Source organism: uncultured Sphaerotilus sp., assembly GCF_963924895.1.
GTDB lineage: Bacteria > Pseudomonadota > Gammaproteobacteria > Burkholderiales > Burkholderiaceae_C > Sphaerotilus.
Genome location: NZ_CAWURG010000040.1, coordinates 1 through 40,817, shown reverse-complemented (window position 1 = coordinate 40,817; position 40,817 = coordinate 1). Strand labels below are relative to the sequence as shown.

Genomic DNA, 40,817 nt, shown 5'->3' with positions numbered 1-40,817 from the left:
CCCTCGGGCTGAGAAGGCTGCGCCAGCCGGGCTTGTGCTTCACCGGCTCGGCAACCCCTCAATCTAAGAATTTTCGCGCCCGTCGAACTCGACGCCGGTGCGGTCTTGGCTATGGCCGATACCGGGGGGGTGAATACGTACTCGCGCGACAGCGTGTTCGCCGAGCAGTCACCGGACGCGCTGTACGTGCCCGGCGGCCAGACGCTGACCGTCACCGCCGTGCGGGACAGCGAGGTCGCGCTGTGCACGGCCCCGTCCAAGGGCGGCAAGGCGGTGCGCCGGATCGACGGCAGCACCATGCGCCGCAGCGTGCGCGGCAAGGGCTCGAACACGCGCTACGTCTGCGACATCCTGCCCAGGACGACCCGACCACCGACCACCTGCTGGTGGTCGAAGTCATTACGCCAGCGGGACATTCGAGCAGTTACCCGCCGCACAAGCACGACCGCGACCTGCCCCCGAGGAAACCCTGCTGGAGGAAACTTATTACCACCGCCTGAACCCGCCCCAGGGTTTTGCATTTCAGCGTGTCCATACCGACGACCGGAGTATCGACGCGGCCTGCGCCGTGGAAAACCACGACGTCGTGATGGTTCCTCGCGGGTATCACCCCTGTGTTGCGCCACATGGGTACGACCTGTACTACCTGAATGTCATGGCCGGCCCCGGACGCCTCTGGCATTTCAAGAACGACCCGGCCCATGCATGGATGGTGGCGCTGTAACGTCGCGTAATCGCGACAAGGATGTTCCCTAGGTTTTCCGCTAAATCACCTTGATGTAAAAACGCAAACGTTTACATCGCACCTGTGAAAGCCAGTCCTGCCCCTGTCTTGGCACAACTTCACAAGCGCGAAACTCAACGTAACCCGTTTGTTGCTTGAACGTGCGTCGCTTCCGGGTCTCCACCTGACAGCACACAATTCAGACACCGATCGGATGTTGCACTGAAACGACAAATCTGACGAACCAAGGGTCAACCTTAGGTAAATCAAATTTGATTAGTTGCTAATGTTCGTTATCCCAAAGGTCGAGTATTCGACCATCTTCCCGCAACGAAAGAGGAGTCTGACCATGATCCGCAAAACCCAATTCGCCGTGGCCATTGCCGCCCTGATCTCCGCTCCGGCTTTCGCCGCTGTCGGCTGGGATGCCAACATCGAACTGGATACCACGTACCAGAACTCGGCCCTCAACGTCGCGACCGGTGTTGCTGGCCCCCGTGGTGCCAGCCAAACCGGCCGCGTTGAAATCAACGCCTTCTCGAAGACCGACAAGGGCGGTGGTTTCGTTGCTGGCCGCGCCAGCCTGCTCGCCGGCAAGGGCGGCTCCACCGGGGTGGACGACATGTGGGTCCAGATCGGCAACGCCGCTGGCGATGTCAAGCTGGGTCGTTTCGAAGCAGCAGACGTGTTCCCCGTCGGCAAGGACGTCATCGTTGAAGACGGCGGCGCACCGACCGGCTACCGCACCAACACCTTCCGCGGCCGCACCAGCGACGCACACGCTGCGCTGACTCTGAACGCAGGCAGCGGCATCGGCTTCGAGCTGGGCGTCATGGCTGCAGCCAAGAACACCGGCATCCGCCCGGTCGTCAGCTTCGGCATGAACGGCTTCTCGGCCAAGGTCGGCCTGGAAAACGGCAAGAACGCAGCGGGCAAGAAGGTCAGCGGCGCTGGCCTGACGGTCGGCACGACGATGGCCGGTGCCGGCCTGAACGCCAGCTTCGGCTCGGGCAAGGTTGACGGCGTCAAGGGTTCGAGCTTCGGCCTGAACGGCACCTTCGGCCCGGCTGGCGTCGGCTACATCATGGACAAGACCAACTTCACGACCGGCACGAAGAAGGAAAACACCTTCTACGCCGCCTACAGCCTGCCGCTGTTCGACACGGGCGCCACCATCACCCCGGCTGCTTCCTACAGCAAGGCGGATGGCGACACCAAGCGCATCGGCCTGCGCGCCCGCATCAACTACGCTTTCTGATCCCGGCTGCCCCTTCGGCAGCGGAATCAACGTTTTCGGGGTCCACGGTTCTAGTGGTCCTGAGGGGGTGGCATAGAGTGCTGCCACCCTTTCTTGGTGAGCGCCCGCAAGGTGCTCACCTTTTTTTATGTCTGTACGAACCATCCAGTCCATGCTGAACGTCGCACTGATCGGGTTCGGCTATGTCGGCCAGACCTTCCACGCGCCGCTGATCGACAGCGTCGACGGCCTCGCGCTCGCGCTGGTCGCCTCCAGCGATGCCGGCAAGGTCCACGCCCGCTGGCCACAGGTGCGCGTCACCGCCGACTACCTGGCCGCGGCCACCGACCCGGCGATCGACCTCGTCGTCATCGCCAGCCCCAACGACAGCCACTACCCGCTGGCCTGCGCCGCGCTGCTGGCCGGCAAGCATGTGGTGATCGACAAACCCTTCACCGTCTCGATGGACGAGGCACGTGATCTGGTGGAACTCGCCGAGACCCGCGGGCGCCTGCTCTCCGTGTTCCATAACCGGCGCTGGGACGGCGACTTCCTCGGCGCGCAGGCGGCACTGCGCAGTGGCGCGCTGGGCGATGTGCGCGAATGCATCTCCCGCTTCGACCGCTTTGCCCCCGTGCCGCGCGACCGCTGGCGCGAGCGGCCCGGACCGGGCGCGGGCCTGTGGTTCGATCTGGGGCCGCATGTGGTCGACCAGGCGCTGTGCCTGTTCGGCCTGCCGCAGACGGTGATGGCCGACATGACCGGTCTGCGCGATGGTGCTGCGGGCGTGGTGGACTGGGCGCAGGTCGTGCTCGGCTACGACACGGGTGGCGTGCAACGTCGGGTGACGCTGCATGTGACACGGCTGGCCGCCTGGGCCTCGCCGCGCTTCGAACTGCATGGCACCGCCGGCAGCTGGTGTTCGACCGGACTGGACAGGCAGGAAGACCAGCTGAAGGCGGGCATGGCGCCAGGTGCTCCAGACTGGGGCAGTGATCCGCGACCCGCGCTGCAGGTGCTGGGCACCACTGCCGCCGTCGACGTGCCGCGTCCGCGGGGCGACTACCGCCAGTACTACCTCGGCATCCGCGACGCGCTGCGCGGCGCCGGCCCGAATCCGGTGCCGGCCACCGAGGCGCTGCAGGTCATGGCGGTGATGGACTGCGCGATGCGCAGCGCCGCCGAGGGCCGCACGCTGCGCTTCGCGCCGGCCTGAGCCGGCCCGCTCACCCCTCCGCCTCCACCGGCTCCGGCGTCATCAGGACCGCCAGCGCCGCCATCACCCACTGGGCCACCGCGTGGGGCGGGCTGGCGTAGAACGCGGACCAGGCGGCACTGCGGTGCTCGTTGTAGTCCGGCGCGGGCTCGTCCGCCGCGCGCGGTGGCCGCGACTGCTCCCAGCCCTGCCGCACGGCCACGCCCACCAGCACGTCCATCACCAACAGCCCCTCCCCCTGCAACTGCGGGTTGGCGCGGCAGATGTCGGACACCGCCACCAGCGCCTCGATCGTGAGCTGGCGGTACTCGGGCGCATGGATCTTGTTCAGCAGATCCTCCACCTGCAGCGCGAAGCCACGCTCGGACGCCGTCATGTCGGCCCGCGCCACGCGGCTGTCGACACGGTTGCGGCCGTCGAGCTGGTCGCCGATGACGAGGCCCGGGAAATGCCGCAGCACCTGCCAGACGCGGGTGTAGAAGTCCTCCGGCAGCCGGGTGATGACGCCCTGCACTTCGCGCCACGCCAGCCAGCCGCCGACACTCTGGTCGAGCACCGGATCAGCCGACGCCGGGAAATGCACCGTCGCCAGCCCCGCCGCGCGGCCCGTGCCGTCGCGGCTGATGCGGCCGTGCAGCGACTGCAGGCGCAGCAGGTTGCGGTTCATGTCCTGCTCGTGGGCGATGACCTCGCGCAGGCGGGTCAGGATCGCGTGCGGACTCAGGCTGAGCAGGAAGTCGAAGGCCTCGGCCTGCGTCAGTTCGTGCTCGCGGGCCAGCCAGCCGGTGATCAGCAGGATCAGGTACCAGGCGCGCAGCGTCAGCGTGCCCTTGAACAGCGCCGCGTCCGCCTTGATCAGCACGCCCAGCAGCAGCACGATCTCCTGCAGCAGCACCCGCGCCCGCGGATCGTCGCCGCCGTAGCGGCAGATGCGCTCGTGGATCTCGGCGCTGCCCATCGGCCGGCCGATCACAGCCCCTTCCCCATAGGCCCGACCGACCGCCACCCGCTTCTGGCGCACGACAATCTGGGCCACCGCCTCTTCGAGCGCGTCGTCGTGCAGCTCCAGCACGCCGGCCGAGCGGCGGATCAGGCTCCATTTGCGGCCATGGCAGGCGCGGGCATGGAAGTCCAGCACCATCTGCCCGACCGAGCGCCCCCGGTCGGTGCCCCACTGCGCACCGCCGCGCCGCACCAGCAGACCGAGGATCTCGATCTGCTCGTACGGATTGCGGCTGCGGTCCAGCCGGTGGAGCAGCACCTGGGGATCGGCCTCGTGTTCCAGCGCCGCGGCCCGCGCGGGGGTCAGCGGCCGGGTCGAGCCCTCTTCCCAGCCGAGATCCGGCGGCAGGCGGGTGTCCACAGTGGCCGGCTGCTCGGCCGTGGCCGCCCAGGGCGCGGCGTCGAGCCAGTCCATGCGCGTGGTGCGCACCCGCGGCAGCAGCGAGGCCAGCGGACCGACCTCGACGCCGGCGGTGTCGTCGCGCCCCAGCGCCTTCAGGAAATTCAGCAGCACCTCGGCGCTGTTGGCCCCGAGCATGGCCTCGCCGACCAGCAGCAGCAGCAGCGGCTGGCCCTGCTGGTCGCGCACCTGCCAGTGGCGGCGCAGCGCGGCGATCTCGGCGCGGATCTCGTCCACCAGCAGCCGGTTGTCCAGCGTCAGGTAAAAGCCCTGGCGGCTGTAGAAGGCCGGCAGGAAGACGATGGTCTGCGTTTCGCCCCCGTCGGCCGCCGCCAGCGTGAAGACCTGGCTGGTGACGAGGCTGTCGAGGTGCTCGATCGGCCGCCCGCTCAGCCCGAGCCGGTCCACCCGCCCCAGCTCGGCCAGCGCCAGCGCCAGATCGTCGGCGTAGCGCACCTGCAGCGGCTGCACCTGCTCAGGGGTCTCGCAGGCGATGCCGTGGGAAGCGAGCCGGGCCTGCACCAGCCGGTCTGCGCCCAGCACAGCCACCTGCACCCGCACCTGTTCGCGCGCTGCCTCGATCATGGCCTTGGACGCCGCGTCGCTCGGCCCCCGCCCGCGCGGCAACAGTTCGCGCGCGGTCACGTAGCGGTCGTGCACCAGCACCCCGACGAGGTAGAGGCTCTGCGCCCACACCAGCGGCACGTTGTCGTTGGGCTCGCGGCGCTGGCTGCGGGGTTCCCGCCGCTCGGCCTCGACCAGCTCGGCCGGCACGAAGTACAGCTCGGGTAGCAGCCGCACACCGTCCTGCTCGACCATCAGCGCCTCCAGCCGGGTGCGGTAGTCGCGGGCGGCGCTCTGGTCACCCCGCAGCGCCGCGTCCAGCAGCAGGTAGCAGAAGAACAGCGGCCACTCGGACTCGATGTGCGCGAACTGCTCCAGCTCGCCCGGCTCGTAATGCAGGCGGCTGTGGTCTTCGGTGACGGTCTGGTGGCCGTCGCGCAGGAAGCGCTTGCAGCCGTAGCGGCCCTGCAGCTTGCCGACGATCTCGGCCCGGGTGCGCTCGACCAGCGTGGCGTCCCCCACCGCAAAGGCCGGAAAACCGATGATCGACAGCAGCGCCGCGTCGGTTTCCTTGGACTCGGACTCGCGCGGCAGCAGACTCTCCAGCGTGTGGCGGGCCTGCGCGATGGCGTCGGCGGGCACGTGGATGCGCGGGCTGTCGGCGCCGGGCAGGAGCTGCGCGCCATTGACCACCTCCAGCGCCGCCTTGGCCATGCCGACCGAGCTGGCGTTGACCTCCGCCTGGCCGTCGTTGCGCTTGTGGCCGCGCTCCCAGATGCCGTAGTCGGGCGTGCGCCAGGCGTGGGCCAGGTACCAGACCAGGTTCTGCACGAAGTTCAACTCATCGCGGTCGCGCACGATCGAGAGGCCGCCGGCGCTCATCTGCGCGAGCATCAGCAGGAAGATCGCGGTGGCGTCGAGCTGCAAGTGGCCCCACTCGGTGTCGCCGACCACCGGCTCGCCGGACTGGGTCGAATACTTGGCGTGCAGCGCGTCGTGCGGGTGCTGGGTCTGCTTGAAGCGCTCGACCTTGTGCGACTGCCGCATCATCGCCGCCAGCAGGCCGCGCATCAGCCGGGTGGTCGCCGCGTCCAGCGCGTCGGCCTGGACCGGATCGTCCGCACGCCAGGCCCGGCCGAGCGCCCAGACGGCCAGGATGCTGTAGACGTTGTCGCGCACCCAGGCGTGGGTGTAGTCGCCGTGGACCGTGATGGCGGTGCTGGCGGGCAGCAGGCCGGTGGTCGGATCCTGCCGCGACAGGATGATGGTGCGCGCCTGCTGCGTGAGCGCGCGCAGGGCGTCGAGGCGCGGGGCCGTCGTGGAGTCTGCGTGTCTGGTCATGTTGTCCGTCATCCCCGCGCAGGCGGGGATCCACCCGGACGGTCAGTTCACTTTAGCAAGTCACATGCCGCGAGGCACCAGCCACACCATCTGGTACGGCGCCAGCGTGACGGACGAACGGGCCTCGAACGCCGACTGGCCGATCAGGTCCACCATGCGCGCCGGCATGGCCGAGAACACCTCGGCGGCGATGGTCTGCGGGTATTCGCTGAAGTTGCCCAGCACCAGCACGTGGCCGGCGCCGCCCTGCGCGCCATCACGCAGGTAGCCGAGCACGGACGGGATCTTGGTATAGAACGGGACGAGGTGCCCACCGGCCAGCGCCGGCAGGTGCCTGCGCAGGGCGATCAGATGGCGCAGACCGGCGTGGAGGCGCCCGGCATCGGTGCTCGGGTCGCGGCGGTCGGCATAGCGGCGCTCGTCGCGCGCCGGGCGGTGCACCCAGCGGCTGTCCCCGGCTTTCCCGGGATCGTCGACGTAGCCGTGGTCGTCGAGCGTGCCGACCTCGTCGCCAAGGTAGATCAGCGGAATGCCGCCCGAGGACAGCGCCACGCCGTACAGCAGCAGCATGCGCGCCACCGCGTGCGCGTCGCCCTGCTCCAGCCCGCACAGCGAGGCCGCGGTGCCCGAGATGCGGCAGTCGCCGGTGGCCGGGTTGTCCTGGAAGGGCACGCCGCGCGCGAAGCTGCCGGGGAAACGGTTGACGTAGAAGCGGTTGAGGAACTGGCGGTGGTCGAAGCCGTTGATGCCGAGCTGCAGCGCGTCCTCGTCGGCGAAGGTCCAGCCGATGTCGTCGTGGCTGCGCACATAGTTGACCCAGGCGGTGCCGGGGGCGATGTGGTGGCGCTCGGCCAGCGCCTTCTGCAGCATGTCCACCTGGCGCGTGGCCAGCGTGTTCCACAGCAGCGCCATCTGCAGCGGGTTGTACGAGATCTGGCACTCGGCGGGCGAGATGTAGGCCACGACATCGTCCGGGTGGACGATGGCCTCGCTCTTGAACAGCAGCGCGGGCGCGGCGATGCGGGCCAGCGCGTTGTAGGCGCGCAGCAGGTGGTGCGCCTCGGGCAGGTTCTCGCAGGAGGTGCCCAGGCGCTTCCAGATGAAGGCCACCGCGTCCATGCGCAGGAACTCGACGCCCAGGTTGGCGATGAACAGCATCTCGCCGGCCATCGCGCGGAAGACCTCGGGGTTGCTGTAGTTCAGGTCCCACTGGTAGGAGTGGAAGGTGGTCCAGACCCAGCGGCCGTCGTCGAGCTGCGAGAAGGCGCCCGGGTGCTCGTCGGGGAAGATCTCGCGCACCGTGCGCTCGTAGGCGTCGGGCTGGGTGCGGTCGGGGAAGAGGTAGAAGTAATCCTGGTACGCCGGGTCATTCGCGCGTGCGCCCACGGCCCAGTCGTGCTCGTCCGAGGTGTGGTTGAACACGAAGTCCAGCACCAGCGAGATGCCAACCTCGCGCAGCTTCTCCGACAGGTGCCGCAGCTCGTCGATGCTGCCCAGCGAGGGCTTGGTCGCCCGGTAGCTGCTGACCGCGTAGCCGCCGTCGCTGTGCGGCTCGGGGCACAGGAAGGGCGGCATCAGGTGCAGGTAGGTCAGGCCGAGTTCCTGGAAATACGGGATCTGCGCCTCGATGCCGCGGAAGTTGCCCGCGAACAGGTCGACATAGCAGACGCCACCCAGCATGCGCTGCGACTGGAACCAGTCCGGGTCGTGCTCGCGCTGGGCGTCGAGCGCCTTCAGGTCGGGGGCACGGTCGCGCCAGGCGCCGAACGCGGTCTGCAGCAGGCGCGCGAGGAAGGCCTCGAAGTCGGCGCGCGCGCCGTAGAGCGGCTGCAGCTCGCTGCGCAGCGTGGCCAGATGGGCGCGCACGCGTTCGTCGAAGGCGGGCCAGTGGGGCTCGCGGCCCAGGGCCTGGTGCAAGGTCTGCCAGACGCGGCCGAGCTGGGCATCGGGCGTGGCCCAGGCGGGAACGGGGCGTCCGGTCACCCGCGGGCCGGAAATCGTGTCGGTGGCCACGGCGGCCTCCTTGTCAGTGGTCGTACGGATCTGAAAACAGTGCCGGGGCAATCATCGACAGCCGCACTCAGGCGGGCAGTGGCACGGTGCGCTCGAACGCGAGACCCGCCGCATCGAAGAGGTAGCCGTGTTCCGGGCGGACCCGCAGCGTGATGCGCTCGCCCGCCGAGTGACCGGCGTAGCCTTCGAGACGCAGTGTCACCATCGGCGCGTCCGGCGCGATGTCGAGGTAGAGCATCGACGAATCGCCCAGCCGCTCCATCTGGCGCACCTTGGCGTGCAGCGGCGAACCCGCACCGACATCACCGGCCAGCAGGTGCTCCGGACGGATGCCCATCGAAATCTGGTCGCCCGCCTTGGCGCGGCGGGCATCCACCGCGACGGTAATCTGCGCGCCATGCACCTCGACCACCGCGTGGTCCGCCTCGGCGCGCACGAGGCGGCCCGGCAGGATGTTCATCTTCGGGCTGCCGATGAACTCGGCGACGAAGAGGTTCTCCGGGCGGTGGTAGAGGTCCATCGGCGAGCCGAACTGGGCCACGCTGCCGTGGTCCTGCACGCCCTGCCCCGAGCGCAGCAACACGATCTTGTCGGCCAGCGTCATCGCCTCGACCTGGTCGTGGGTCACGTAGATCATGCTGGCGGTGCCGATGTCGTGGTGCAGCTTGGCGATCTCCAGCCGGGTCTGCACCCGCAGCGCGGCGTCCAGGTTGGACAGCGGCTCGTCGAACAGGAACACCTCGGGTTCCTTGACGATGGCGCGGCCGATCGCGACCCGCTGGCGCTGGCCGCCGGACAGGGCTTTCGGCAGGCGGTCCAGCAGCGGGGTGAGCTGCAGGATCTCGGCAGCCTTCTTCACCTTCTGTTCGATCGCAGCCTTGTCCGAGCCCAGCACACGCAGCCCGAAGGCCATGTTCTCGGCCACCGTCATGTGCGGGTAGAGGGCGTAGCTCTGGAACACCATCGCGACACCGCGCTTGGCCGGCGGCAGGTCGTTGACGCGCACGCCGCCGATCGACAGGTCGCCGGAGGTGATGTCCTCCAGCCCCGCGACCATGCGCAGCAGCGTGGACTTGCCGCAGCCCGACGGGCCGACGAAGACGCAGAACTCGCCCTTGCCGATGCGGATGTTGGCGTTGTTGATCGTCAGCGGCAGGCCGGGGGCGTAGCGCTTGCAGATGTTCTTGAAGTCGATGCGTGACATGGCGGGTCCCTTGCGAAGGAAGAGCGTCGTGGGGATTCAGGCTCGGGTCAGACGCGCAAACAGCACGCCATAGGGTTCGAAATGCACCTGCGCACCCGTCACCACGGCACCCTGCACGCCACTGTCGGCGAGCACCTCGGCCACGGTCTCCGCGGCGGACAGGTGCAGCACGGCGGGCTGGTCGCTGAAGTTGAAGGCGCAGAGCACGCGCTCGTCGCCGTGCGTGCGCACATAGGCCAGCACCTGCGCATCGACCGGCAGCAGCGCCATCTCGCCGTGCAGCAGTGCGGGCACGCCACGGCGCCAGCGCAGCAGCTCCCGATAGTGGTTCAGCAGCGACGCGGGATCGCCGGTCTGCTGGTCGACGGCCAGTGCGCGGTGGCTCTCCGACACCGGCATCCAGGGCTTCACCGTGCTGCCCTCGGCGCCGAACCCGAGGTCCGCCAAGGCGCCTTCCCACGCCATCGGCGTGCGGCAGCCATCGCGGCCCTTGAACTCGGGCCACATCGTGATGCCGTAGGGGTCCTGCAGGTCCTCGTAGGCGACCTGCGCCTCGGACAGGCCCAGTTCATCGCCCTGGTAGAGGCAGGCCGTGCCGCGCAGGCTGAGTTGCAGCGCCACGGCCGCGCGCAGCAGGCCCATCGGCGGGTTCGCGCCGCCCCAGCGTGTCGCCACGCGGGGAATGTCGTGGTTCGTGATCGCCCAGCACGGCCAGCCGCTGCCGACCACCGCGTTGAAGCGGGTGAACACGCCGTGCAGATACGGTGCCGAATGCGGCTCGCCGAGCAGGTCGAAGCAATAGGCCATGTGCAGCTTGTCGCCGCCCGAGGTGTACTCGGCCACACGGGCCAGCCCGTCGTCGTCGCCGATCTCGCCGACCATGGTCGTGTCGGGGTACTGGTCCACCAGCGCGCGCAGGCGCTGCAGGAAGACGAGGTTCTCCGGCTGGCTCTTGTCGAAGTGGTGCCACTGCCAGGCGTAGGGATTGACCGGGCTGACCGCCGGATCGCTGCCATCGGGCATCCCGCGGCCGGGGTTGTCGCGCAGCTGGCGGTCGTGGAAGTAGAAGTTGACCACGTCGAGCCGGTAGCCATCGACCCCGAAGTCGAGCCAGAACTTCACGCAGCCGAGCACCGCGTCCTGGACGTCCGGGCAGTGGAAGTTCAGGTCGGGCTGGCTGGTCAGGAAGTTGTGCAGGTAGTACTGGCGCCGCCGCGTGTCCCACTGCCAGGCCGAGCCACCGAAGATCGACAGCCAGTTGTTGGGCGGGTTGCCGTCGTCCTTGGCGTCGGCCCAGACGTACCAGTCGGCTTTCGGGTTGTCGCGGCTCTGGCGGCTCTCCTGGAACCACGGGTGCTGGTCGGCCGTGTGCGAATACACCTGGTCGATCATCACCTTCAGGCCGAGCGCGTGCGCCCGGTCGACCAGCGCGCGGAAGTCCGCCAGCGTGCCGAACAGCGGGTCGACATCGCAGTAGTCGCTGATGTCGTAGCCGAAGTCCTTCATCGGCGACTTGAAGAAGGGCGACAGCCAGATGCCGTCCGCGCCGAGCGCGGCGATGTGGTCGAGCCGGCGCGTGATGCCGGGCAGGTCGCCCACGCCGTCGCCGTTGCTGTCCTGGTAGCTGCGGGGGTAGATCTGGTAGATCACGCCGCCGCGCCACCACTGGTTGTTGGAGACTGCCATCACGTCAACCCTTGACTGCGCCTGCCGTGAGGCCGGAGACGATCTTCTTCTGGAACACGAGCACGAGGAGCACCAGCGGCACGGTCACGATCACCGAGGCGGCCATGATGCTGCCCCAGGGGATCTCGTAGGCGGTGGCGCCCGAGATCATCGAGATACCGACCGGCACCGTGCGCTGGAAATCGTCGGTCATGAAGGTCAGCGCGAAGAGGAACTCGTTCCACGCGCCGATGAAGGCCAGCAGCCCGGTCGAGACCAGCGCTGGCGCCAGCAGCGGCATGAAGACCTCGAAGATGATGCGCAGCGGGCCGCAGCCGTCCATGATCGCGGCCTCTTCCAGCTCCTTGGGCAGGCCGCGCATGAAGGTCGTCAGCATCCACACCGTGAACGGCAGCGTGAACACCGTGTAGGGCAGCACCAGCCCGATCGAGCGGTTGTACAGACCCAGCGCCTGCATCAGCTCGAACATGCCCGACAGCACCGCGACCTGCGGGAACATCGACACGCCCAGGATCGCCAGCAGCAGCGTGCTCTTGCCCTTGAAGTTGATGCGGCCGAGGGCATAGGCGCCGGTGATGGCCATCAGCATCGAGATCGTCACGGTGACGGTGGCCACCATGATCGAGTTGCCCAGCTGGGTGCCGAAGGGCTGCTTGCCGTTGAACAGCGCGACGTAGTTGCTCAGCGTCGGCGCATCCGGCAACAGGCTGGTGCTGAACAGCGCGGTGCCGGTTTTCAGCGAGGTGGTGACGGTGTAGAGGAAGGGGTAGACCGAGATCACGACGACCAGCGCCGCGAACAGGTACAGGAGGACCGTGCCCCAGAGTGGACGCTGGTTCATCAGTTGGACTCCTCGTTGAGCTTGACGCGGGCGGCGCGCATGAAGAGCAGCGCGGTCAGGAAGATGATGATCGTCAGCGAGGTGGACGCCGCCGAGCCGGAGCCCAGGTTGCCGTTGTCCACCATGTCGCGGCGCACATAGCCCGACATGCTGATGGTGGAGCCACTGTTGGAGGTCAGCACGTAGATCAGGTCGAACACGCGCAGTGCGTCCAGCAGGCGGAAGATCACGGCCACCATCAGCGGGTGCTTGATCAGCGGCAGCGTCACCTTCCAGAACAGGCGCAGCGGATGCACGCCATCGACGCGGGCGGCTTCGTAGCAGTCCTTCGGCAGCGTCTGCAGCGCGGCCAGGATCAGCAGGGCCATGAAGGGCGTGGTCTTCCACACATCCACGGCCACCACCGTCCACAGCGCGTAGGCCGGGTCGGCGGTGAAGGCAATCTTGTGGCTGATGAGACCCCAGTCGACCAGCAGCTGGTTGATCAGCCCGAACTGGTCATGCAGGATCCAGCCCCACATCTTGGCCGACACGATGGTCGGGATGGCCCAGGGCACCAGCACGGCGGTGCGCACCAGCGTGCGGCCCTTGAACTCCTGGTTCAGCAGCATGGCCACACCCAGGCCGGCCAGCGTTTCCAGGATCACCGAGAAGAAGGAGAACTGGAAGGTGTTCCGGATCGCCACGCCCCAGTCGGTTTCCCAGAACTCCGCCGAGAAGATGGAGTTGCCGAACAGGCCGTACTCGGAGAAGTAGTTGTCAAAGCCGACGTAGCTGTACTCGGCGATGTTGTTGATGTTCGTGTCCGTGAAACTGAACCAGATCGACCGCGCCAGCGGCCAGCCGGCCACCAGCACCATCAGGATCAGCATCGGCGCCAGGAAGGTCCAGGCAATGCGGGTGCGGTTTTTCATGGGGGTGTCCAGGAGATTCCAGACCGGATAAACAGGAACGGGGCGCCGGCAACCATGGCAGACGCCCCGTCGGGAGCTGTGCCCCTGGCGGGGCGGGCTGAACCGGTCAGGCTGACCGGTTCAGCCGATCAGCCGATCAGCAGATCACCACTTGGCCTTCTTGATCTGCTTGAGCTTGGCTTCCAGCTTCTTGACAGCCTCGGCACCGGTGGACTTCTTTTCCAGCACGTCGTGGGTCGCGTCCCAGAAGGCGTTGGAGACTTCCGGGTACTTCAGGCCGGTGGCGGTGGCCGGACGGGCGGCGGCGTTGGTGAACACGTCCAGCAGCTCGACCATGAACGGGTTGGCCTTGGCGATGTCGCCGTCCTTGTACAGGGCCGGGATCGTCGGGTTGTACGAACCACCCACGGCGCGCTTCTTCTGGATCTCGGCGCTGGTCATGTACATCGCCAGCGACGCGGCAGCGTCCACGTTCTTGGAGTACTTGTTGACCGCCAGCTGCCAGCCACCCAGGGTGGCGGCCTTCTTGGCGCCCGGACCGGTGCCGGCCGGCAGTGCGGCGACGCCGATCTTGTCCTTGATCGGGCTGTCCGCGGCCTGACCCAGCGACCAGGCGTACGGCCAGTTGCGCATGAATGCGGCCTTGCCGTTCTGCCACACGCCACGGGCGTCTTCTTCGCCGTAGTTCATCACGCCTTGCGGGGCGATGGTGCCGATCCACGACGCCGCCTGGTCCAGCGCCTTGGCGGCCTGCGGGTTGTTGATGGTGATGGCACCCTTGCTGTCGATGATGGTGCCGCCGCCGTAGCTGTAGACCCATTCCAGCGCGTCGCAGGTCAGGCCTTCATACGCCTTGGCCTGGAACACGAAACCCTGGAAGTCCTTGTCGGTGGCGCGCTCGCCGTCCTGGATCTTCTTGGCGCCAGCGGCCAGCTCTTCCCAGGTCTGCGGCACCTTCACGCCGTGCTTGGACAGCAGGTCCTTGCGGTAGAACAGCAGGCCGGCGTCGGTGAAGAAGGGCATGCCCAGCAGCTTGCCGTCCACGGTGTTGTTGGCGACGATGGCCGGGAAGTGGTCCTTCTCGACGCCCTTCGAATACTTCTTCAGGTCGACCAGGTGGTCCTTGATCACACCAGGCCACACCACGTCGATCATGATGACGTCGAGGTCGGACGACTTGGCGGCGAACTGCTGGCGCAGCAGGGCCAGGTTGTCGGTCGTGCTCGCCGGCGGGGTGTACATCTTGACCGTGTGGCCGTTCTTCTTGCCCCAGTCCTCGGCAAACTTGCCGCAGAACTCGACGTCGGCGGCGTTGTTGCCACACGAGATGGTGATGGTGGCAGCGTGTGCGCTGACCAGCCCGCCGAACGCCAGGGCGACGCCCGCGGCAACTTGCTTGTATGTGATGGACATGATGGCCTGTCTCCTGTTTTACGTGGCAATTCACGCCACAGGCCACAATGTAATTTCCTTACAGTCATCCTAAAACTAGTAGAAACCCTGAAATTCATGACCCCAAAATGGTGCATCTCAATCGTTTTCGTTGCCGTCGATAACGTTTGCGTTTCGTTGCGTTCGGCAATTTGCATCGTTTCGCCATGCACTCCGGAAAAGCCTCACCCTTGAGTTCCAGTGTAATTTCATTACCATTCAACACCATGAATCCCAATCCAGTCGCTTTGCCCTACCCCGATGGCCCCCGCCTGCTGGCCGACGTCGGCGCCAGCAACATCCGCTTCGCGCTGGAAACGGCGCCGGGCTGTTTCGGCACTGCGGCCGTGCTGCCCTGTGCGGCGCATGACAGCCTGGAGTCGGCGATCCGCACATTCCTTCAGAGCCAGCAGCTCGCCGGCGTGCGGCACGCGGCGCTGTCGCTGCCCAACCCGATCTCCGGTGACCGGATCAAGCTGACCAACCACCCGTGGGAGTTCTCGGTCGAGGCCATGCGGCGCACCTTCGGCCTGCAGACCCTGCTGGCGATCAATGACTACACGGCGCTCGCCATGGGGCTGACCCGGCTGGCACCGCAGGAGCGCATCCAGGTGGGCGGCGGTGATCCGCTGCCGGGCGGGGTCATCGGCGTGATCGGCCCCGGCACCGGCCTGGGCGTGTCGGCGCTGGTGCCCTTCCAGGACCGCAATGTCAGCCTCACCACCGAGGGCGGCCACGCCAGCTACGCGGCACAGGACGACGACGAGGCGCTGGTCGTCGCCCACGCCCGCCAGCGCTATGGCCATGTCTCGGGCGAGCGGCTGATCTCGGCCTCCGGGCTGGAGCTGACCTACGAAGCACTCGCCCTGCGCAGCGGTCACCAGCCCGCCACCCGCAGCGCGCCCGACATCTCGGCCGCCGCGCTGGCCGCCGAGCCGGACCTGATCGCCCGCCAGGCGCTGTCGATGTTCTGCGCCATGCTGGGCACCGCGGCCGGCAACCTCGCGCTGACGCTGGGCGCGCTGGGTGGCGTCTACATCGGCGGCGGCATCGTGCCGCAGATCGCCCGCTTCTTTGCGCAATCGGCCTTCCGCACCCGCTTCGAGGCCAAGGGACGCTTCCAGCCCTGGCTCGCCCGCGTGCCGACCTGGATCGTCACGGCGCCGCGGGCGGGCCTGCGCGGCGCGTCCGCCATGCTGGACGACCACCTCACCGCCGACCACGGCGCCGGCCCGCTGCTGGTGGACATCCGGGCCTCGATGGACAAGCTCTCGGCATCCGAGCGCATCGTCGCGCAGGACCTGCTGTCGGCGCCACGCGCCTGGATGAGCGACTCGATCGCCCGCATCGCCGAGCGCTGCGGCGTGAGCACGCCCACCGTGATGCGCTTCTGCCGCTCGCTGGGCTTCAAGGGGCTGGTGGACTTCAAGCTGCGGCTCGGCTCGGGCCTGTCGGGCACCACCAAGGTCGCCCACCGCGAGGTCAGCGCCGAGGACCCGACCGCCGAGCGCATCGGCAAGGTCTTCGACAACTCGATCTCGGCGCTGATCGGCCTGCGCGACCGGCTGCACCCGGACGTGTTCGAGCGCGCCGTGGCCGCACTCGCGGGCGCGCGCCGCATCGAGGTCTACGGCACCGGCAGCGCCGCGCTCACCGCCGAGGATGCCCAGCACAAGCTCGGCCGGCTCGGCCTGGCCGCGCTGGCCCGCACCGATGCGCAGCAGCAGAACCTGACCTCGATCTACCTCGGCGCCGAGGACGTGCTGCTGGTGCTGTCGAATTCGGGGGAGCTGGACTCGATCAACGAGGCCGTGGCCCGTGCCCGCCATGCTGGCACCACGGTGATCGCCATGTGCCCGCAGCGCAGCGAGCTGGCGCGGCTGGCGGACATCGTGCTGCCGGTCGACCACCCGGACGATGTGCAGGCGCTGGTGCCGATGGTGTCGCGGCTGATGCAGACGGTGATGATCGACGCGCTGGTCAGCGACCTGGCGCTGCAGCGGCGCCCGCTGATCCACCGCGCGCTGGCGCACCAGGACGACCAGCGCTTCGACGCCCTCAGCTCGCACAGCCGCTAAGCTGTGCGGCATGCCGGCTTCCCCACCTTCCCCGCCCGCGGCGCCTGCTGTCGCACCACGGCGCATGCGCCCCACCCGCGTCACCATGCAGGACGTCGCCCGCGCGGCGCAGGTCTCGCAGACCACGGTGTCCTTCGTGCTGAACGACCGTGCCGAAGCCAGCATTCCGCAGGAGACCCGCGACCGCATCTGGCAGGCCGTCACCACGCTCGGCTACCGCCCCAACGCGATGGCCCGCGCCCTGCGGCAGGGCACGTCAAGTCTGATCGGCTTCGTCACCGACGAGATCGCCACCACGCCCTTCGCCGGCCAGATCGTGCGCGGCGCGCAGGACGTGGCCTGGCAGCACCGGCGCATCCTGATGATGATCAACACCGACCACCAGAGCGACCTGGAGCAGGAAGCCCTCGGCGCGCTGCTCCAGCACCAGGTGGACGCGATCATCCTGGCGACGATGGCGCACAAGGAAATCGCGGTGCCAGCGCTGCTGGACGGTTTCCCCGTCGTGCTGGTGAATGCCTACAGCGCGCTGGACGACGTGCCCGCCGTCGTGCCCGACGAGCGCCGTGGCGGCTTCGAGGCCACCGCGCACCTGCTCGCCCACGGCCACCGCCGCATCGGCGTGATCGACAACCTCGACGACTCGGTGGCGGCGACGCTGCGCATCCAGGGCTGGCGCGACGCACACGTGCAAGCCGGGCTGGCCGCGGACCCTGCGCTGCTGGTGAAGATCCATGGCTGGCAGGAGGCGGGCTTCGAGGGCGCGATGGACCTGCTGCAGCGCCCGGACCGGCCGACCGCCCTGTTCTGCCTGAACGACCGCGCCGCGATGGGCGCCTTCGAAGCGGCACGCGCACTCGGCCTGCGCATCCCCGAGGACGTGTCGATCGTCGGCTTCGACAACCAGGAGGTCATCGCCGCCCACCTGCGCCCGACACTCACCACCATGCAGTTGCCGCACCACGAGATGGGCCGGCGCGGGATGCTCGCGCTGCTCGGCGTGGAGCCGCTGCCGCGCGGACGCACGCTGCTGCACTGCCCGCTGGTCGCGCGGGCCTCGGTGGGTCGCTGCGCGGCGCCTTGAGCGGGACTCAGACCGAGCCGGTGCGGCGGCCTTGCGCGTCGAACAGGTGCAGCGCGCCCGGCTTCGGGCTCAGCGTCACCGCCATGCCGGCCTGCCAGGGGCCCGCCTCTTCCGCGGACAGCTTCAGGCTGACCGGCTGCTCGACACCGTCCACCCGCGCGTAGACCAGCACCGTGTCGCCGAGGTGCTCGGTCAGGTCGATGCGCGCCGACCAGCCGCGCTGACCCGACGCCGGATCGGTCGGCAGCAGCGACTCCGGCCGGATGCCGACCTGCGACGCACCGGCTGCGGCCGGATGCCACGCAGCGGTCGACGCCGGCAGCACGTTCATCTTCGGGCTGCCCATGAACTGCGCGACGAAGACGTTGGCTGGCCGCTGGTACAGCTCCAGCGGCGTGCCGACCTGCTCGATGATGCCGCCGTTGAACACGGCGATGCGGTCGCCCATGGTCATCGCCTCGACCTGGTCGTGGGTCACGTAGACCATCGTCGAGCCGAGTTCGCGGTGCAGCTTGGTCAGCTCGACGCGCATCTGCACGCGCAGGCCGGCGTCCAGGTTGGACAGCGGCTCGTCGAACAGGAAGACCGCCGGCTTGCGCACGATCGCGCGGCCGATCGCCACGCGCTGCCGCTGGCCGCCGGACAGGGCCTTGGGCGTGCGGTCCAGCAGGTGGGTGATCTGCAATACCTTGGCGGCCTGCTCGACCTGCTCGCGCGCTTGCGCCTTCGGGACTTTCGCCATCTTCAGGCTGAAGCCCATGTTCTCGGCGACGGTCATGTGCGGGTAGAGCGCGTAGCTCTGGAACACCATGGCCACGCCGCGCTGGGGTGCGGGCAGGTCGTTGGCCACCTGGTCGCCGATCTTCAGCTCGCCGGCCGTGATGCTTTCCAGCCCGGCGATCATGCGCATCATGGTGCTCTTGCCGCAGCCCGACGGGCCGACGAACACCATGAACTCGCCGTCGCGGACCTCCAGGTCCACGCCCTTGATGACCTCGACGCTGTGGTCGTAGGACTTGCGGATGCCCCGCAGTGTGACGCTGGCCATGTCGGCCTCCTCGAATGTCGAATGTCGAATTTGCTCAGGGGGACGGGCGCAGCGAGAGCGCACCCGTGTCCGGGTCGACGCCCAGCGGCATCGGGTCGCAGACCGTGCCGGCGAAGGTGCCGTCGGTCTGCCAGTAGTTGAAGGCCATCAGCGCGGGACCGTGATCGGTCTCGACCAGACGCCCCGCGTAGCGGCGGCACGGCAGATCCCCGTCCAGGAACGGCGCCGGCCCGACCCGCCACGGCCCGAGCGGGTGCTCGGCCATCAGGTAGTGCGTACCCCAGACCGGCGACTGGCCGCTGGCGACGAGGTGGCGCGCGGCGTAATCCTGCGACCAGTGCTCGCCCGCATTGCAGAAGAAGCAGTACCAGCGCCCGCCGATCTGCAGCACCTGCGGCACTTCGAGCTGGCCGAAGTCGCCCGTGAACACCGGCGGACACAGCGTCCAGGTCTGCAGGTCCGGCGAGCGCGCCAGACCGATGGCGCCGCGGGTGTTCAGCTCCTCACCGTCCGGCACGCGGGCGGTGAAAACCATCAGCCAGCCCTCGCCGTCCGGGTCGCGCATCACCCACGGGTCGCGCATCGCCCGGCCGTCCCACGGGCCGCCGTCCGGCAGCACGTATTCCTCGTACAGCGCGCTGACCGGATCGCCGGCCACGAGGTCGAGCACGAGTCCGTCGCCGACCCGCTGCCAGTGGTGGCCGTCCACGCTGGTGGCGTGGCCGATGCGCTGGCGGCGGCCGTTTTCGGCGGCGCAGGTGCCGGTGTAGAACTGGTGCCAGCCGCCCGCGTCGTCGCGCACGACCGAGCCGGTCCAGACCGTCTTGTCGTCCCAGGCCGGCGAGGCGGCCGGGGCGAAGCTGGTGCCCAGGTGGGTCCAGTTCACCAGGTCGGTGCTGACGGCGTGGCCCTGCGTCACATTCCAGTGGCGCAAGGACTCGTCACCGAGCGCCTTGTCCGCCTTCAGGAACCAGATGTGCCAGCAGGTCTCCCCGCTGTCGCCGGCCTCGCCGACGCGGTGCGTCCAGAAGTCCCAGATCCATTGGTCTTGCAGTGCAAGCATTGTCGACGTCCCCCGGCCTCAGCCCTTGACCCCGCTGCCCATGGCCGACTGGATGAACCAGCGCTGGAACAGCAGATACACACCCAGCACCGGCGCCGACATCAGCACCGAGAAGGCCATCACGTCGCCCCAGATCGGGGGCGGTGTGCCGAAGAACTGCGCGAGTGCCAGCGCCACCGGCCGTACCTCGGCCCCGCGCGTGACCATCAGCGGCCACAGGAAGGCGTTCCAGTACTCCAGGCTCTGCAGGATCGCCACCGTGGCAATCGCTGGCAGCGACAGCGGCATGATGATCTGCCAGTAGATCTTCAGATGGGACGCACCATCGAGGAAGGCCGCCTCGTCGTAGTCCTTCGGGATCTTGGCGAAGAACTGGTAGAACAGGAAGATCGAGAACGGGTGGGCGATGAAGGGCACGATCTGCGCCTGGTAGGTATCGACCCAGCCGACCTGGTTCATCATCAAGAGCATCGGCACCGCCAGCGCCTCCATCGGGATGATGATCAGCGAGATCACCGCCATCACGATCCAGTTGCGCCCCGGAAAGCTGATCCGCGCCAGCGCATACGCCGCCAGCGAGTTCACGAACACGCCGAAGACGACGATGCACACGACGATCAGCGCCGAGTTCATCAGGTAGCGCGGCACCGGCGAGGTGGAGTCGTTCAGCACCTGTCGGAAGTTCTCCAGCGAGATCTGCGACGGGTCGACCCAGAAGGCGCGCCAGTTGCCGAAGTCGAGCAGGATCTGCTGCTCGTCGGCCTTGAGCGAGGTGGCGACCATCAGCATCAGCGGCGCCAGCACGAAGGCCAGCAGCGCAAGCGCAATGATCATCAGGAACAGTCGTTCGACGCGGGTGCTCATTCGATGGCCCTCTCTTCCTTGACGAGGCGGCGCTGGACCATGCTGATCGCCAGCACGATCAGGAAAAAGACCACTGCCGCCGCGGCCGCGATGCCGACCTTGCCCTGGCGGAAGCCGGTGAGGTAGATGAAGCGCACCAGCGTGTCGGTGACGCCGGACGGGCCGCCCTTGGTCAGCAGCTCGACCTGGGTGAACAGCTTGAAGGCGAGGATGGTCGTCGTCATCACCACCAGGATGTGCGTGTTGAGCAGACCCGGGATGGTGATGTGCCAGAACTCGTTCCAGCGGTTGGCGCCGTCGAGCCGCGCGGCTTCATAGAGGTCGGTGTTGATGCTCTGCAGCCCCGCCAGATAGACCACCATCTGGAACGGAAAGCCCTGCCACGCCGACATCAGCACCAGCGCGGGCATGGCGGTCGCCGGGTTGCCGAGCCAGTCCACCGGATCGACCAGACCGAAGGTGAGCGCGTTCAGCAGCGTGTTGAAGAAACCGCTCATCTGGAACAGCGAGAACCAGATCACCGAGACCACGACCATCGAGATCACGGTCGGCAGGAAGTAGATGCCGCGGAACAGTTGCCGCATCGGCAGCTTGGTGTTGATCAGCATCGCCACCGCGAGGCCCAGGCCACACTGCAGCGGCACCACCAGCACGGTGAAATACGCCGTGTTGAGCAGCGTGCGCACGAAGTCCTCGTTCTCGAAGACGCGCGCGTAGTTGCGCCAGCCGATCCACTCGGTCGGCATGTTCGGATTGGGGACCAGACGCTGGTCGGTGAAGGAAAAGGCCACCGTCAGCACGAACGGCAGCACGATGAAAAGCAGGATCAGCGCCAGCGCCGGGCTGAGAAACAGCCACGGGCGCAGCGTGGTCTGCTGTCGCACGGCAAGCATGGGGAATCCTTCAAAAAAACCGGGCCGGCAGCGCCACCACTGCCGGCCCGGTACAGACAGGGGATTTACTTGCCGAACGGCTTGTAGCCCTTGTTGTCCTCGATGTCCTGGTCAACCTTCTTGGCCGCGGTGTCGAGTGCCTTCTTGACGTCACCGCCATCGACCGCGTCAGCCACGGCCTTGGCGAAGGCCGCCGTGATCGTCGGGTAGGCCGGGTGGGCCGGACGGGCCACGCTGACCTTGGCGAGCTGGTCGATATAGAGCGACAGCGGGCCACCGGCCTTGTACAGCTCGACCTTCGGCGCCGCCGACTTCACGCCGGGGACGCCGCCCATCGCGGTCGACAGCTCGGCCACGTTGTCCGTGCTCAGCATGAACTCCAGCAGCTTGCCGGTGGCTTCCTTCTGCTTGCTCTTGCTGTTGATCGACCAGGCCCAGCCGCCGTTGCCGGTGACCGCCTTGGCGCCGAACTTGGGCATCGGCAGCAGCACGAGGTCGTTGCCGAAGGCCTTGCTGTGCGCCGGCCACATCCAGTGACCGACGAAGGACAGCGCGGTGATCTTCTTGCCGTAGAAGCTGTCGTCGCCTTCGCTGGCCGGGGCGACGTAACCCTTCTTGACGAAGCCTTGCAGCAGCGTCAGCGCCTTGACGGCGGCCGGGCCGTTCATCGTGCCGTCGGCCTTCCAGCTCTTGCGGTCGATCAGGTCACCGCCCATCGACTGCACCCAGGGGCTGAAGCCGTAGGTGTACCACTCGCCCTGGCCGTAGTTCAGCTTGACGTCCAGCGCGTACTTCATGCCCGGCAGCTTGGACAGCTTGGCCAGCGCGTCCTCGAACTCGGCGGCCGTCCAGGCGTCATCGACGCCCTTCGGGATGCGGACCTTGGCGGCCTCCAGCAGCGACTTGCGGCCCCAGATCGACAGACCCGAGTCGCCCTGGCCCAGGCAGTAGACCTTGCCGTCCGGCGGGTAGGTGCCCTGGTTGATCAGCGAGGGCAGCATGTCGCTCAGCGTCTTGGCCGACACCAGGCCGTTCAGCGGCGCGATGTAGCCCGACCAGGCGTAGTTGGCGTAGTTCGGGCCGTCCAGGTCCAGCAGGTCGGGCAGGTTGCCCGACAGCGCGGCGGCCTGCACCTGCTCGTTGTAGGAGCCTTCCGGCTGGATCTCCAGCTTGGCCGGCGTGGACGGATTGGCCTTGTTCCACTTCTCGATGAGCTGCGCCATGCGCTCGCGCTCGTTGTCGGCACGACCGCCGTGGTGCCAGACACGCAGCACGTCGGCGGCCAGGGCGGCCTGCGAGGCGGCCAGCAGGGCGGCCACGGCCAGAAGCTTGGGGCTGAACTTCATCGTCTCACTCCGGGGAGGGTTGTTGCTTGGGGGCGCAATGGGGGCGAAATGCGCTAGTAAATCGTATTACTTGCGACAGGAGGCAATTTAGCGCAATCGATTTCGGGCTGTCAACGCGGTCTCCCCGGGTACAGGCCCCTAACGAGGGAAAACACGGGGGAGGCAGGAGGGAAACGGGAGCCGCGGCGCAACAGGCCGTCAGCCCATCAAGGCGACACCCTTGATCTGGGCGTGGAGCCGGTCGCCGGCCTGCAGCGCCAGCGTGTCGGCGCTGCGGCGGGTGATGCGGGCCAGCAGCGTGGTCGCCGCCGAGGCATCCCCCTCCCCCAGGCGCAGGCGCAGCAGCACCGTGCGCCCCTCGGCCTCCAGCCGCTCCAGCGTCACCGGCAGCACGTTCAGGATGCTGCTGTGCTGCGGCGCCTCGCGGGCGATGCTGACGTCGCGGGCCAGCACGCGGACCCGCACCGGCGTGCCCGGCGGCTGCTCGACCGCGCCGAGCCACAGGCTGCCGCCGGGCACGGCGATGCGCGTCAGGCCGTAGGGAAGGTCGTGCGCCGCAACGGTCGCCTCCAGCACGACGCCCACCTCGTCCTGCCGGCCCAGCGGCAGGTCGGTGCGGGCGAACAGATCCGCCACGCCACCCTCGGCCAGCACGCGCCCGGACTGCAGCAGCACGAGGTGGTCGGCCAGCCGCGCCACTTCATCCAGCGCATGGGTCACGTAGACGATGGGCAATGCCATCGCGCGGTGCAGGCGTTCAAGGTAGGGCAGGATCTCGGCCTTGCGCGCAGCGTCCAGCGCGGCCAGCGGCTCGTCCATCAGCAGCAGCCGCGGGCTGGTCGCCAGTGCGCGGGCGATGGCCACACGCTGGCGCTCGCCGCCGGAGAGCGTGGCGGGGCGGCGGTCCATCAGCGCGCCGATGCCTAGCAGGTCCACCGCCTGGTCCAGCGCGATGCGGCGCTCGGCAGGGGCGATGCGGCGCTGGCCGTAGTCGAGGTTGCGGCGCACGTCGAGGTGCGGGAACAGCGCCGCCTCCTGGATCACGTAGCCGATCGGGCGCTGGTGGGTCGGCACGAAGTCGGCGCCGGCCGCGTCGTCCTGCCAGGTCTGGTCGTTCAGCGCGACCCGTCCGGTCGCCCGCTCCAGTCCGGCCAGCGCGCGCAGCAGCGTCGTCTTGCCGCAGCCGGACGGACCGAACAGCGCGCTGACCCCGCGCGAGGGCAGCGCCAGCGCCACATCCAGCGCGAAGTCGCGCCGGGCCAGCGTCAGCCGCGCCTCGATCACCGCCGCGCCTCCGCGGCGCGCGCCGAGCGCTGGATCGCGTAGAGCGTCACCAGCACCACCAGCGCGAAGGCCACCATGCCCGCCGCGAGCCGGTGCGCGTCGGCGAACTCGGCTGCTTCGACATGGTCGTAGATGGCCACCGACAGCACGCGGGTCGTGCCGGGGATGTTGCCGCCGATCATCAGCACCACGCCGAACTCGCCCACCGTGTGCGCGAAGCCGAGCACCGCGCCGGTCAGCAGCCCCGGCCGGGCCAGCGGCAGCGCGACCGAGACAAAGCGGTCCCACGGCCCGGCGCGCAGCGTGGCCGCGGCTTCGAGCAGCGCTTCGGGGATCGCCTCGAAGGCCTGCTGCAGCGGCTGCACGACAAAGGGCAGCGAATACAGCACCGACGCCACCACCAGCCCGCCGAAGGTGAACGGCAGCCGCCCCAGCCCGAACGCCTCGGTCATCTGGCCGACCGCGCCCTGCGGCCCCATCAGCAGCAGCAGATAGAAGCCCAGCACCGTCGGCGGCAGCACCAGCGGCAGCGTCACCAGCGCGCCGACCAGCGGCTTCAGCCGCGAGCCAGTGCGCGCCAGCCACCACGCCAGCGGTGTGCCGACCAGCAGCAGCAGCGCGGTCGTCACCGCCGCGAGCGTGGCGGTCAGGCGGACGGCGGTCCAGTCAGCGGCGCTCATCCACCGTCAGCCACGTTCGTAGCCGTAGGACCGGATCACCGCCTGCGCCGGCTCGCTGCGCAGCCATTGCATCAGCGCGGCAGCCGCTGGCTTGCCGACGCCAGGTTTCAGCAGCACGGCGTCCTGCCGGATCGGCGCGTGCAGCGCCGCCGGCACGCGCCACATCGACCCGGCCGGTGCCTTGCCCGGTGCACTCACCTGCGACAGCGCGACGAAGCCGAGTTCGGCATTGCCGGTGGCGATGAACTGGTAGGTCTGAGCCACCGATTCGCCGGTGACAAGCTTCGGAGCCAGCGCCGCCGTCAGCCCGCGGGCGGCGAGCACTTCCACCGCGGCGCGGCCATACGGCGCCGTCTTCGGGTTGGCGATCGCCAGCTTCTGGAACCGGCCGGACGCCAGCACGGCCCCCTGCGCATCGACGAGCCCGGGGGTCGCGCTCCACAGCACGAGTTGCCCGACTGCGTAGGTGAACGCGCTGCCCGCCACCGCGTGTCCCTCGGCGATCAGGCGCCGCGGCGTCTCGTCGTCCGCGGACAGCAGCACCTCGAACGGCGCTCCGGCCACGATCTGGCTGTAGAACTTGCCGGTGGCGCCGCTGGCGAGCTTGAGCGTGTGGCCGGTCGCGGCGGTGTAGGCGTCGGCGAGGCGGGCCATCGGGGTGGCGAAGTTGGCGGCGACGGCGACGAGGACTTCGTCGGCGCGGGCGCTGCCCACGCTCGACACCAAGGCCAGCGACACGGCGATTCGGACAGCGGAAACAGTCATGCGGGGAGTCTATGTCGCCTCAAGATCGATGGGCCACAACCGCGGCCGTCCAACCCTGTGGTCATCACAAATGATTCGCAAGCCATCATCAGCGACGATTACCGGGTCGGGTCGCCGGCTTGGGTACCATCGGCGATCGAGACCACGCCCACCGCCAGCCCACCGCCGTGACCACCCGCCGACCGCCCTCTTCTGCGCCAACGACCTGATGGCGCTCGGCGCGATGGAGGCGCTGGCGCAGCTCGGCCTGAAGGTGCCGGACGACGTGTCGGTCATGGGCGACGACAACCAGGAAATCTCGCGCCACACCCACCCGCCGCTGACCACGATGGTGCTGCCCAACTACCAGAATCGGTACATGGCGACTATCGAACTGGAATCTGTCTGCTGGGGCTGGGTGCGCGGCCAGGCGGAAACCGCATGCATCGTGAGACTGGATGGAACATGTTTGATCCCGCAGAACACAGCCACCGCCGCCGCAACCCGCTGACCGGCCAGTGGGTGCTGGTCTCGCCGCACCGCGCCAAGCGGCCGTGGCAGGGCCAGCAGGAAGCCGCGTCCGACGCGGTGCTGCCGGCGCACGATCCGGGCTGTTATCTGTGCGCCGGCAACACGCGGGTCAGCGGAGACGTGAATCCCGATTACACGCGCACCTTCGTGTTCACGAATGACCATGCGGCGCTGATGGGGGATGTACCGGATGCAGCGGCGGGCGGATCGCTGTTCCAGCTCGCGCCAGCGCGGGGAACGAGCCGGGTGATCTGCTTTTCGCCAGACCACGGGCGCACGCTGCCGGAGCTGTCGCTGGCGGCGATCGGTGGCGTGGTCGACACCTGGTGCGACCAGAGCGCTGAACTTGGACAGACCTATCCCTGGGTGCAGGTCTTCGAGAACAAGGGCGCGCTGATGGGCTGCTCGCAGCCGCACCCGCACGGCCAGATCTGGGCCACCGACTACCTGCCCAACGAGGCCGCCACCGAAGACCGCGAACAGCGCGCCTGGTTCGCGGCACACGGCCGGCCGATGCTGCTCGACTACGTGGAGCGCGAGGCGGCCTCGGGCGAGCGGGTGGTGGTCGAGACGGCGCACTGGCTGGCCGTCGTGCCCTACTGGGCGACCTGGCCGTTCGAGACGCTGCTGCTGCCGCGCTTCGCGGTGCAGCGGCTGCCGCAGTTGACCGCTGAACAGCGCGCCGACCTGGCCGACGCGCTCAAGAAGCTCACCAGCCGCTACGACAACCTCTTCCGCTGCAGCTTCCCGTATTCGATGGGCTGGCACGGCGCGCCCTTCGGCGCGGACGAGGCCGGCACCACGCCCTGGCAGCTCCACGCCCATTTCTATCCCCCGCTGCTGCGCTCGGCCACCGTGCGCAAGTTCATGGTCGGCTTCGAGATGCTGGCCGAAGCGCAGCGCGACCTGACGCCCGAGCAGGCGGCCGCGCAGCTGCGCGCCGTCAGCGACGTCCACTACCGACAAGCCCCTCCTTCCCCATGACCGACACCCTGATCGCCCGCACCGCCGACGCGCTGCAGTCCGCCTTCGGTCGCGCCCCGGACCTCTGGGTGCAAGCCCCCGGCCGCGTCAACCTGATCGGCGAACACACCGACTACAACGACGGCTTCGTGCTGCCCTGCGCCATCGACTACCGCACCGTGATCGCCGTGACCGCGCGCGAGGACCGGCAGGTGCGCGTCGTGGCCGCTGACTATGGCCACGGGATCGACACCTTCGACCTCGACGCGCCGATCACGCCCCACCCGGACCTGCAATGGGCCAACTACGTGCGCGGCACCGTGAAGATGCTGGCCGAACACCTGGCGCCGCTCGGCCTGTCGCTGCGTGGCGCGGACCTGGCCATCGCCGGCAACGTGCCGCAGGGCGCGGGGCTGTCGTCGTCGGCTTCGCTGGAGGTGGCAGTTGGTCAGGCGTTCAAGGCGCTGCTTGGCCTGGGTGACACGGACGGCGTCAGCCAGACCGATCTCGCGCTGATCGCCCAGCGCGCCGAGAACCGCTTCGTCGGCGTGAACTGCGGGATCATGGACCAGCTCATTTCTGCCCGCGCCGAGGCCGGGCACGCGCTGCTGATCGACTGCCGCAGCCTGTCCGGGCAGGCGGTGCACCTGCCGGAGTCGGTGGCCGTGGTGATCGTGCACTCGCGGGTCCGGCGCGGGCTGGTGGGCAGCGAGTACAACACCCGCCGCACCCAGTGCGAGGCGGCGGCGCGGCACTACGGCGTGCCGGCGCTGCGCGATGTGGATCTGGTGCGGCTCGAACGCGACCGCGGCGATCTGGACGAGGTCGTCTACCGCCGCGCCCGCCACATCGTCACCGAGAACGTGCGCACGGTGGACGCCGCCGCCGCGCTGGCCGCGGGCGATCTGGTGCGGCTGGGTGAGCTGATGGCGGCGTCACACGCCTCGATGCGCGACGATTTCGAGATCACCCATCCGGCCGTGGACCGGCTGGTGGCGATCGCGCAGGCCGCCGTCGGGCACGAGGGGGGTGCGCGCATGACGGGCGGCGGCTTCGGCGGCTGCATCGTCGTGCTGCTGCCGGATGCGCGCATCGCCGGTGTGCAAGCGGCGATCGAGGCCGCCTACCGCTCGCCGGAAGGCGAGCCGCCAACGATCTGGGTCAGCCATGCGGCGACCGGTTCAGGGCGCATCGCGAGCGAGGCACCCTGAACTGGCGTCAGAGCCAGCCGGCGGCGGTGAGCGCCTTGGTGATTTCCGTGGCCAGCAGCTGGTGGCCCGCGGGGGTCGGGTGGAAGCCGTCGGAGAAGGCGTAGGTCTTGTACCAGTCGGCCGTGCCGCCCGCGGGCGGGGTGGTGGCGGCCAGCGTCGCGTCGGTGCAGGTGGCGAAGGTGTAGCTCGGCAGCTTGTCGGTGCCCACCCCGGCGATGGGACAAGCCGGGGTCTTGACGTTCGTCAGGCCGTAGGTCGCCGGGTTGGCGATCTGGTTGTTGAAGGCCGTGTAGAAGTCGACCAGCACCACCTTGCTGTTGCCCGCGACGTTCGCCGCCAGACGCGAGTTGAAGGCCACCGTCCAGCTGTTGAACAGGGCTTCGCTCTGCGCCCGGGCGGTGGCGCCTGCGGTGCCGCCTCCGCTGGCCGCGGCGATGCTGTCCAGCACCATCTGGAAGCGCGGCGTGTTGGTGATGCCCGGCATGTTCAGCAAGGCGATGCGCTGGGCGCCCTTGTCCAGCGCGCTGGTCTTCATCGTGTTGTAGAAGCTGTCGGCCAGCGCGGACATGTAGGTGCTGCCCGCCGCCGCCAGGCCGGTCGCGCCGCCGGACGCTGCGGCCGTCACCTGCGCGGGGGTCAGCAAGGTGCCGAGCAGCGCGAGGTAGCTGGCGCCGCTGTCCGTCGCCGCCGCCAGGTAGGCGCCGACCAGCGCGGCCGCGTCATTGCCGCCGCCGTCCACCAGCAGCAGGTCACCGGCGCCGTAGTTGCCCGCCGCCGTGGCCGCGGCAAACTGCACCGCCAGACCCCGCGGATCAGCCGCCGCGTAGCCGCTGGCCGTCGGGTTGATGACCGCGCCGCCGATGGCGTAGTTGGTGCAGTTCTTGGCCGCCGTGTTCGCCGCGAACGTGGTGCCGTCGAAGGCGAAGAAGTTGCAGCCCTTGCCCAGGTTGTAGGCGGTAGAGACACGCTCGGGGTAGGTGTCGTTGCCCTGGATGGTGAACTTGATGCCGAAGGTGCCGACGTCGGCCAGGCTGTCGCCCATGACGCGCAGGCTGGTGACGGGCACCTTGGCGGCGATGGTGGGGGTGTCATCACCGCCACCGCACGCGGCCAGCACGGCCAGCAGCACGGTGGACAGCCCGAATTGAATGCGTCGAATCATGACCATGGTGTTTCCTGAGAAGAGAGAGCCGCACAACAAAAAAGTACGGTCGTTCTGTTTTGCACGATTCAATGTAGACCCAAATCCCGCAGACAGCGGTCTAGGCAAACCCTGAGCCCACTGCAGGAAACGCGCAGAGCCCAGCCAAAAGTCGTGACGAATTCCGCATGGAACCGCTACGATCCAATCGGAAAAGGCCCGATCCGGGCTTGCTGCTGCAGAGGACTTTCGCACCATGATGCATCTCGTCTGGACCATCCTGATCGGCTTTGTCGCCGGTCTGATCGCCAAGTCGCTCACCTCGGGCAAGGCGCCCGGGGGCTTCATCATGACCTCGGTGCTCGGCATCGCGGGCTCGGTGGCCGCGAGCTACATCGGGCAGGCGCTGGGGCTGTACCCGGCCGGCCAGATCGCCGGCTTCATCGCCTCGGTGATCGGCGCCATCGCGCTGCTGTTCGTCTACAACCGCGTCACCCGCTGACACCCTCTCCCCACACGCCCTTCGGAGTCTCCGCATGAACCTCATGGACATCCTGGCCCAGGCCACCGGCAGCAACAACGTCAGCAATCAGCAATTCGACCAGGTGGCCCAGGCGGCGCCGTCGGACCTGCTCGCCCAGGGGCTGGCCAGCGCCTTCCGTTCCGACCAGACGCCGGACATCGGCGCGATGGTCGGCCAGCTGTTTGGTGGCTCGTCCGGCTCGCAGCAAGCCGGCATGTTGAACCAGATCCTGGCCACGCTCGGCCCGGCCGCCGCGGCCGCGCTGGCCGGTGGTGCACTCGGCCGTGTGCTCGGCCCGGGCAACACCCAGATCACGCCCGCCCAAGCTTCGCAGCTCTCGCCGCAGGAAACCGAGGCGATCGTCGCGCAGGCGAATCAGGTCGAGCCGGGCATTGCCGACAAGCTGGCCAACTTCTACGCCGAGCACCCGGGTCTGGTGAAGACCCTGGGTGGTCTGGCGATGGCCGTGGCGCTGTCGAAGATGAAGGACCACCTGGCCCAGCGCCGGGTCTGATCCGCGTTCTGTCCTGACCGGGGATCCGGTCAGATCCTGCCCATCAACAGCAGCACGACGAGGATGAGCACGATCAGGCCGATCCCGCCGCTGGGCCCGTAGCCCCAGCCGCGGCTGTGTGGCCAGCTCGGGATGGCGCCGATCAGCATGAGGATCAGGACGATGAGGAGGATGGTGCCGATGCTCATGAGGTGCTCCCGGGAAGAGGAAAGGATTGGCCCATCGATTCGCCGATGACCTGATGGGCGCGTGCGGTCTGGGCCTCGCCGTCGGTGTGTGCGACCAGCACGATGTGTCCGCTGACGAGTCCGGCCCGCACCTGGTCGGGCACATCGTCATCCGCCTGGCCTTCCGCGCCGATGGCCGCGCCCACCAGGCCGCCGATGCCGGCGCCCCAGCCGACCATGACCAGCGGCGCCAGGAGGGGGCTGGCGACCAGCAGACTGGCGTTGGCAGCGACCATCGCGGCACTGCCGATCGCGCCAGCGATCGAGCCCACCACGGTGCCGACGGCGCCATCCTTCAGCACGTTTTCCAGCACACCGTCGCTGCCGGCCGCCGCCGGGGGTGTCGCCGTGGGGTGTCCCGGTTCGTGGAGTACCACCTTGTCCTGCGGAATGCCGTGCCGCGCCAGTTGGGCGACCACCGCTTCGGCGGCCGGCCGGGTCCGGTACAGCCCCAGAACTCGGTGCAAGTGCAGATTCATGTCCATCGCGTTGCTCCTGTTCAGCCGGCGGTGTCCGTTCGACCCGTCGGCTGTGGAGTCCACGCTAACGCCCAGGGTGGGCGGGGGTCTGTGCGGTGGCGAACCGAGCGGGCGGCCCGTCATGGCCACCGGGCCAGACCCCGTGGCGTCAGGCGGCGGGCGCCGTCTCCAGCCACTGCGCCAGGGCCAGCGCCACCACGGCGTTGACGCCGCCTTCCTGCGTCAGTGCGCGCTCGCGCATCTGGTTGACCAGATCGGCCGGCAGGCGGCAGGCGACGGACACCAGCTTGGGGGCGGCGTTTTCGGCGCGTTCGACACGGCGGGCGGCCGCATTGGCATCGGCCGAGCCTTGGGCGAACCGCGGGGGCACGCCGGCCGTTTTCATCTTGCCGTCCAGCTTGCGGGCCAGGTGTTTGACCAGGTCGGTCTTCTTCGCGCTCATGGGATCTTTCGGAGAGTTGAGGGGCATTGTCGCCCACCCAGCCCTGCCGGCGGTCCAGTCAAGGCACGCGGATCAGCACCATGCCTGCCGCCTTCGACGCGCCCACATCGAAGGTCATCGTCCGCCCAAGGCTCCACGGGCCACGATGTCCTGGTTCATCTCTTCGATCGACACGCTGCAGGTTGGCGTGCCGAACAGCCCTTTGAGTTCCGTCACGGAGTGCGTATCCGCGACCATCTCGGTGGGGATGCCGATCTGGCGGGTATAGGTGAGATAGACCTCGTCCCGCTCCCAGCCGAGCGCGGCGTAGGCGGCCTGTGCGGTGTGGTTGGTGCGGGCGGTGGTCAGCTCCATGCGGAGCTTGCCGTGTTCGGCCGAGAGCAGCTCCGCCGCCAGCAGCAGCGCCCGCCCTGCCCCACTGCGGCGCGCGGCGGGTGTCACGAACAGGTCCGACAGCAGGTAGATCGGCTGCGCCGCGATCGAGCAGAACACCGGGTAGAGCTGGCAGAAGCCGATCGCCTGGCCCGCGCCGTCCTCGGCCAGCAGGATCTGCGACTCGCCGCGGGTCAGGCGGTCGCGGAGGAACTGCGTCGCGGTGGCGAGGTCGGCGGGTTGTTCGTAGAACTGGCGGTAGGCGTCGAACAGGGGGGCGATGCGGTCGAGGTCGGCGAGGGTGGCGGAGCGGGCGGTCATCGGCTGAGGGGAATTAGTGTGGGTACAAAAATTTGATGCGATTGGACTACGATTCCGCCAAAAGCCCGCGCCGGGCGAACCAGAGAGAAAGGAACCGCTATGCCGCGCAAACCGAATCCTGAACAACTGGACCTTGACGCGCCCGAGGCCACCGACGAGTGGTTTGCCAAGGCGCGTCCGGCGTCCGAGGTGCTGGGCGACTTGCTGGGAGCATCCGTCGCCAAGGAAATGCTCCAGCCCAAGCGCGGCAGGCCAGCGTTGGACAAGCCCAAGGCGCATGTGAACATCCGCCTGGATGCCGACATTCTGGAGGCGTTCAAGGAGACCGGGGCCGGCTGGCAGACGCGGATGAACAATGCGCTTCGAGAATGGTTGAAGGCCCACCCGAATGTGACCGGGGTTTGATCCGGGGCGCACCAAGCAGATGCCTTAGGCGTCGAACTCCCGCGCGATGACGGCATCCAGTTCGTCCGAAGGATCAGGGATCACGTAGCGCCCGGCTGCGAGCCCCAAGCGGACACGAGGACGGTCCAGCGGCACCAGCCGGGCCACCGGCTGCCCATGCTGCCCCAGCAGCGTCACCGACTCGTGCGCGGCACGCACGCGCTCCACCAACTGCACGAGCTGGCCTTGGGCTTCTTGAACCGGGATGGCGTGAGGGGTGGCAGGCATGTGGCGATCTCCCGTTGGCGGCAGATGACGAGGCGTCCAGTATGGCAGGGCCGGACGTGCTGGCAACCCGTCAGACCTTGCGCACCAGCAGCCACCGATCCAGCGGCGCCACCAGCGCGATGCCGACCGTGTACGCCACGATGTCGCCCCACGAAAACGCCGAGCCGAGCACGAGGTGGCCCGGGGTGGTCGCGCGGATGGCGTTGATCCACGGCGCCTGGTAGAACTGGCTGCACTCGTCCGCAGTCGAGATCACCAGCGCCGTCAGCGCGACCTTGACCACGGACGCGGTGGGCGACACGAAGGCGACGAGCCAGTACACCATTTGTGCCCAGAGGGCGTCGCCGGGGTATTTCTCGAAGATGGCGGGGAATAGGGCTGGGTATTTTCGGGAGGCTAGGCCGAGGGCGATGGTGGCGGCTAGGGGCAAGCGGGATTTGGGGTTTTTCATGGTCTGCGGCCGATGCTCGTTGAATCGTGTCCGATGCATGGCTCATACCGTTTAACTCAGCGGCAGCAGAAGGCTATCCGCTGGAATGATGGAGTAGTCTTCGTTAAATTACCGCTTCGAAAGAAATCGCTTGCACTTTTTCTCGTCTTCCCCAGAGCTAACACAATCCGTGTATTTCTCGATACTTTCAATCTCGTTCTTTCCCGCAGCCTGAATGTCCCGAGCCCGCTGCCATTCTTGGTATGCTGGATCGTTGCCGTCTAGGCCAACCGCCTCTACAAACTCTTGGGAAATGTAGTTCATCTTTCGACTCTCGACGCGCATCATTTCTGTAAAAAGCAGATCGTCTATCCCCATATCTCGCAGGTATATGCGAGCGAGGTCTGCTAGCTTACGGTAGGAATTTTGCGACTGTCCATAGGACAAGCGCGCGAACTCCTCAGGGATAAAGTACGGGCGATGTATTCCTATCTTCGCACCAAGCGAAACGACCCGACTGGTTCCGCCGGATAGCACGAATACACATGCAGAGTTACATGCTGAACCAGGAAGCACCCAGACTTCAACGGCATTGCGTCGTAATATTTCGCCAAGCCTCATTGCTTCCATCACTTCGCCACCGGGCGATTGAAGTATCACTCTGACTACCGGAGTCCCATCGAAGTTGAATGTACTGGCGATCCGACGAGCTTCTGGTATGGCTTTTTGAAGTTTTTCTGCTGCTCCGCGCTTGATGTCACCAGATATATCAATATGGGAATAATCCCGAATATTACCTTCATTGCCAATTCGCGGATTGGCTGGAACAACCATAACCACCGTATCCTCCAGAAGAGGAGCAGCGTTCACTGCGATGCTCAGCGTAATCATCAAGTACGCAAGTGAAATTTTTCTCTTCATGATCAGCGGTGAATAGCGGGTTATAAGGCCCAACGTTTTAGTTAATCGAACCGTTGCGGCATTTGGCTAAAATCCCACAATTAAATGGCGGACCTTTGGCCGCCTGCCGCAATGGGTCCGGTTGAGCGAATGGATAGGCGGCGCTGTTTGGTCTTGCTACACAGATGCGAATACTTAGTTCGTCTTGACGCTAATCTTGCGGCTGGCGGCATTTACTTCAATTGACAATCCGACCTTTCTAGTTATATCTTGCATATCTGCTTCTGTAGCTGGACGACCGTTTATCTCAAAACTCCAATAGACCTTGTCGAATGAGACAAGGGCGCTCGATTCTCCATCGATGCGCGCGTGGAATTTCAAGGTTTCATCATTTGTGGATTGATCGTAGTAGATGAGTTCAGCAATTTCGCTAGAAATTCTTGTTGCAGTAGCTCTGAATATTTCGGTTTGCGCAACCGTGATAGTCTTGTTCAGTGGCATTTCATCAGCGTTCATTGTTAATATATCCTGTTGTCGAAGGAATAGGAGACCTGTGTTAAGGCCAAGTACGATGTGGCGACAGTTACAACGGCTATCGTACTTTAGACCTCACGGCCCTGCTGTCTAACTTGGCAGCTGACATCTAACTCAGCGCCAATCCGGCACCCAAGTCGTTTTCTGCATTGATGTTTTTCTCTGCCCTGCATGATTTCACTCCCGTATGGATTGCCTGAAAGCCTGCCCTGACAACGTAACCGAGTACGCCATCAGTAAGCCTCCATGGTGCCGGTGCGCAGCCCCTTCGCCCATCGGCAACATCACCCCAAATCGCGAATTTCATCACGAAAACGCAAAAACGGCCGAGGAGCCCACGCCCCTCGGCCGCCTTGTCAGCGCCGACCCACTCGCCAGCGCTACCGCCCGCGCATCACTTCGCCGTCGGCATCACGAATTCAGCACCCTTCGCGATACTCGCCGGCCACCGCTGCATCACCGACTTCTGCTTGGTATAGAACCGCACGCCCTCTTCCCCATAAGCGTGCATGTCGCCAAACAGGCTCTTCTTCCAGCCGCCAAACCCGTGCCACGCCATCGGCACCGGGATCGGCACGTTGATGCCGACCATGCCCACCTGGATGCGCCGCGCGAACTCGCGGGCCACACCGCCGTCGCTGGTGTAGCAGGCCACCCCATTCCCGAACTCGTGGGCGTTGACCAGATCGACCGCCGTGGCGAAATCGGCCACGCGCACGCAGGCCAGCACCGGGCCGAAGATCTCTTCCTTGTAGATGCGCATCTCGGGCGTGACATGGTCGAACAGCGTGCCGCCAGTCCAGAACCCGTCCTCGAACCCCGCCGCCCGGAAGCCGCGCCCATCGACGACGAGCTGCGCGCCCTCCTCCACCCCGATGCCGATGTAGCCCTCGATCCGGTCCCGCGCCACCGCCGTGACGATCGGCCCCATCTCGGCGTCGAGTTCCATGCCGTTCTTGATCTTCAGCGCCTTGGCACGCTCGGCCACCAGCGGCACGACCTTGTCGGCGATGTCGCCCACCAGCACCGCCACCGAGATCGCCATGCACCGCTCGCCCGCCGAGCCATACGCCGCGCCGATCAGCGCGTCCACCACCTGATCGACGTCCGCATCGGGCATCACGACCATGTGGTTCTTCGCGCCGCCGAGCGCCTGCACGCGCTTGCCGTGGTGCGCGCCCGTCTCGTAGATGTACTGCGCGATCGGCGTCGAGCCGACAAAGCTGACCGCCTTCACGTCCGGGTGCGTCAGCAGCGTGTCCACCGCGAGCTTGTCGCCCTGCACGACGTTGAACACGCCATCCGGCAACCCGGCCTTCTTCAGCAGCTCGGCCATGAACAGGCTGGCACTCGGGTCACGCTCGCTCGGCTTGAGGATGAAGCTGTTGCCGCAGGCGATCGCCACCGGGAACATCCAGCACGGCACCATGCACGGGAAATTGAACGGCGTGATGCCGGCCACCACGCCCAGCGACTGGCGCATCGTCCAGTTGTCGATGCCGGTCGAGACCTGGTCGGTGTAGTCGCCCTTCAGCAACTGCGGGATGCCGCAGGCGAACTCGACGATGTCGATGCCGCGGCTGACTTCGCCGATCGCGTCGGTGAAGACCTTGCCGTGTTCGGCGGTGATCATCGCGGCGAGTGCGTCGCGGTGTTCGTTCAGCAGCGCGAGGAAGTTGTTCATCACCCGCGCGCGGCGGATCGGCGGCGTCTCGGACCACGCGGGGAACGCCGCCTTGGCCGACGCGACGGCGGCGTTTACCTCGTCCACGCTGGCCAGCGCGACCTGCCGGGCGACAGCGCCGGTGGCGGGGTTGTAGACGGCTTGCGAGCGGCCGCTGGTGCTGGCGACGCGCTCGCCATGGATGTAGTGGCCGATGTCGCGGGTGTCGGTGTAGGGCTGGGTCATGAGGGGGTCTCCGGCGGGTGTTCTGGACAGGATGCAGCGCAGTCTAGGCACACACCCGGCGCATGACCAGACCGGGCCGCTGGATACACTGTTCAGCCAGACGAACAATCCTCCGCAGAAACCCGGAACAAAGCCGGACCAACGCCGGACCAACGAAAGCCCCCGATGGACACCCGCCGCGTCGACCACCTCTGGTCCCACGTCCACTGGCTCACCGTGCTGGGCGACCTGGGCAGCTACACCGCCGCCGCGCAACGGCTGGGCGTGAGCAAGGCGGCGATGAGCCAGCGCATCAGCGAGCTGGAGCGCGCCGCGGGCGTGCCGCTGGTGCAACGCACGACCCGCAGCGTGCGCCTGACCGAAGCGGGGCAGCAGCTCGTGGACAGCACCCGCAGCGCCTTCGAGCAGATCGAGCGCGGGTTTTCGGGCGTCAAGGATCTGGCGGCGCAGCCCCGCGGCCTGCTGCGCGTGACGATGCCGGTGGCGCTGGGGCGGCAGACGGTGGTGCCGCACCTGCCGGCCTTCCTGCGCGCGTACCCGGAGGTGCGGCTGGAGCTGAATCTGTCGGACCGGCTCACGTCGCTGGCGCAGGAGGGCTTCGATCTGGCGATCCGCCACACCGAGCACCCGCCGGAGACGCACGTGGCGTGGCGGCTGGCGGACACGCGCGCGGTGCTGGTGGCCACGCGCGCCTATCTGGCCGAACGCGGCACGCCGCAGCACCCGTCCGAGCTGGCGCAGCACGACTGCCTGCACTACATCCGCCCCGGCGACGCGCCAACCTGGCAGTTCCGCGAAGTGCAGGCCGCGGCAGGGGCACAGGCTAGCCATGTGACGGTGGCCGTGCGCGGGCCGTTCAGCGCCAACAACAGCGAGGTGCTGCGCGAGGCGGCCACGGCCGGGCTGGGCATCGCACTGCTGCCGGACTTCAGCGCCGAGGCGGCACTGGCGGCGGGCGATGTGGTGGAAGTACTGCCGGACTGGCGCAGCGTGGGCGCCTTCGGGGGGCATCTGTACGCCTTGCGCCCATACAGCCCGCATGTGCCGCGCACGGTGCTCGCACTGGTCGGGCACCTTCGGCAAACAATGGACAAAAAAAACCCACCCGGTTAGGGGTGGGTCGATAGACGCTCCGTGAGGAACGCCGTTGGGAACTGGGCACCGGGAGCGGGTTCGATGATTTTTGTGTCCGAACTCGCGTCTCGCCGGCTTCAGATTTCTTTACTTCCAAAACACCGCGTGACAGCAACTGGTTCGTACTGTACGGAACCCACCCCCCCGCGCACATCCCCACGACGGTGGAAGTTAATTTGGTAATCCATCACAAATCTGCTCCCAGACAATCGCGGCGCGCGAATTGGCCGATCTGACGTGATTTGATCCCATCACCGCCCAATTTCAAACAAATTCGAACGAATTTCAGCCTCGTACAAAATGGAAGATTCGCGTCAGCGCGCCCATGCCTGCCCTGAAATCGCCCCCTTGCTCCATGCCCTTGTCCCGTCGTTCCACCCTCGCCCGCCTGACCCGCTGGGCCGCGCTGCTGGCCGCACAGCGGGTGCTGTCCGCCCCGAATGCCAGCCTGACGCGCATCCCCAATCCGCGCTTCGAGAGCGATCCGTTCGCGCTCGGTGTCGCCAGCGGCCAGCCGCGCCCGCGCAGCGTGGTCCTGTGGACACGGCTGGTGGCCGACCCTGGACAAGCCGCTGCCGCACTGCCGCCGGCGCTGATCCCGATCACCTGGCAGGTGGCGGACGACGACTCCTTCGCCCACATTGTCCGCAGCGGCACCGTGCTGGCCGATCCCGCCCAGGCGCACAGCGTGCGGGTGCTGGTGGAGCACCTGCAGCCGGCGCGGCGCTACTGCTACCGCTTTCTGGCCGGCAGCGCGGTCAGCCCGGTCGGCCGCACCCGCACCGCCCCGGACGAAGACGCCCAGGTCGACCGGCTGCGCCTGGCGCTGGCTTCGTGCCAACACTACGAGCAGGGCTGGTTCACGGCGCACCGGGAGATCGCCCAGCAGGATCTGGACGCCGTAGTCTTCGTCGGGGACTACATCTACGACTCCAGCAACCCGCGCTTTCGCATGCGCACGCACGAGGCGGAGGAGCCCTGCACACTGGACCAATTCCGCGCCCGCTACGTGACCTACAAGCGCGACCCGGATCTGCAGGCCTGCCACGCCGCCCATCCGTGGATCCTCGCCTGGGACGACCACGAGGTGCGCAACGACTACGCCGGCGCACTCGGCGACGTGGACGACGGCTCGCCGCAGGAGTTCCTGCAGTTGCGCACCGCGGCCTACCAAGCGTATTTCGAGCACCTGCCGCTCGCCCCGGACCAGTTGCCGGGTGCGACGGGTGTGCGCATGCACGACCGCTTCCGCTGGGGGCGGCTGGCGGACCTCTGGATGCTCGACGGGCGGCAGTACCGCAGCCCGCAGGTCTGCAATGGCCGGGATGTGGCGGGCGGCCATGTGCGCTGGCACTGCCGCGCCCTCGCCGATGACCGCGGCACGATGCTGGGTGCCGACCAGGAACACTGGCTGCAGGACGGACTGCGCAGCGCCACCGGCCGCTGGAAGCTGATCGGTCAGGCCACGCAGGTGAGCCCGTGGGGCGTGCCCGGCCCGGACGGCAAGAAGCTGGTCTACACCGACGGCTGGGATGGCTACCCGGCGTCGCGCGCGCGGCTCCTCGACCTCATTGCCAGCCACCAGCTGGAGAACGTGGTGTTCCTCGGTGGCGATGTGCACCGCCATGTCGCCGCGCTGCTGCGCGCTCGACCGGACGATCCACAGACCCCCGTGGTGGCCAGCGAGTTCGTGACCTCGTCGCTCACCACCGCTGGATTGCCGGATTCCCTCATGTCGCTGATTCGCCGCAGCAATGCGGACATCCTGCACGCCCGGAGTGACGAGAGGGGTTATATGCAGCTGGAAGTCACGGACCGATCGCTACACTGTGTCGCAAGAGCTACAGGTTTCCCGGTTCTGGCACACGCGCAATTGCACACGCAAGCGCGTTTTCGTGTCGATTCGGGACGGGCCGGCCCGCAACGTGAATGACCACGGCGGCCCGCGACATGGCCTGGAACCTCTGGGAGAGGCGCGGGGGATGAGGGTACCCGGGCCGGCAGCGGGAGCATGACAATGATGGCCGAACGACGCACTCTGAGCAGCTGGTTCCACTGGTCGACCTGGTTCGCAGGCCGGTCCCAACGCGCCGCAGCACGGCGCAAGGCCGAGGACTTCGCCGACTACGGCACCGCCTTCGGCCTGGACATGAGCATGGACCCGCTAGGCGAGTCCGCGACCCGCCCCGCAGCCCGCCCGGCGCCCGCCAAGGCGCCCACCGGCAAGCGCTGACGCTGACCCGGCAGGCTGGTGTGCCGCGTCAGCGCACCAGCAGCACCGGCGTCTTGCAGTGCGCCATCACCCGCGTGGCCACCGATCCGAGCACCAGATTGGCCAGCTCCCCATGGCCGTGCGACCCCATCATCAGCAGGTCGAAATGCCCTTCGGTCGCGGTCTTGCTGATGGTGTCAGCGATGTGGCCGGTCTTGCTCAGGAAGGTCGCCTGCAGCCCCTGCTTGTCCAGGAAGGCGCGCATCGGGTGGAACACCTTCTCGCCCTCGTCCGCGTAATACGAATGCAGTAACTCGCGGTCGAGCACTGCCGCCGCCCGCGGCGGAATCGGCGGCACCACCGTGAGCACGGTGTAGCTGTGCTGCGGCCCGAGCCATTCGTCGTGCGCCGCCCAGTAGGCCACCATCCGGCGGGTGAATTCACTTCCATCAACGGCAACTAGAATCTTCATGACGGGATCTCCTTCAAAGTGACGGTACCGAGTCTTTGACATCCTCCCCGCCCTAAAGGACGGGGATTCCTCCTGCGAGACGCGCATGCCCGCGCGCGGCGATGTTCTTGGCTGCGTTCACGTCGCGGTGGTGTTTCGCCCCGCACTCGCAGCAAGTCCACCGCCTCATTCCA

38 protein-coding genes and 3 pseudogenes are annotated in these 40,817 nt (G+C 67.6%); 14 read left to right on the top strand and 27 right to left on the bottom strand.

From position 1 onward, the window contains the following. Positions 1–144 precede the first annotated feature (144 nt). The 3 genes and pseudogenes from iolB to AABN02_RS15040 all read left to right on the top strand — a co-directional run. A pseudogene (gene iolB, locus AABN02_RS15050) lies at positions 145–724 on the top strand (5-deoxy-glucuronate isomerase); the annotation flags it as partial. Positions 725–1,073: 349 nt separating this feature from the next. Next, positions 1,074–1,982: a carbohydrate porin gene (locus AABN02_RS15045; protein ID WP_338415742.1), complete on the top strand. Its 909-nt coding sequence runs from the start codon at positions 1,074–1,076 to the stop codon at positions 1,980–1,982. A 127-nt stretch (positions 1,983–2,109) separates the two neighbouring features. Further along, the gene (locus tag AABN02_RS15040) at positions 2,110–3,177 is read left to right on the top strand and encodes an oxidoreductase (RefSeq protein WP_338415741.1); all 1,068 of its coding nucleotides are present in this window, start codon (positions 2,110–2,112) and stop codon (positions 3,175–3,177) included. Between the two features lie 10 nt (positions 3,178–3,187). Here AABN02_RS15040 and AABN02_RS15035 read toward each other — a convergent pair whose 3' ends face one another. From AABN02_RS15035 to AABN02_RS15005, 7 genes are all read right to left on the bottom strand, one after another. Then, complete coding sequence (locus tag AABN02_RS15035) at positions 3,188–6,484, bottom strand: glycoside hydrolase family 15 protein (protein ID WP_338415740.1); 3,297 nt, start codon at positions 6,482–6,484, stop codon at positions 3,188–3,190. A gap of 60 nt (positions 6,485–6,544) precedes the next feature. Next, a complete protein-coding gene (locus AABN02_RS15030) occupies positions 6,545–8,497 on the bottom strand; it encodes an amylosucrase (RefSeq protein ID WP_338415739.1) in 1,953 nt (650 codons plus the stop codon). A 67-nt stretch (positions 8,498–8,564) separates the two neighbouring features. Next, positions 8,565–9,701 (bottom strand): sn-glycerol-3-phosphate ABC transporter ATP-binding protein UgpC, encoded by a 1,137-nt coding sequence (ugpC, locus tag AABN02_RS15025; protein WP_338415738.1) that lies wholly within the window; start codon positions 9,699–9,701, stop codon positions 8,565–8,567. Positions 9,702–9,737: 36 nt separating this feature from the next. Beyond that, positions 9,738–11,387, bottom strand: a complete 1,650-nt coding sequence (locus tag AABN02_RS15020; RefSeq protein ID WP_338415737.1) for an alpha-glucosidase family protein — start codon at positions 11,385–11,387, stop codon at positions 9,738–9,740. Positions 11,388–11,391: 4 nt separating this feature from the next. After that, positions 11,392–12,228, bottom strand: coding sequence for a carbohydrate ABC transporter permease (locus tag AABN02_RS15015; protein ID WP_338415736.1), 837 nt, complete (start codon positions 12,226–12,228; stop codon positions 11,392–11,394). Then, positions 12,228–13,142 (bottom strand): sugar ABC transporter permease, encoded by a 915-nt coding sequence (locus AABN02_RS15010; RefSeq protein WP_338415735.1) that lies wholly within the window; start codon positions 13,140–13,142, stop codon positions 12,228–12,230. Before AABN02_RS15010 ends, AABN02_RS15015 begins: the two co-directional genes overlap by 1 nt. Before the next feature lie 144 nt (positions 13,143–13,286). Further along, positions 13,287–14,555, bottom strand: a complete 1,269-nt coding sequence (locus AABN02_RS15005; RefSeq protein ID WP_338415734.1) for an ABC transporter substrate-binding protein — start codon at positions 14,553–14,555, stop codon at positions 13,287–13,289. A gap of 245 nt (positions 14,556–14,800) precedes the next feature. On the opposite strand from AABN02_RS15005, the gene glk reads away from it, so the two are divergent. Both glk and AABN02_RS14995 read left to right on the top strand, forming a co-directional pair. After that, positions 14,801–16,651 (top strand): glucokinase, encoded by a 1,851-nt coding sequence (gene glk, locus AABN02_RS15000; RefSeq protein WP_338415733.1) that lies wholly within the window; start codon positions 14,801–14,803, stop codon positions 16,649–16,651. A 64-nt stretch (positions 16,652–16,715) separates the two neighbouring features. Further along, on the top strand, positions 16,716–17,735 hold the full coding sequence (locus tag AABN02_RS14995; protein WP_338415732.1) for a LacI family DNA-binding transcriptional regulator: 1,020 nt from the start codon (positions 16,716–16,718) through the stop codon (positions 17,733–17,735). A gap of 7 nt (positions 17,736–17,742) precedes the next feature. On the opposite strand, the gene ugpC (AABN02_RS14990) is transcribed toward AABN02_RS14995, so the two are convergent. The 8 genes from ugpC (AABN02_RS14990) to modA all read right to left on the bottom strand — a co-directional run bounded on the left by ugpC (AABN02_RS14990) (position 17,743) and on the right by modA (position 25,678). Beyond that, positions 17,743–18,783 carry a sn-glycerol-3-phosphate ABC transporter ATP-binding protein UgpC gene (ugpC, locus tag AABN02_RS14990; protein ID WP_338415731.1) on the bottom strand — a complete coding sequence of 347 codons (1,041 nt, stop codon included), beginning with the start codon at positions 18,781–18,783 and terminating at the stop codon, positions 17,743–17,745. A 34-nt stretch (positions 18,784–18,817) separates the two neighbouring features. Next, positions 18,818–19,846: a hypothetical protein gene (locus AABN02_RS14985; RefSeq protein ID WP_338415730.1), complete on the bottom strand. Its 1,029-nt coding sequence runs from the start codon at positions 19,844–19,846 to the stop codon at positions 18,818–18,820. Positions 19,847–19,864: 18 nt separating this feature from the next. Further along, entirely contained in the window at positions 19,865–20,710 is an 846-nt protein-coding gene (locus tag AABN02_RS14980) for a carbohydrate ABC transporter permease (protein ID WP_338415729.1), read from the bottom strand. After that, entirely contained in the window at positions 20,707–21,603 is an 897-nt protein-coding gene (locus AABN02_RS14975; protein ID WP_338415728.1) for a sugar ABC transporter permease, read from the bottom strand. The genes AABN02_RS14980 and AABN02_RS14975 overlap by 4 nt, the downstream gene beginning before the upstream one ends. Before the next feature lie 65 nt (positions 21,604–21,668). Further along, positions 21,669–22,949: a sugar ABC transporter substrate-binding protein gene (locus tag AABN02_RS14970; protein WP_338415727.1), complete on the bottom strand. Its 1,281-nt coding sequence runs from the start codon at positions 22,947–22,949 to the stop codon at positions 21,669–21,671. A 198-nt stretch (positions 22,950–23,147) separates the two neighbouring features. Further along, positions 23,148–24,233, bottom strand: a complete 1,086-nt coding sequence (gene modC, locus AABN02_RS14965; protein WP_338415726.1) for a molybdenum ABC transporter ATP-binding protein — start codon at positions 24,231–24,233, stop codon at positions 23,148–23,150. Then, a complete protein-coding gene (gene modB, locus AABN02_RS14960) occupies positions 24,230–24,913 on the bottom strand; it encodes a molybdate ABC transporter permease subunit (protein ID WP_338415725.1) in 684 nt (227 codons plus the stop codon). Before modB ends, modC begins: the two co-directional genes overlap by 4 nt. A 6-nt stretch (positions 24,914–24,919) precedes the next feature. Further along, positions 24,920–25,678 carry a molybdate ABC transporter substrate-binding protein gene (modA, locus tag AABN02_RS14955; protein WP_338415724.1) on the bottom strand — a complete coding sequence of 253 codons (759 nt, stop codon included), beginning with the start codon at positions 25,676–25,678 and terminating at the stop codon, positions 24,920–24,922. Here modA and AABN02_RS14950 point away from each other — a divergent pair. The 3 genes and pseudogenes from AABN02_RS14950 to galK all read left to right on the top strand — a co-directional run. Further along, positions 25,677–26,027, top strand: a pseudogene (locus tag AABN02_RS14950) (substrate-binding domain-containing protein); the annotation flags it as partial. The gene modA and the pseudogene AABN02_RS14950 overlap by 2 nt on opposite strands. Positions 26,028–26,122: 95 nt before the next feature. Further along, positions 26,123–27,172, top strand: a complete 1,050-nt coding sequence (locus AABN02_RS14945) for a UDP-glucose--hexose-1-phosphate uridylyltransferase (RefSeq protein WP_338415723.1) — start codon at positions 26,123–26,125, stop codon at positions 27,170–27,172. Next, positions 27,169–28,362, top strand: a complete 1,194-nt coding sequence (gene galK / locus AABN02_RS14940; RefSeq protein WP_338415722.1) for a galactokinase — start codon at positions 27,169–27,171, stop codon at positions 28,360–28,362. Before AABN02_RS14945 ends, galK begins: the two co-directional genes overlap by 4 nt. Before the next feature lie 7 nt (positions 28,363–28,369). Here the strand turns inward: galK and AABN02_RS14935 are convergent, their stop codons facing one another. Further along, positions 28,370–29,530, bottom strand: a complete 1,161-nt coding sequence (locus AABN02_RS14935) for an SGNH/GDSL hydrolase family protein (protein WP_338415721.1) — start codon at positions 29,528–29,530, stop codon at positions 28,370–28,372. 232 nt (positions 29,531–29,762) lie between these two features. Here AABN02_RS14935 and AABN02_RS14930 point away from each other — a divergent pair, with 232 nt between their 5' ends. Continuing rightward, positions 29,763–30,005: a GlsB/YeaQ/YmgE family stress response membrane protein gene (locus AABN02_RS14930; protein WP_338415743.1), complete on the top strand. Its 243-nt coding sequence runs from the start codon at positions 29,763–29,765 to the stop codon at positions 30,003–30,005. Positions 30,006–30,039: 34 nt separating this feature from the next. After that, positions 30,040–30,540, top strand: a complete 501-nt coding sequence (locus AABN02_RS14925) for a hypothetical protein (protein WP_338415720.1) — start codon at positions 30,040–30,042, stop codon at positions 30,538–30,540. A gap of 29 nt (positions 30,541–30,569) precedes the next feature. Here AABN02_RS14925 and AABN02_RS14920 read toward each other — a convergent pair whose 3' ends face one another. From AABN02_RS14920 to AABN02_RS14905, 4 genes and pseudogenes are all read right to left on the bottom strand, one after another. Continuing rightward, positions 30,570–30,728: a DUF3309 family protein gene (locus AABN02_RS14920; protein ID WP_338415719.1), complete on the bottom strand. Its 159-nt coding sequence runs from the start codon at positions 30,726–30,728 to the stop codon at positions 30,570–30,572. Further along, positions 30,725–31,252 (bottom strand): hypothetical protein, encoded by a 528-nt coding sequence (locus tag AABN02_RS14915; protein WP_338415718.1) that lies wholly within the window; start codon positions 31,250–31,252, stop codon positions 30,725–30,727. Before AABN02_RS14915 ends, AABN02_RS14920 begins: the two co-directional genes overlap by 4 nt. A 142-nt stretch (positions 31,253–31,394) precedes the next feature. Beyond that, positions 31,395–31,688, bottom strand: coding sequence for a hypothetical protein (locus AABN02_RS14910; protein ID WP_310462350.1), 294 nt, complete (start codon positions 31,686–31,688; stop codon positions 31,395–31,397). Between the two features lie 252 nt (positions 31,689–31,940). Beyond that, positions 31,941–32,381 (bottom strand): annotated as a pseudogene (locus tag AABN02_RS14905) (GNAT family N-acetyltransferase); the annotation flags it as partial. Between the two features lie 99 nt (positions 32,382–32,480). On the opposite strand from AABN02_RS14905, the gene AABN02_RS14900 reads away from it, so the two are divergent. Next, positions 32,481–32,786: a BrnA antitoxin family protein gene (locus tag AABN02_RS14900; RefSeq protein WP_338415717.1), complete on the top strand. Its 306-nt coding sequence runs from the start codon at positions 32,481–32,483 to the stop codon at positions 32,784–32,786. Positions 32,787–32,810: 24 nt separating this feature from the next. Here AABN02_RS14900 and AABN02_RS14895 read toward each other — a convergent pair whose 3' ends face one another. From AABN02_RS14895 to AABN02_RS14875, 5 genes are all read right to left on the bottom strand, one after another. Then, a complete protein-coding gene (locus AABN02_RS14895) occupies positions 32,811–33,053 on the bottom strand; it encodes a type II toxin-antitoxin system prevent-host-death family antitoxin (RefSeq protein WP_338415716.1) in 243 nt (80 codons plus the stop codon). A gap of 70 nt (positions 33,054–33,123) precedes the next feature. Further along, positions 33,124–33,504 carry a DUF2809 domain-containing protein gene (locus AABN02_RS14890; RefSeq protein ID WP_338415715.1) on the bottom strand — a complete coding sequence of 127 codons (381 nt, stop codon included), beginning with the start codon at positions 33,502–33,504 and terminating at the stop codon, positions 33,124–33,126. 108 nt (positions 33,505–33,612) lie between these two features. Beyond that, entirely contained in the window at positions 33,613–34,374 is a 762-nt protein-coding gene (locus AABN02_RS14885; RefSeq protein ID WP_338415714.1) for a hypothetical protein, read from the bottom strand. Between the two features lie 204 nt (positions 34,375–34,578). Then, positions 34,579–34,899, bottom strand: coding sequence for a hypothetical protein (locus tag AABN02_RS14880; RefSeq protein ID WP_338415713.1), 321 nt, complete (start codon positions 34,897–34,899; stop codon positions 34,579–34,581). A gap of 412 nt (positions 34,900–35,311) precedes the next feature. After that, positions 35,312–36,826 carry a CoA-acylating methylmalonate-semialdehyde dehydrogenase gene (locus AABN02_RS14875; protein ID WP_338415712.1) on the bottom strand — a complete coding sequence of 505 codons (1,515 nt, stop codon included), beginning with the start codon at positions 36,824–36,826 and terminating at the stop codon, positions 35,312–35,314. 165 nt (positions 36,827–36,991) lie between these two features. Here AABN02_RS14875 and AABN02_RS14870 point away from each other — a divergent pair, with 165 nt between their 5' ends. The 3 genes from AABN02_RS14870 to AABN02_RS14860 all read left to right on the top strand — a co-directional run bounded on the left by AABN02_RS14870 (position 36,992) and on the right by AABN02_RS14860 (position 40,193). Further along, a complete protein-coding gene (locus AABN02_RS14870; RefSeq protein WP_338415711.1) occupies positions 36,992–37,939 on the top strand; it encodes a LysR family transcriptional regulator in 948 nt (315 codons plus the stop codon). Between the two features lie 376 nt (positions 37,940–38,315). Continuing rightward, a complete protein-coding gene (locus AABN02_RS14865; protein ID WP_338415710.1) occupies positions 38,316–39,893 on the top strand; it encodes an alkaline phosphatase D family protein in 1,578 nt (525 codons plus the stop codon). 87 nt (positions 39,894–39,980) lie between these two features. After that, entirely contained in the window at positions 39,981–40,193 is a 213-nt protein-coding gene (locus AABN02_RS14860) for a hypothetical protein (protein ID WP_338415709.1), read from the top strand. 28 nt (positions 40,194–40,221) lie between these two features. Here AABN02_RS14860 and AABN02_RS14855 read toward each other — a convergent pair whose 3' ends face one another. Next, positions 40,222–40,644: a universal stress protein gene (locus AABN02_RS14855; RefSeq protein ID WP_338415708.1), complete on the bottom strand. Its 423-nt coding sequence runs from the start codon at positions 40,642–40,644 to the stop codon at positions 40,222–40,224. Between the two features lie 52 nt (positions 40,645–40,696). Beyond that, positions 40,697–40,813, bottom strand: coding sequence for a zinc ribbon domain-containing protein (locus tag AABN02_RS14850; RefSeq protein ID WP_338413229.1), 117 nt, complete (start codon positions 40,811–40,813; stop codon positions 40,697–40,699). Positions 40,814–40,817: the final 4 nt, after the last annotated feature.

Bases quoted from the DNA above. Each gene is read 5' to 3' on its own strand.
- AABN02_RS14875 (WP_338415712.1), bottom strand. From the start codon at position 36,826: ATGACCCAGCCCTACACCGACACCCGCGACATCGGCCACTACATCCAT.
- AABN02_RS14855 (WP_338415708.1), bottom strand. From the start codon at position 40,644: ATGAAGATTCTAGTTGCCGTTGATGGAAGTGAATTCACCCGCCGGATG.
- AABN02_RS15015 (WP_338415736.1), bottom strand. From the start codon at position 12,228: ATGAACCAGCGTCCACTCTGGGGCACGGTCCTCCTGTACCTGTTCGCG.
- AABN02_RS14945 (WP_338415723.1), top strand. From the start codon at position 26,123: ATGTTTGATCCCGCAGAACACAGCCACCGCCGCCGCAACCCGCTGACC.
- AABN02_RS14865 (WP_338415710.1), top strand. From the start codon at position 38,316: ATGCCCTTGTCCCGTCGTTCCACCCTCGCCCGCCTGACCCGCTGGGCC.
- AABN02_RS14975 (WP_338415728.1), bottom strand. From the start codon at position 21,603: ATGCTTGCCGTGCGACAGCAGACCACGCTGCGCCCGTGGCTGTTTCTC.
- AABN02_RS14900 (WP_338415717.1), top strand. From the start codon at position 32,481: ATGCCGCGCAAACCGAATCCTGAACAACTGGACCTTGACGCGCCCGAG.
- AABN02_RS15010 (WP_338415735.1), bottom strand. From the start codon at position 13,142: ATGAAAAACCGCACCCGCATTGCCTGGACCTTCCTGGCGCCGATGCTG.
- AABN02_RS15040 (WP_338415741.1), top strand. From the start codon at position 2,110: ATGTCTGTACGAACCATCCAGTCCATGCTGAACGTCGCACTGATCGGG.
- modB (WP_338415725.1), bottom strand. From the start codon at position 24,913: ATGAGCGCCGCTGACTGGACCGCCGTCCGCCTGACCGCCACGCTCGCG.
- galK (WP_338415722.1), top strand. From the start codon at position 27,169: ATGACCGACACCCTGATCGCCCGCACCGCCGACGCGCTGCAGTCCGCC.
- AABN02_RS14910 (WP_310462350.1), bottom strand. From the start codon at position 31,688: ATGAGCGCGAAGAAGACCGACCTGGTCAAACACCTGGCCCGCAAGCTG.
- AABN02_RS14930 (WP_338415743.1), top strand. From the start codon at position 29,763: ATGCATCTCGTCTGGACCATCCTGATCGGCTTTGTCGCCGGTCTGATC.
- AABN02_RS14925 (WP_338415720.1), top strand. From the start codon at position 30,040: ATGAACCTCATGGACATCCTGGCCCAGGCCACCGGCAGCAACAACGTC.
- AABN02_RS14860 (WP_338415709.1), top strand. From the start codon at position 39,981: ATGGCCGAACGACGCACTCTGAGCAGCTGGTTCCACTGGTCGACCTGG.
- AABN02_RS14920 (WP_338415719.1), bottom strand. From the start codon at position 30,728: ATGAGCATCGGCACCATCCTCCTCATCGTCCTGATCCTCATGCTGATC.
- AABN02_RS14870 (WP_338415711.1), top strand. From the start codon at position 36,992: ATGGACACCCGCCGCGTCGACCACCTCTGGTCCCACGTCCACTGGCTC.
- AABN02_RS14970 (WP_338415727.1), bottom strand. From the start codon at position 22,949: ATGAAGTTCAGCCCCAAGCTTCTGGCCGTGGCCGCCCTGCTGGCCGCC.
- ugpC (WP_338415731.1), bottom strand. From the start codon at position 18,783: ATGGCCAGCGTCACACTGCGGGGCATCCGCAAGTCCTACGACCACAGC.
- glk (WP_338415733.1), top strand. From the start codon at position 14,801: ATGAATCCCAATCCAGTCGCTTTGCCCTACCCCGATGGCCCCCGCCTG.
- AABN02_RS14915 (WP_338415718.1), bottom strand. From the start codon at position 31,252: ATGGACATGAATCTGCACTTGCACCGAGTTCTGGGGCTGTACCGGACC.
- AABN02_RS14935 (WP_338415721.1), bottom strand. From the start codon at position 29,530: ATGGTCATGATTCGACGCATTCAATTCGGGCTGTCCACCGTGCTGCTG.
- AABN02_RS14985 (WP_338415730.1), bottom strand. From the start codon at position 19,846: ATGCTTGCACTGCAAGACCAATGGATCTGGGACTTCTGGACGCACCGC.
- AABN02_RS14885 (WP_338415714.1), bottom strand. From the start codon at position 34,374: ATGATTACGCTGAGCATCGCAGTGAACGCTGCTCCTCTTCTGGAGGAT.
- AABN02_RS14880 (WP_338415713.1), bottom strand. From the start codon at position 34,899: ATGAACGCTGATGAAATGCCACTGAACAAGACTATCACGGTTGCGCAA.
- AABN02_RS15020 (WP_338415737.1), bottom strand. From the start codon at position 11,387: ATGGCAGTCTCCAACAACCAGTGGTGGCGCGGCGGCGTGATCTACCAG.
- AABN02_RS15045 (WP_338415742.1), top strand. From the start codon at position 1,074: ATGATCCGCAAAACCCAATTCGCCGTGGCCATTGCCGCCCTGATCTCC.
- AABN02_RS15035 (WP_338415740.1), bottom strand. From the start codon at position 6,484: ATGACCAGACACGCAGACTCCACGACGGCCCCGCGCCTCGACGCCCTG.
- AABN02_RS14850 (WP_338413229.1), bottom strand. From the start codon at position 40,813: ATGAGGCGGTGGACTTGCTGCGAGTGCGGGGCGAAACACCACCGCGAC.
- AABN02_RS14995 (WP_338415732.1), top strand. From the start codon at position 16,716: ATGCGCCCCACCCGCGTCACCATGCAGGACGTCGCCCGCGCGGCGCAG.
- AABN02_RS14980 (WP_338415729.1), bottom strand. From the start codon at position 20,710: ATGAGCACCCGCGTCGAACGACTGTTCCTGATGATCATTGCGCTTGCG.
- ugpC (WP_338415738.1), bottom strand. From the start codon at position 9,701: ATGTCACGCATCGACTTCAAGAACATCTGCAAGCGCTACGCCCCCGGC.
- AABN02_RS14895 (WP_338415716.1), bottom strand. From the start codon at position 33,053: ATGCCTGCCACCCCTCACGCCATCCCGGTTCAAGAAGCCCAAGGCCAG.
- AABN02_RS14890 (WP_338415715.1), bottom strand. From the start codon at position 33,504: ATGAAAAACCCCAAATCCCGCTTGCCCCTAGCCGCCACCATCGCCCTC.
- modA (WP_338415724.1), bottom strand. From the start codon at position 25,678: ATGACTGTTTCCGCTGTCCGAATCGCCGTGTCGCTGGCCTTGGTGTCG.
- AABN02_RS15005 (WP_338415734.1), bottom strand. From the start codon at position 14,555: ATGTCCATCACATACAAGCAAGTTGCCGCGGGCGTCGCCCTGGCGTTC.